The sequence below is a fragment of the Halomonas sp. AOP12-B1-6 genome, from assembly GCF_052379225.1.
GTDB lineage: Bacteria > Pseudomonadota > Gammaproteobacteria > Pseudomonadales > Halomonadaceae > Vreelandella > Vreelandella casei.
Map to the genome: position 1 here is coordinate 281,447 of NZ_JBQSYK010000005.1, position 55,088 is coordinate 336,534.

Consider the following 55,088-nt stretch of genomic DNA (forward strand, 5'->3'; position numbering starts at 1 on the left):
CAGCGGCACCGCAGACACCTTTGCTGAAGGGGATCGGATGGCATGCAGGATGGCCTTGGAAGGGCCCCAGGCTGAGTACGTCAGATTGACGCTGAAGGTAAAAACCTACCCAGTTTAAATCGCTAAGCTGTTGAGCGATAAACGCGCCTGTCTGTGCGCTGTTGGTTAGCCAGTCCCGTGTGTCCAGCAGCGCTTCCAGCTGGCGGTTAAGCATCGAGAAATCGACTGTGGTTTGCATGTGGCTTCCTTGTTTAGAAACCGGATAAGACCGGTGTTTTTTTCAAAGCGCACAAAGCCGGCGCAGGGCCGGCTTAGCATATCTTTTTACTGCGAAGGAAACAGTCCTGGGCGTTACTTAGTCCAGCCGGGAACGGCCGCGCCTTTGAATAACTCTTCCGCTTTTTCAATGACTTCATCACGCTGATAGGCATCGACCAGTTGGCGAATCTCTTCGCGCTCTTCATCACCCGCACGCACGGCGATCAGGTTGACGTAAGGCGACTCAGGGCCTTCTTTAATCAGGGCGTCATCAAGGCTTAAGCCCGCTGGCTGTGCAAAGGTATTGTTGATGAACGCCATGTCGACATCGGGCAGTACGCGCGGTAGCTGAGCTGCTTCAATTTCACGGAAGCGGAAGTTGCGCGGGTTTTCAGCAATATCAATAGGCGTTGCTTCAAGGAATTCCGGGTCGTTAAGGGTGATCAGGCCTTCATTGTGCATCAAGATCAGCGCACGACCTTCGTTGGTCGGATCATTGGGTAGAGCAATTTGTGCGCCGTCAGGCAAGTCATCAATGCTGTCGTATTTCTCCGAGTAAGCGCCAATCGGATAAACGAAAGTGTAGCCTGCCACCGCGAGCTCGTAACCACGGTCGTTAATCATGGTGTCTAGGTAGGGTTCGTGCTGGTAGGCATTAGCATCTAAGCTGCCATCCGCGAGCGCAACGTTAGGTGTGACGAAGTCAGTAAATTCAATGATTTCGACATCAAGGTCGTATTCTTCTTTAGCGATGCGTGCCGCTACTTCCATTACTTCTGTTTCAGGGCCCGCAACGGTACCCATTTTGATGCTGCGAGTCTCTGCGTTGGCGACATTCACCGCAAGGACTAGGACTGTCAGGCTACCGATAATGAGCTTTTGCATGGCGTTTCTCCAATCACGTTGTAGATAATGCCGCAATGATGCGGGAATAAAAACTCTGTGTCTAATTCGTTTTGGTTATATGGGGCCGAGTAATTATAATGGGCCAAATAAATAGCTACTTGCGATCACTTTTACGAACCAGGTAGTCGCCTAGGCTCTGGAAGCCTTGCACCATGATGACCAGAATCACGACCGTAATGAGCATAATGGTCGGGTTGAAGCGGTTATAGCCATAGCGTATGCCTAAATCGCCTAGGCCACCGCCACCGACTGCACCTGCCATGGCCGAGTAGCTCACCAGCGTTACGACGGTAATCGTTAAGCCCGTCATGATGCCGCCGCGAGCCTCTGGAATGAGTACTTTGCAAATGATCTGCCAGGGGGTGGCGCCCATTGCTTGTGCGGCTTCAATGAGTCCCGGTGAAAGCTCATTGAGCGCCGCTTCAACCAAGCGTGCAATAAACGGAATGGCGGCAATCGTTAGCGGCACCGAAGCCGCATTGATGCCAATCGACGTACCAACAAGCATGCGCGTAAAAGGAATGATGGCCACCATCAAAATGATAAAAGGGATTGAACGGCCAATGTTAGTAATGACGCTAAGCGCTTGGTTAAGCACAGGCTTTGCTAATATTTGGCGGGGGCGCGTGACGTAAAGCAATACGCCTAGCGGTAGGCCAACCAGCGTTGAAATCAGCCCCGATATGGCCACCATGTAAAGAGTGTCCAGCGTGGCCTGTAAAATAAGATCAATCATTGCGCTGGACATAGCCAAGTACCTCTACCTGCAATTGATGAGATTCAAGATACGCCATGGCCTGCTGAGTTTGCGCCGCCGTACCTAATAGCTCTGCAATCATTAAGCCCAGGGTGCGTTCCTGAATAGATTCTACTTTAGCCTGCAAAATGCTGACGTCGACACCGCATTCACGGGCAAGGCGCGAAATGAGCGGCGTTGAGACCGCGTCGCCCGAGAAGGTGAGACGGACTACAGGGTGAGTATTATGGCCGGGCGCGTCCATGAGTCGTTCAATCAGCTCTTTAGGCGGCGTTAGCTGCAGGAAATCATTGAGGAATTCTCGGCCCAGCTGAGTGCGCGGCGCGGTGAAAAAGTCGCCCACTTCAGCGTCTTCAACCAGTTTGCCGTCAGAAATCAGGCTCACTCGATGGCAAATCGATTTCACCACCTCCATTTCATGAGTAATCAATAAGATGGTAATGCCAAGCTGACGATTAATGTCACGCAGCAGCTCCAGAATTGAGCTGGTAGTTTGCGGGTCGAGTGCCGAGGTCGCTTCATCGCAAAGTAGAACCTGCGGCTTGCTAGCCAGGGCACGCGCAATGGCAACGCGCTGTTTTTGTCCGCCAGAAAGCTGAGCAGGGTATTGATCGGCTTTGTCCGCCAGGCCAACCATTTCCAGTAGCGGAATAACGCGCTCAAGCACGGCGTGACGTTTTTGGCCCATTAGTTCAAGGGGAAGCGCGACGTTGTCGAATACTGTACGTGTGGTGAGCAAATTGAAGTGCTGAAAGATCATCCCAATTCGGTGGCGTGCACGATTAAGCTCTGCGTTGCTTAGGCGCGTCATTTCTTGACCATCTACCGTAACGCTGCCACTCGTGGGCCGCTCAAGTAGATTGACGCAGCGAATTAGCGTGGACTTGCCTGCGCCGGAAAGCCCAATGACGCCATGAATTGCGCCTTTCGGAACGCTGAGGCTGGCATTTTTGAGTGCATGGACAGCGTTTTTGTCGTTGCCCTTTCTTTTGCCGACAGAGGTGTTGCTGAAGTAGGTTTTACTGACGTTGCTAAGTTCAATCATAGCGTCTGCCTTAACGGTAGGCCGAAGACGGGTGCGGGGGTGCAAATTTCAAGTGGCCAAGGGGAGGGCTGAAAATAAAAAAAGCCACCCGCCTGGGTGACCATCAGCGCTGGACACACCCTATTAGCTGCACTTCACCTAACAATGGCTTGGCCAATAAGTAGGTGGACGCCCGCAATATGGGTACAAATCGGCGTCATTAAATTTGCGACCAAAGTTTAAATATGCCGACATGCCCTGTCAATCACATCCGTCTGATTGTATGTTTTAAGCTGGAAAAATAGCGATATTTCCTGACATTGGTCACTTTTTTCGTATTTTTCACTAATCAATATGCTTGGTCATATGTTTGGCTTGACTGGGTGAGAGGTTGCTTAGCCATTCAGCATTATCGGGTTAGCAGGCAATATATTGGAGAAGAGTGCGCAAGAGCGAGGCACCAGTAGTAAGCTTGTGCCCAGAATTCCGCTAGCGCTGAAATTTAGGAGATAAGAGCTTTATGTTTACTGGCATTGTGCAAGGGGTTGCGAAGGTAGTGGCAGTGCGTGAACTGGATGAGTTTCGCGTGCACATAGTTGAAATGCCTCTCTCAATGCGAGCGGGCCTTGAGATCGGCGCATCGGTTGCCCATAACGGAGTGTGTTTGACGGTAACGTCGATCGAGGGTGATAACGTAAGCTTTGATTTAATGCGCGAAACGCTGCGTTTGACCAATCTTGGTGCCATTACGCCAGGGCAGTGCGTCAATATAGAGCGGGCGGCGCGCTTTGGTGATGAAATTGGCGGGCACTCGATGTCGGGTCATATTATTTCTATGGCAGACGTGGTGGCGATTGAAGAGGCACCCAATAATCGTCGCCTGTGGTTTGCCCTTCCCGAACGGCTTGGCCGCTTCGTATTTGAGAAGGGCTATATCGGTGTCGATGGCATTAGCTTGACGATAGGCGACGTGCGCCAAACAGAGGCCGGCGCTGAGTTTAGCGTTAATTTAATTCCTGAAACGCTGGCACGCACTACTCTTCAAGACCGGGCGCCTGGGGATCAGGTCAATATTGAAATCGATCCACAAACGCAGGTCATCGTTGAAACTGTAGAGCGTATTCTGGCTACGCAGCCGCGGGTTTAACAGGTAGGCCTTCCATAGTAAGGCCTATAGCAGCGGTGATTATTATATTGGTGCGTTATGGAATTGACCAATTGGTTAGCCCATGGCCTGAAGATTGCTTGGCATTAAGCCGCGAGACTTTCTCGCGATTAGGGGCCGCTATGCTGGGGCGCTCGCATCATGTGGAGCGTTTCGGTAGTATGTGCGGCTTTTCTGGGCACCGGAACGCATGCTGATGCGGCGTTAGCGCTAAGGACAACAATATTCATGAAACGTCTGGATAACTACTTCAAGCTCTCCGAGCACAAAACCAATGTAAAGACAGAAGTTATCGCAGGGATCACCACGTTCCTGACGATGGCTTACATTATTTTTGTCAACCCAAGCATCCTTTCTGAAGCGGGGATGGATTACGGCGCAGTGTTTGTGGCCACCTGCTTAGCGGCGGCTATTGGTTGTTTCGTGATGGGGCTGTGGGCTAATTACCCCATCGCCCAGGCGCCTGGTATGGGATTGAACGCTTTCTTTACCTATGGCGTAGTGCTAGGGATGGGCTACACCTGGGAAGCAGCGTTGGGAGCGGTGTTCTTTTCTGGTCTGACGTTCTTTTTACTCAGTATTTTCAGAATTCGCGAATGGATTATTAATGCCATTCCGATGTCGTTGCGGCTGGGGATTGCGGCCGGTATCGGGCTGTTCCTGGCGATGATTGCGCTTAAAAACGCAGGGATTGTCGTTGCTAATCCTGCCACCTTCGTTTCGCTGGGAGATCTCTCTCAGCCGCCGGCTATTTATGCCTTGCTGGGCTTCTTTGTTATTACCGCTCTCTCTTACCTGCGGGTAACCGGCGCAGTAATGATCGGTATTTTGGGCATCACCGTACTGGCGATGCTGCTTGGGCATAACCAGTACGGTGGATTAATGTCGATGCCGCCTTCCATTGCACCTACCTTTATGGCGATGGATTTGATGGGTGCGTTAGATGTAGCGATGCTCAGCGTGATTTTCGCTTTCTTGTTTGTGGACCTATTTGATACTTCGGGCACCTTAGTGGGCGTTGCTCATCGGGGTAAGCTGCTAGATAAAGACGGCAAGCTGCCCCGCATTGGTCGCGCCATGATGGCCGACAGTACCGCGTCTATGGCGGGTGCTGCGTTGGGTACTTCAACCACGACGAGCTATATTGAATCAACCGCGGGTATTGCCTCGGGCGGCCGTACCGGTTTGACCGCAGTAGTGGTTGGCGTGATGTTCCTTATCAGCCTGTTTTTTGCACCGCTAGCCGGCTCTATTCCTGCCTACGCCACCGCCGGTGCGCTGCTATACGTTGCGGTATTGATGGCGGGTAGCTTGGCGCATGCCAACTGGGATGACCCTACCGATGCCGCGCCGGTTTTGATTGCAGCCCTGGCGATGCCACTGACGTTCTCCATTGCTGAGGGGATTGCGCTGGGCTTTATTAGCTATGTTGCCATCAAAACATTGTCGGGCCGTTTCAGCGATCTGAATCCAGCTGTCATTATTTTGTCGCTGCTGTTTGCCGCGAGATATCTATTCATGGGGTGATGACCCCCTGATTTTGACTCTTTTCTACTGTTTTTTTACTACTTTTTCTACTAATCGATGAGAGGCGCGATGAGTATCTACGGCGACTACATTAAGTCCGTCATTCGCACGGTTCCTGACTGGCCTGAGCAGGGCGTAAATTTTCGTGATATCACTCCTTTGTTACAAAATAGCGCGGCTTTTCGCAAGCTGATTGATAGCTTTGTTCATCGTTATCAAGAAATGAACCTGGATGCCATCGCGGCCATCGATGCTCGTGGGTTTATCATTGGCGCACCGCTGGCATATGAATTGGGTTGCAGCTTTGTCCCGGTGCGTAAGAAGGGCAAGCTGCCGTTCAAAACCATCAGTGAAACGTACACGCTTGAGTACGGCCACTCGGAGGTCGAGCTACATTCCGATGCTTTCCAAAAGGATGACCGCATTCTGTTGATGGATGACCTGATAGCGACCGGTGGCACGATGATGGCAGCGGCAAATCTCATTCAACGCAGCGGTGGCAACGTCGTTGAGACAGCCACTATTATTGATCTGCCTGAGCTGGGTGGTTCACAGAAAATTCGCGATGCCGGTTACAGCGTATTCGCAGTTTGTTCTTTCAACGAAGACGAGTAATCCCCATGAGCAGCGACCGTTATCACCAACACTTCACTGTTTCCTGGGATCAGCTGCACCGCGATGTGCGTGCGCTTTGTCACCAGATGATCGAGCGTGATTTTAAAGGCATCGTGGCGATTACGCGTGGCGGTTTAATTCCTGCTGCATTAATTGCGCGGGAATTGGATATCCGGCTGATCGATACCGTGTGCATTAAAAGCTATGACCATATGGATCAGGGCGGTCTGGATATTATGAAGGGCGTCGAGCACGACGGCGACGGATGGCTACTGGTTGATGACTTAGTCGACACCGGTAAAACGGCGCGGGCAGTGCGTAAAATGCTACCCAAGGCGCACTTTGTCACTATTTATGCCAAGCCGGACGGCCGCCCCTTAGTCGATCAATATCTGACAGAAGTGGCTCAGCAGTGTTGGATCCAGTTTCCCTGGGACATGGGCGTCGCTTACGTTGAGCCGCTTGTTGATCAACTGAAGAGGTAAGTATGGCCAATCCACTTCCCAACGATTGGAGTCAGTGGCTGGGTAATGAGTTTGAGGCAGATTACATGCTGGCGCTAAAGGCATTTTTAGCACAGCAAAAGTCGGCCAAAAAAGTTATCTACCCGCACTCTACGCAGTGGTTTCGTGCTTTCGAACTGACCCCGTTAAGCGAAGTGAAAGTGGTCATTCTAGGCCAAGATCCTTACCACGGCCCCCATCAGGCGCACGGCCTGTGTTTCTCTGTGCAGGCCGGTATTCCCGTGCCGCCGTCGCTGGTTAATATCTATAAAGAGTTGGCCACTGATGTCGGCTTTACGCCGGTGCGCCACGGTCATCTGGAAGCGTGGGCGAGACAGGGCGTGCTGTTATTGAATACTTCGCTCACCGTTGAGCAGGGTAATGCGGCATCCCATCGAGGCAAAGGATGGGAGCCGTTTACCGATCGCGCTATCGAGACGGTTAGCCAGCATTCGCCTCCCTGTGTATTTCTCCTTTGGGGGGGGCATGCACGCCAGAAGATCGCGTTAATTGATCAAAGCCGGCATTTAATACTCGAAGCACCTCACCCTTCACCGCTTTCAGCGTACCGAGGTTTCTTCGGTACACGGCATTTTTCACAAGCAAATCAGTTCCTGCAAGCGCAGGGGCGAGCGCCTATTGAGTGGCAATTACCGGAAACCCCTTAACCTAGAAACGGGTTGCGGTTAGAATGTGCGCAATTTTGCGCCTAATGAAAGATCTCAGGTTGCCATTCTGAATCCCCTGCAGTGAGGAAGTCCCATGAGTGTTTACGCTATTAACCATCCGCTTGTTCAACATAAATTGGGGCTGATGCGTGAAGTTGATCTGAGCACTAAGAGCTTTCGTGAACTAGCAGGTGAAGTCGCCAAACTGTTGACCTATGAAGCAACCAAAGGTCTGGAACTTGAAGACCATGAGATTCAGGGCTGGAACGGCGAGCCGATCGCCACGCGTCGGTTAAAGGGTAAAAAAGTCACCGTTGTGCCCATTTTACGTGCCGGACTTGGCATGTTGGAAGGCGTAACGGACCTTATCCCCAGTGCGCGGGTCAGCGTCGTAGGTCTTTACCGCGATGAAGAATCGCTGCAGCCGGTTCCTTATTTCGCCAAGTTTGCCAACGATATTGAAGAGCGCATGGCGATTGTCATTGATCCTATGCTGGCAACAGGCGGTTCTATGGTCGCCACGTTAGATATGTTGCGCGAGCGCGGCTGTGAACACATGAAAGTGATTGTGCTAGTCGCCGCACCGGAAGGCATTAAGCGGGTGCAGGAAGCCTACCCTGATGTCGAAATTTATACCGCTTCCGTTGATGACCGATTGGATGAAAATGGCTATATCGTTCCAGGGCTAGGCGACGCTGGCGATAAGATTTTCGGAACGCGCTAAGCGTCCTTTTTCAGACTGCCCCTTACGTTCTGCGTTAGGGGCATTTTTTTGCACATTACAATTTAATCATCTCTAGGATATCACCGATGCGTGACGTTGCCGGCCAAACTGAGTCGTGGGCAAAAGTGCTATTAACCGGTACGCAAATGCTCTTTGTCGCGTTTGGTGCCTTGGTATTAGTGCCTCTTTTAACCGGGCTTGATCCAAGTGTCGCTCTGTTTACAGCTGGTGTGGGCACGCTGGTGTTCCATTCAGTCACTAGCCAAAGCGTACCGGTGTTTTTAGCCTCATCGTTTGCCTTTATTGCACCTATTCAAGGCTCGGTAGCCAGCTTTGGCATTCCAGCTACGATGGGTGGGCTAATGGCGTCTGGCTTGGTGTATGTGGTTATTTCACAAGCCGTGCGCTTAAAAGGTACCGCTTGGCTGCACCGGCTACTGCCTGCGGTCGTGGTCGGGCCAGTCATTATGGTAATTGGTCTTGCGCTGGCGCCCGTCGCTGTGAGTATGGCCACAGGTGAAACTAGCGATAACATTGGCTATGGTGCCGCCATTTTCTTATCAATGACCAGCTTGCTGGTGACGCTGCTGCTCGCCGTTTTTGGGCGTGGGCTGCTAAGACTATTGCCGATTATTGGCGGGATTTTTACGGGCTATGTGCTAGCGCTACTAATGGGTGTGGTCGACTTTACGCCGATTCATGAGGCCGCATGGCTATCGATGCCCAGCTTTACAGCACCAAGTTTTCATTGGGCCGCTATCCTGTTCATGATCCCCGTTGCTATTGCCCCGGCGGTTGAACACATTGGTGATATGGTGGCTATTGGATCGGTGACGCGCAAAAACTATCTTGAAAAGCCGGGACTGCATCGCACTTTACTCGGCGATGGATTAGCAACGACGGTAGCTGCTTTATTTGGTGGGCCGCCCAATACAACCTATTCAGAAGTAACGGGGGCAGTGACTCTCACGCGAGCATTTAACCCCAAGTACATGATAGTCGCCGCGATCGTCGCCATTATATTAGCCTTTGTTGCTAAGCTAGGCGCATTTTTGCAAACCATTCCGGGCCCTGTGATGGGCGGCATTATGACGCTGTTGTTTGGTTCTATCGCAGTGGTAGGAATGAATACACTTGTACGTGCTGGGCAATCGCTAACGGCACCCCGCAATCTAGTAGTGGTCTCATTGATACTGGTGTTTGGAATTGGTGGTATGCAGTTTGGGGATGGCCAGTTTACGCTGCAGGGCGTCAGCTTAGCTGCGCTAGTGGGTATTGTGCTGAACTGGCTATTACCCCAAGAGCAAGAGGGCGAATAACATTAGCGTTTTGAACACCGCGTGCATCGCTTGGATGACAGCGCGCCAGTGGTAACCAGGAGCGTCGGCAGCATGAAAAATGAACTAGCGGCACCCTTTCCCATTTTGGGCATAGCTGCTTGGAGTGGCACCGGTAAAACGACGCTATTAGAAAAGCTATTGCCGCAGTTGAATGAGCATGGCCTACAAGTGGCTGTGATTAAGCATGCCCATCACTCGTTTGATGTAGATCAGCCCGGCAAGGACAGTCATAAGCTACGCTGCGCCGGTGCGGCTCCGGTGCTGGTGGCTTCACATCAGCGGTTTGCACTGATGCAGGAAACGCCCGGGCAGGCTGAGCCTGACTTGGCTAAGTTGATCGCCATGCTGGTGCCGCATCACCCCGACCTTGTGATTGTCGAAGGTTTTAAAACCTGGCCAATACCTAAGCTGGTACTGTACCGGGATGGCATTGGCGATGCGTCAATTTTGACGGGGACATGGGTGGCGGCGATAGTAGCGAACCAGCCGCCTTCAATTGATGTGACTGACGGTGTGCCCCGGCTAGATCTTGATGATATTGATGCTATCGCGCGCTGGATCGTGACCTGGATAGATGCAAAAAATAAGGCGCTGCCTTCAGCATCCGATTCTTCAATGACCCAACCTTCAATGCCCCAATCCTCAACGACGCGGCCTTCACAAAAGCAAAGGTGATTACTATGCATCTAACCCACCTCAACACCCGTGGTGAAGCCAATATGGTAGACGTTGGCGATAAGCAAGAAACCCGCCGCGAAGCCGTTGCCTCAGGGCGTATTGTGATGCAGCCCGAAACATTAACGCTACTCAGTGACGGACAATTGCCCAAGGGTGATGTTCTGGCAACTGCGCGTATCGCTGGTATTCAGGCAGCGAAGAGAACCCATGAGCTAATACCTCTCTGCCATGCTTTAGCGCTCTCTAAGGTATCGGTTGAGTTTGAAATTGATGTGGCACAATCTTGTGTTCACGTCACATCGTTGTGTCGCTTAAATGGCCGTACAGGAGTTGAAATGGAGGCGCTGACGGCTGTCTCCGTCGCCTGTTTGACCCTTTACGATATGTGCAAAGCGGTCGATAAAAATATGCGTATCGATGCCATTCAGCTCGATAGCAAGCAGGGCGGGCAACGCGGTAATTACCAGCGTTTAAGCGAGCAGGCACCCATTGTCACCGGCGAGGGCTCTGCAGGTGAAGTCAGCGTGAGTGAGCGCTGTCCTTCGCCGTGCGTGTGCGTTAAGTTTTTAGCCGAGCTACGCGAGCGCGTCGGCGAGAGCGAGACCTTCGTGGGGCTGGATACACTTTCCAGCCGTGATATTCACGGATTAAAAGCGACACTGGCTGCACGCGATTCGCGATACAACCTATTGGCCGATCAGCGTACGCTATGCGCGATCAATCAAGTGATGGCGAATGATGATGCGTTGGTGACCGATAACGATGAAGTGGCATTTTTTCCGCCGGTCACGGGGGGCTAAGCGTGGATATTAAGGTTGCCATTCAAGCAGCGCCTTTCTCGATGGCCTACGCATATGATGAGGTATTATCAGAGCGCACCGATATTGGTGCGGTGGTGAGCTTCACGGGCCTGGTGCGTGATTTCAATGAAACGCCCGATGTCACCGGTTTAACACTTGAGCACTATCCTGGCATGACTGAGCGAACGCTCGAGGCGATCGGTGAGCAGGCCGGGCAGCGCTGGGCGCTAAACGCTGTGCGTATTATTCATCGCGTAGGACATATGCAGCCAGGCGATGCAATTGTGCGGGTGCTTGTAGCCAGCGCTCATCGCCGTGAAGCATTCGAAGCGTGTGATTTTATTATGGACTATCTAAAAACTCAGGCTCCTTTCTGGAAGAAAGAGCATTCCGCACAGGGCGAGTATTGGGTCGCAGAGCGTCACTCTGATCAACAGGATGTGGCGCGTTGGAAAAACATCTAGCTACCCAGAAAAAAATCTAACGATTAAGAACGCTGGTCTGCTAGGACGTCTCTTGCATTTCAGCCGCGGTAATTTGCAGGTGCACGTCAGGCATGTGCTGCATATGATCTGCCAGCCAATGAATCAAGCGTGGCTGCAGCGCCTGTCGCAGATCTGCGAGCGTGTCGGCGGCAATCTCATCAAGCTGCCCATCAAGCCAGTCAATAAAGCTGTCTTCATCCAGCGGGCAGGCATTCGTTGCATCTAGCATTAAGCGGCCAATACGCGCCCAGCCGTGATCGCTAATGGTCACGGGCAGTGCTAAATATAGGCTACCGCGTCGAGCCGTGGAAATGGCCGCATCTAATCCGGGGTGTGGAACAACGCTGTTCTGATTAACAATGCAGGGTGGCTGCACATGGTGTGCTTCACAGTGAAGGCCGTAGTTGTCAAAGCGTAATAAATCACCGTTGACCGGCGTTAGCGGTGCGCTAATACCCAACTGCTCAGCGATTGTCTGATGCGCCTGCTGGTGTCTTGCTTCGCCGTGAACAGGCATCAAGTGTTTAGGCTTCAGCCACTGGTAGAGCTTAATTAACTCTTCTTGAGCAGGGTGGCCGGTCGCATGCAGCTCAGGGTGATTCACCTCGTCGTAAATACGTACACCCAGCTGGGTTAAGCGCTTTTTAAGCTGATCAATAGGGCGCTCGTTACCGGGTATGACCTTGGCCGAAAAAATAACGTTATCGCCGGGCTGTAAGTCGACAGAAGGGTGGCGGCCCTGAGCCAGCCTCTGCAGCGCTGCCCGGGACTCACCTTGGCTGCCTGTCGCAATAATGACGACTTCATCGGGCGGCAGGTAGCCCAAGTCGTGATTGGGCACCAGGGGCGGTAAGTCATCCATGTATCCCAGCCCGCGCGCTACGCTGACCATGCGCTCCATCGAGCGGCCCATTAAGCTGATACGCCGGCCACACTGGTGTGCGGCGCGGCCTATAGCAAGCACGCGGGCCAAGTTGCTTGCAAAGCACGAGACCACGACGCGGCCTTCGCAGCGGCTGAGCGTTTTTGCTAACGCCCGAGCGACGTCCCCCTCGCTGCCTGAGTGACCGGGCATAGGGGCGTTGGTTGAGTCGCCGACGACTAAATCGATGGGGGCAAGTGCTTTAAATTGAGCGGCACTGATGGGCGTGCCAATCAGCGGCTCGGGATCAAGTTTCCAGTCGCCGGTATGTAAAACGCGGTAGCCACCGGCCAGCATCATCAGGGCACAGCTTTCGGGAATGGAATGCGTTAAAAGCAAATAACGTAGAGTGAATGGGCCGCTTTCTAGAGCTTCGCCAGGCTCAATGACGTGTATCGCCGCACTGCTAAGCTGATGTTCGGCGAATTTTAATCTGAGTAGCCCTGCTGCCAGCGGCGTGGCATAAATAGGGCAGTTCCACATGGGCCAGAGCCAAGCGACTGCGCCAATGTGGTCTTCATGACCATGGGTGATAAACAGTGCTTTGGGTACGATCCCCAGCGCCTTCGGCGTATCTACGTTGGGTACTTGAAGCGGTGAGTTAGGAAGATCCTGGCGAATCATCATGCCGCAATCAACGGCAATCCAGTGATTGTCATAGCCGTATAGCGTTAGATTCATTCCGATCTCACCACATCCCCCCAGCGGCAATATGCGCAGCGGTGGACGACGACGGGGACGAATTTGAACGCGTGAAGAATGCATCAGTTATGAAAAGCCTAAAAAGTAGTGACTTAACTATACGGGAAGGCAGGGGCGGCTAACAATCATCGTTGTCCTTCCGATACACTATGCAGCGTCGTTAACATGCCAAGGTGATGGTTTGTTAAGCCGGTTTATCCGGTTAGTTTTTCATTAGTGATGTTTGAAATAGGTCAAGAGTAGCCCACATGTCGCATTATTATCGTTTAGTTGTTTCTTGCCCTGATCGGGTGGGTATTGTTGCACGCGTGTCGAGCTTTATTGCTCAGCAAGGCGGGTCGATTACTGAAGCCAGCCAGCATTCGGACCTAGAGACCGGCCGCTTTTTTATGCGTTATGAAATCTTGGCAGACTCAGTAGGCATCTCGGTAGAAGCGCTGCGTGCCGCCTTTGAACCGGTAGCCCGAGAATTCAGCATGCAATGGGCATTGGTTGATACTCAAAAGCGTCGGCGCGTAGTGCTGATGGTGTCGCGAGAATCGCACTGCTTAGTAGACCTTCTTTATCGCTGGCAGTCGGGGGAGTTGGATTGCGATATTGTCGGCGTTATTTCCAATCATGACGACTTGCGTTCGCTGACGCAGTGGTACGGAATTCCTTACCACCACGTGTCGGTAGACCCTGACGATAAAGAGGCATCATTTGCGAAGGTACAGGCTGAAATCGATAGCGCGCAGGCGGACTGCATCGTACTCGCACGCTATATGCAAATCCTACCGCCCGAACTGTGCGCGCGTTATTCAGGCAAAGTGATCAATATTCACCACAGCTTTTTGCCCTCATTTGCGGGAGCAAAACCTTATCACCAGGCCTACCAGCGGGGCGTTAAGCTGATTGGCGCTACCTGCCATTATGTCACCGAGGAGCTTGATGCAGGCCCCATTATTGAGCAGGATATCCACCGTGTCAGCCACTGCCATACGCCTACTGATTTAGTGCGCTTTGGGCGTGATGTTGAGAAAGCGGTACTGGCACGCGGTTTACACTGGCACTTAGAAGACCGCGTGCTGATCCATGGCAATAAAACGGTGGTATTTAGCTAAGCGGCTTATCAATAAGGCTACTTTATCGCTATGAGGTGGCCGCTTTTGCGACCACCTCTATTAGGTTTGATGAAGGCATTGATAAATGACGTTATGCCTGGCTTAACCTAACGCCTGGCCATTGCCGCCGCGAATCACGCCAACGCCAACGCCTTCTATATCGAGCGACTGGGAACGTAGATCGATTTCAATCGGCGCAAAGTCGGCGTTCTCTGCGAACAGCGTGACCTGATGGCCTTGGCGCTTAAAGCGTTTAACCGTGACTTCATCATCTAAGCGGGCAACGACTATCTGACCGTCGCGGACACGCTCAGTACGGTGCACGGCCAGCAGGTCACCCTCTAAAATACCGATATCTTTCATGGATAAGCCACGTACGCGCAGCAAGTAATCCGCTTTGGGGGTGAAGTACTCAGCAGGCAGCGGGCAGTAGCGGTCGATATGCTCGGCAGCCAAAATAGGACTGCCGGCGGCAACTTCACCAATGACCGGCAGGCCCGCCTGAGCAGGCTCGATCGTGGCAGACAGCGTACTGACAGATGTGTCCAATACGTCTTGAGGCTCTTGGTTAGGCAAGCGTATACCGCGTGACGTGTTGCGAATGATGCGGATCACACCCTTGCGTTCAAGTGCGCGTAGATGCTCCTCAGCGGCGTTAGGTGAGCGAAAGCCGAGTGCTTTAGCGATCTCAGCGCGCGTCGGAGGGTAGCCAAATTCGCCCATGGTTTTAACAATAAAATCAAATACGTGCTGTTGGCGAGCGGTTAGTGGACGCGACATACCAAGCTCCAGAATTGTGAATAGACAGTCATAAAATGAAGGTAACTTAAACAGTAAGTGTTTAAGTATACAGTATGTGTCTCTGTCCAGTATATGGCCTTGTCAATACCAATATTTACCGCTCTGGGAGCTTCAATGATTTGAAACTAAGCTTTTTCTTATGCAGCTTTTCCTTATAAGTGCCGAGGCATTGTGGTGACAAATCAAGCGTTGAGACTACCCAGGTTATGGCATAGTATTTTGCGATGTTTTAAACACCTGTTTCTCTGGAGAGCATCATGGCTCAATCTGATACGGTGACCCGTATACTTGATACCGCTGAAGTGCTGTTTGCAGAGCGTGGTTTTGCTGAAACCTCGCTGCGCAACATCACTAGCAAGGCGCGCGTCAATCTTGCTGCTGTGAATTATCATTTTGGCTCCAAAAAAGCCTTAATTCAGGCTGTTTTTTCCCGCTATCTGGATCCTTTTACGCTGCGTTTTCACACTGCGCTTGATGAGCTTGAGGCTCAGCATGATGGGCAGGTGATACCGCTGGAAACGCTGCTTGAAACTATGGCAACGACGGTTCTTGCGGTGCCCGCTGAGCGTAATAGCTTGAAGGTCTTTATGCGCCTGCTAGGCTTAGCCTACAGTCAGGCTCAAGGGCATTTAAGGCGACATATACAGCAAGAATATGGGGATGTGTTTACGCGCTTCACTGAGCTAGTGCGCCAAGCAACCCCTGAACTGCCCGATGCAGAGCGCTTTTGGCGGCTACACTTCATGCTAGGCACTGTTATCTTCACCCTGTCAGGCCTTGATGCCCTGCGTGATATTGCGGAAAAGGATTACCACGAGCAGGTATCGGTGCGGGACTTAATCCGGCGCTTGCGCCCGGTAGTCGTGGCTGCGATGAATGCGCCACTACCCCCAACTTTAGAAGAAGGACACCATGCGAACGCCAAGGTTAGCTGAGCTACCCCCAACCGAGAACATCTGGCTTGAGATAGATACTACCGAGCAGCTGCTGCGCTGTTGGCGGGGGCCTAAAGTGCTGCATGAGTGCGCTATTTCTTCTGGCGTTGCCGGTGTTGGTGAGCATAATGGCAGCGGTAAGACGCCGCATGGCTGGCACTATGTGCGCGCCGCGATTGGCAGTGGCTTGCCCGAGAATGCGGTATTTCGTGGCCGCCGCTGGACTGAGGAAGTATTCTCGCCAGCGTTAGGCGAAGCCTACCCGCAGCGTGATTGGATTTTGACGCGGATTCTGTGGCTTTGTGGGTTAGAAAGAGGCGTGAATCGTGGCGGTCAGGTTGATTCGCAGCGGCGCTATATCTATCTGCACGGTACGCCTACCGATCAGCCGATGGGCGTCGCCGCTTCGCACGGATGCATTCGGCTACGCAACAGCGATTTGCTACATATCTTTGCATTGTCGTTGCCCGGCACCCCCGTTTGGTTGCACGGAGAAAGGCAGTGCTTTGACTAAACGACGCTGAGCTGTATTGGGGGCGGGCTTCAAATGCCCCCATCTTTGACACTGATAAACGATCGTCTAAAATCATTGCCCCTCTTATTGGACTTCTCACGATGACTCAACCTCTAGGCCCGGTCATGCTTGACCTTGAAGGCCAAGCATTAACTCGCGATGAAAAGCACTTGCTGCTTGAACCCACGGTAGGGGGCGTCATTTTATTTGCCCGTAACGTCGAAAGCGCCTACCAGGTGCGCAAGCTCTGTAGTGATATTCGCCGCGTGCGGGGGGATTTATTGATCGCGGTTGATCAGGAGGGCGGGCGCGTTCAGCGCATTAAAGAGGGTTTGACACGCCTTCCTGCCATGGCGCGCATTGGCGAGTGCTATAGCGCTAACGCAGAAGACGGCCTCGCGTTGGCAAAAGATGCTGGTTGGCTGCTGGGTATGGAAATGGCCGCCTGTGGCTTGGACTTAAGCTTTGCCCCGGTGCTTGATGTTGAAAGCGGTATATCAAGCGTGATTGGCGATCGCAGTTTCAGCCATGATCCGCAGCAAGTGGCCGTGCTTGGCGGTGCTTTTGTGCAAGGTCTTCATGAGGCGGGGATGGCCGCTGTCGGTAAGCACTTCCCAGGTCATGGCAGTGTCGCTGCTGACTCTCACGTCGCGCTGCCGGTGGATGATCGGCCGCTTGATGTGATTAAACAGCATGACTTAGTGCCCTTTTATCACCTGGCAGGTCAGCTAGAAGGGATTATGCCCGCCCACGTTATTTACAGCGCGTTTGATTCCCGACCCGCTGGTTTTTCGCCTAGCTGGTTAGGCATGCTGCGTGAGTCGATGGGCTTTAAGGGCTGCGTCTTTTCTGATGATTTAAGCATGGCGGGTGCCCACGAAGCCGGTGAACCCAAGGATCGCGCCCGGGCAGCCTTAGCCGCAGGCTGCGACATGCTGCTGGTATGCAATGACCGCGTCGCGGCACTTGAGGTAATGAACGCCTGCCAAGATATCGACGCTAAGCGTGCCGCCAAGCTTCGTTACAGCCGCGCACGACCAGATTTAGATGCACTCAGCGCGTTAGGGCGCTGGCGTCGCACCCACGCTAAATTAGAAGCGCTGGCCAACCAGTCGAATGCCAGTACTCTTTAAGCGCACTTGCTAACCTATATGACGATTTTTAAACCGCCGCGGAGTTGTTAGATGTCGAAGTTGGATAAAGAAGCGTTGGAGTCACTGGACTCAATGCGTGAGTTAATGGATAACGCCGACTGCTTAATCTCTCAGCAAGAGGTAGAGCGGGCGCTTGATCGTATGGCGGAAGCGATCACCCGAGATTTAGGCGATAAGCTACCTGTTTTTTACTGCGTAATGAATGGTGGTTTGATTACCACCGGCCACCTGCTAACCCGGTTGGGGTTCCCCCTAGAAGTGGATTACCTGCATGCCACCCGTTATCGCAATGAGCTGCGCGGCGGCGAGCTTTTTTGGCGCGTCTCGCCGGAAGTCCCTATGGCCGGACGCCATGTCGTTATTGTCGATGACATTTTAGATGAAGGCGCAACGTTAGCCGGTATCTTGGCCTACTGCCAAGAAGCGAAGGCCGCCAGCGTTACGACGGCTGTACTGGTCGATAAACAGCACAATCGCAAAGCGGTGCCCGGCTTAAAGGCCGACTACTGCAGCTTGGAAGTGGCCGACCGCTATGTGTTTGGTTTTGGAATGGACTATAAAGGCTACTGGCGCAACGCTCCGGGTATTTTTGCACCCAAAGGCATGTGACGATTCGCCATTCAATATTAGCGGGGTGAAAAGCGCCTCGCTAACCCAGTTTCGGCAATCATGCGTGTCGAAATCTCTTCAACTGAGAAGCGTGTCGCATCAATAAAAGGGATATGCATCGTGCGATATAGCGACTCCGCCTGATCTACCTCCTGCAAACATTGATCGATTGAACTATAGCGACTGTTAGGGCGTCTTTCATTGCGAATGGCGGCCAAACGACGTGGATCAATGGTCAGCCCAAACAGTTTTTGTCGATGGGGCGCGAGCGCCTTGGGAAGTTTTAGCATGCCGTCTTCATCCAGATCATCCTCGGTCAGCGGGTAGTTCGCGGCCCGAATGCCAAACTGCAGCGCTAAGTAGAGCGAGGTCGGCGTTTTACCACAGCGTGAAACCCCCACCAGAATGATGTCTGCCTTGTCGTATTGATGGGTTCGTGCGCCATCGTCGTTGTCCAGCGCGAAGTGCACCGAGTGAATGCGATCCATATACACATCGTCACTACCAATCGAGTGCGTTCGGCCAACGCTATACGATGAGTGGGTGTCCAGCTCTTGTTCTAAAGGCTCTAAAAACGTTGAAAAAATATCCACTTTAAAGCCCGACGCCTGACGAATAACGTTGCGAATTTGTTGATCAACAATGGTGTCAATGATGATAGGTCGCTGACCGTCACGACTGGCCGTTGCTTCAATAATCTCTGCCAGCGCCTGTGCTTTTTCTAGCGTATCGATATAGGGCTTTGTCAGCATGTTGATGTCAACATCGCTGAACTGGGCTAGCAGGCTGCGCCCTAAACTTTCCGCCGTAATGCCGGTGCCATCAGAAATAAAAAAAGCCGTGCGCTTCATAATAAAATCCGCCTGTGAGTGATTCACCTATTGTGGGCTGACCGGTTTAACAGCACAACGTGCGCAATGCTCCTGTCTAAAATGGCCCTGCCAAAAAAGTCTGCCAAAAATAGCGCTGACTACAGAATTGGCCTAAAACGGCTTGCTGTTGTAAAAATCCTCCACTGCCTTCGCTATTAGACCAATGGCGAATGCGTGAGCGCGGTGCTACGGTGTCTCAGTCAATAATTCATGGTCCGTGGTTTTCGTGACTGTATCAGTGGTCATGTCGACGTCTAAGAGCGAGGGGGTTACGTGGAAGAGTACATTCTGTGGTTCGATCAGCTGGGTATGACGGACGTCGAGCGCGTGGGTGGTAAAAATGCCTCGCTAGGTGAAATGATTTCTAATTTGTCAGGTGCTGGCGTCACCGTGCCCGGCGGCTTTGCCACTACTGCCCACGCATATCGTGAATTTCTCTCTCACGAAGGGCTGAATGAACGCATTAATGCAACGCTTGCTCGCTTAGACGTAGACGATATTAAGGCCCTGTCCGAAGCGGGTAGCAATATCCGTCAGTGGATCATTGATACGCCGCTGCCCCCAGCGTTTGAAGCAGCGCTGCGTGATGCTTACGTTCAGCTGCAGGCGCAACATTCTCAGCTAAAAGTAGCCGTGCGCAGCTCGGCGACAGCCGAAGATTTACCGGATGCCTCCTTCGCCGGTCAGCAGGAAACTTTCCTGAATATTGAAGGCTTCGACAATGTTAAGCGCGCGGTGCATGAAGTCTTTGCCTCTTTATTCAATGATCGCGCGATTTCCTATCGAGTGCATCGCGGCTACGCTCATGAGAACGTTGCGCTGTCTGCCGGCGTGCAGAAAATGGTGCGTTCTGAAACCGGCGCAGCTGGCGTCATGTTTACTCTTGACACTGAATCTGGCTTTCGCGATGCCGTGTTTGTAACGGCCTCATGGGGCTTGGGCGAAACGGTCGTGCAGGGTGCGGTTAACCCGGATGAGTTCTATGTGCATAAAGCGACGTTAGCAGCAGGTCGCCCCGCAGTCCTGCGCCGCAATTTGGGCTCAAAGCTGATTAAGATGGTTTACGGAAAAGAAACCAGTGCCGGCAAGTCGGTAGAAACTATCGATGTTCCGCACAAAGATCGTGGGCGTTTTTGTCTAAATGATCAGCAGGTAATGGATTTAGCGCGTCAGGCAATGACGATAGAGCAGCACTACCAGCGCCCAATGGATATTGAATGGGCACTGGATGGCGATGATGGTGAGCTGTATATCGTTCAGGCCCGCCCTGAAACGGTGGTTTCCCAGCAGGAGGGCGGCAAGCTTGAGCGCTTTCAACTGCGAGAGAAAGGCCGCACGCTGATCACCGGACGGGCGATTGGGCAGCGCATTGGACGCGGTGCCGTTAAAGTCATTTTAAGCCCAGATGACATGGACAAGATTAACGATGGTGACGTGTTAGTCACGGACATGACGGATCCAGACTGGGAGCCGATCATGAAGCGTGCGTCGGCTATCGTCACTAATCGTGGCGGGCGTACCTGCCACGCCGCCATTATTGCCCGTGAGCTAGGTATTCCTGCGGTGGTTGGCTGTGGCGATGCCACGACTCAGTTGCGAGAGGGTATTGATGTCACCGTGTCGTGCTCGGAAGGTGACACCGGTAATGTCTATGCTGGGCTGCTGGATTTTGACTGCAAAATTTCCAGCGTCGATGCCATGCCGGAAATTCCCTTTAAAATTATGATGAACGTCGGTAATCCGGATCGTGCCTTTGGGTTTGCAAGTTTGCCTCACGCGGGTGTTGGCTTAGCGCGTTTGGAGTTCATTATTAACCGTATGATCGGTGTCCATCCTAAGGCGCTACTTGAGTACGACACGCTACCTGTGGATTTGCAGCAGGTTATCGATCTGCGTACGGCAGGCTATGCGGACCCTGTCAGTTTTTACGTCGACAAGCTGGTCGAAGGGATTTCAACGCTCGCCGCTGCGTTTTACCCTCAGCGCGTGATCGTGAGGCTGTCCGACTTTAAATCCAATGAATATGAGAATCTGATCGGCGGAAAGCTGTATGAGCCTGGCGAAGAAAATCCGATGTTGGGCTTTCGTGGCGCCTCACGTTACATTTCAGAGGCCTTCCGCCCCTGCTTTGAGCTTGAGTGCCGTGCGCTGAAGCGGGTGCGTGACGAGATGGGCTTTGAAAATGTCGAAATTATGGTGCCCTTTGTACGTACCACAGATGAGGCGCGTAACGTCGTTGAACTGCTGGCGGCTAATGGCTTGAAGCGCGGCGGGCCTTCCGATCTGAAAGTCATCATGATGTGTGAGCTGCCGGCAAATGCGCTACTCGCGGATGAGTTTCTTGAGTATTTTGACGGCTTCTCGATTGGCTCCAATGACCTCACTCAGCTAACACTGGGGCTAGATCGTGATTCGGGCATTGTGGCTCATCTCTTTGATGAGCGAAATGAAGCGGTTAAAAAACTACTCGCCATGGCGATTCAGGCGTGTAAAGCCAAGGGCAAGTACGTGGGCATTTGCGGCCAAGGACCTTCTGATCATCCTGATTTAGCGAAATGGCTGATGGAGCAAGGTATTGACTCTGTATCGCTCAATCCAGATGCGGTATTGGAAACATGGTTTATGCTGGCAGGTCAAAAAATCGATTAATCTACAAATGCTTGTCTTTATGTTGCGTCCGGCCAGTGTGTCGGGCGTTAATGTTTCCATAAGCTATCCTGCTAGGGGTAGTTTTTGCCGTTGACTGGTAGTCTCTTTCAAAAGATCGCTATCATCAGTGATTTTTATAAGTAGCTTTTATAGATACTGTTATCGCCAGTTTGGTCATTTCAAAAAAACGCGGGAGGGCGTTGTGATGTCCCCAAAACAGATAAAATTTGCACTGCCAAGTTTGCTGGTAGTGCCGATATATGGCTGGGGCTTTAGCTATGAAGCACCTTCAATCTCGCCTGAAGTCGAGTCGGGCTATGAAGAAAAGCCGGGTTGGTCCGCCGACTCATTTGCAGTCGCTGCAGCTAACCCGTTGGCGACCGACGCGGGCTACCAGATTTTAAAAGCTGGTGGTAACGCGATAGATGCCGCCATCGCAGTGCAGATGGTATTAAATTTGGTTGAGCCTCAATCCAGCGGGATTGGCGGCGGTGCTTTTTTGATGTATTACGATGGCGCAGACATTCGCGCCTACGATGGCCGCGAGACGGCGCCACAAGGCGTAACCGGTGAGCTATTCATGGAAGACGGCGAGCCCATAGCATTTATGGACGCGGTGGCCAGCGGGCTTTCAGTGGGTGTGCCGGGTACGCTTCGAATGCTTGAAAAAGCACATGCTGAACATGGTGAGCTGGCTTGGGAAGAACTATTTAAGCCCGCCATTACGCTAGCAGAGGAAGGGTTTGCTGTTAGCAATCGTCTGCATACTACCCTTGCTAGCGATGAATACCTGCGTCAAGACGCTCTAGCCAGCCAATTTTATTATGATGAGGAAGGCGAGCCCATCGCCGTGGGTGAAACGCTTAAAAACCCAGCCTTAGCAGAAATTTTCCGACGCGTAGCTGCCCAAGGCAGCGATGCTTTAAATGAAGGCGCGGTGGCAGAGGATATCGTAGCGCTGGTTCAGAGCCATCCTGAGCGTCCCGGCACCCTGACTCTGGAGGATATGAGCGGCTATGAAGCCGTTGACCGCGAGCCGCTGTGCACACCGTGGCAGCAGTGGGAAGTGTGTGGTTTTCCACCGCCGTCGTCTGGCCATCTAACCGTCATGCAGATTCTAGGCATGCTCGACCAGCAGCCGTTGCTTGAAGCGCCGTTAAATAATGGTGCTTCTAGCAGTGGGTGGTTGCATCAGTTCTTAGAAGCCTCGCGTTTAGCATTTGCGGACCGCGGTCGTTATATTGCAGACCCCGACTTTGTAGACGCACCCGGTGGCGATTGGTCGTTGATGCTGGCACCAAGCTATCTTCAGCAGCGCAGCGCGCTGATTGGCGAGATGAGCATGGGCGACAGCGCCGAGCCAGGTAATCCTGGTGAACTGGCGATAACCTGGGCTTCTCAGCCAGACCAGCCTGAATATGGCACTAGCCATATTAGTATTATCGACGAAGACGGCAATGCCGTAGCCATGACCACCACCATTGAACAAGCGTTTGGCTCACGAATTTTGTCCGACGGTGGTACAGGCTTAGCCGGTGGTTTCTTCCTCAATAATGAGCTGACCGATTTCTCATTTGAACCTGAGGTGGATGGTGAGCCGGTGGCCAATCGCGTAGAGCCGGGCAAGCGGCCGCGCTCTAGCATGAGCCCAACGCTAGTGTTTGACCAAGAAAGCGGCGAGCTAGTGGCAAGCTTAGGCTCGCCAGGTGGCGCAGCGATTATTCACTACACGGCCCGTACATTGGTTGCGCTGCGCGACTGGGGGCTCAATGCGCAAGAAGCACTGAATCTACCTCATGCGATTACCTTGGGCGGTGATGTGTTTGTTGAGGAGGGACGTTTTTCTGAAGCCACGATAGATGCGCTGCGCGAGCGCGGACACACCGTCAGCGAACGTGAGCTGACTAGCGGGCTGCAGGCCATTATGCGTCGTAAGGACGGCACGCTGTTTGGTGGTGCTGACCCGCGCCGTGAAGGCGTCGTTATGGGTGATTAGCGGTTTATTGGCGTAGCCAGTTACGCAATTTCACCAGCATTAGTGCACCGTCGCTTAACTCGCGGCGGTCGTGAATAAGCGCCGTTAAACGATCTGGGTAGTCGGTGATAATGGCATCGACACCCAGGTCGATTAAGGTCGACATTCGGGCACTGCTGTTAACCGTCCAGGCGTGTATCTCGTAACCATATAGCCTCGCTAAACGAATTTCCCCTTCAGTGATACGGTTGTGTCTTAACCCGAGCGCATCAAATTCGCGCCTATCTAGCGTTCCAGGAAGAATTAGCTGTGCCAGCAGCGTGACGCGCAGGGCTGGCGCTCGTTCATGAATATGTGTGAGTAAGGACGGCGACATGGTGGCAACGCGCGTAGCTAAAAGCGCATTGGGAAAACCGCACGCAGTGTATCCATCGAAGGCGCTTTGTTGGGTTGCCCAGCAGCGGTAGCGCAGATCACTCTCGGCATTTAAAGTATCTATCACGGCATCGGCTAATGCCTGTTCCTGACCAGGTGACGGCTTCATATCGATCATTAAGCCTGCCTTACCGCGCACAAGGCTGAGTGCTTCATCTAAGCCCGGTATGGTCTCGTTTTGAAAAGCATCGCCAAACCAGCTGCCAATATCATATTGGCTAAGCTGTTCTCGGGTTAAATCATCAAACTCACGGTTATCACCGGTTAATCTTGCCAAGCTTCGGTCATGGTAAAGCATAACCTGTTGATCTGTGCTCAAGCGGACGTCAATTTCGACATAGTCAGCGCCATCGATTAGCGCCTGATCGACGGCTGCCAGGGTATTTTCAGGCGCCACTATAGAGCTGCCGCGATGAGCAATGACGGCAACATTGTCTCGTATCTCAAAGCTATTGAGTATCCACCAGGCCTGCAGACCCGCAAAAATAAACACGCTAAGCTCAACTGCCCAGGCAAGCTTGCCTGCATTGGCATCTGTCGCTGGGGGCGCGGGACGAGGCTCATGATGAGCCAGCTGCATATAGAGGCATGCAGAAAGCAGCGCATTAGTCGCAATGCCGACAAAGGTAATGGTGAGCGTGAGTAGTACATAGCCAATTAAATACGCCAACATGGCGGGAATAAGTACTGCGCTGTGCTCGGGAAGCCACCACAACATTGGCGTGAAAAGACGGTCGAACAGCAAAGTAGCCAGGAAAGGTAGGCTAATAATAATCACTAACAGTAGAAGTACAGCCGCACCAATAGAGCGCCGCCAGCCTTGCGTTAGGCTAACACTACGCTTTAATGCCAGCCAAGGGGGACAATTTTCCAGCGCCACTAATGGAAGGGCCAGCAGCCAGCGTAGATAGAGCCACGATGCTGCCCATATCCAAACGGCGATTAGCGGCAGGGCGCATGCAATGAAATACCATAGTGCGGGTGGACGCACACGCTGTAAATAGTAGGGATCTATGCCGCTTAGCCACACGCTATAGAGCCAAGCAAGGGCTGCCATAAAGGGCGCTAGCAGAAGTAGATGCGTACCGACCTGGAGAAAGACCAGGCCCGCTAGGGCAGGCAGCCGGCGGGTGCTTAGCCAGAGTGCCTCAAGCGCGAGACGATAATGGTTGTCTCGCGGCCTGACCGCTACTTGTAGCATGCCGGCTTGCTGCCAGTAAATAATTAGAAACGTGAACCCAAGCCCAACCAGCATGCCGATAAGCCCCAGCGGGCTAAACAGCAGGGCGATCAGTTCATCGTTGGTCACTACGGTGCGATTTAGCTGGGCAAGCAAGCCACGTATCACCCAGGTAATAGCGGGCAGCAGCAGGGCCGAAGCGAGCAGAGTGAAAAATAAATGATAGGCGATCAATGGACGCAGATGATCGCGCAATGTGCGTAGTAAGGCAGAGCCAAGGTGGGTCAACGGCTGCATTGTCATTAAATGTTTAGAATGAATTACCAGAGTGGCAGCAACTGCCACGCCTGGCAAGAGGATCGTAGAAGAGCAACGTGGTTAAGCAAGCATTGGTCCGTTATGGCAAAATTCGCTTAAGATAGCGGCAGCTCGCGCTCAGCAAGGATGATGCCATTGTTATCTGCATACAGCCACTGGCCGGGTTTAAGCGTGACCCCAGCAAACGCCACTGGCTCATCGCGCTGGCCTTCACCGTGTTTATTGCTTCTACGCGGATGGCTGCCTAGTGCTTGAACGCCGAGTGGAAGGTTGGCAAGAATATCAACATCGCGTACGCAGCCGTACATCACCACGCCCGCCCAGCCGTTTGCTACCGCTTGTTCTGCTAGCATATCGCCCAGCATGGCGCAGCGATATGATCCACCTGCGTCTACTACTAATACGGCACCGTTGCCGGGTTCGGTAACAGCTTGCTTAACCAGTGAGTTGTCTTCAAAACATTTGATGGTGCGGATAGGGCCATAAAAAGCGTCGAGACCACCAAAATTGGCAAACATGGGGTCAAGCACCGCAACGTCAGGATGTGCGTCGCATAGGTCCGGTGTCACGATTTGAATGGAATGGGGCATCATGCGCTCCTTATGCAAAAGAAAAAAACGCCCCGCTCTGTTACACAGTGGCGGGGCGTTCGGTCATCGACTCAGCCAGTGTGATAAGTCACGCTGGCTGTGATGGTGCGAGCATCGGCGATGGGGCGGTCAGGCTTCTTGCGAGACCGGAATCACGTTTGAGGCGATCTTCTGATACTCCTCAATTTCGTGAAAATTCATGTAACGATAAATCTCGCCAGCCATGGCGTCAAATTCACCCATATAACGTTGGTACTCTTCAACGCTGGGTAGGCGTCCTTCTACTGCGGCAACGGCAGCCAGCTCCGCAGAGGCGAGGTACACGTTAGCACCATCGCCAAGTCGGTTCGGGAAGTTACGTGTAGACGTGGACACCACGGTGCTCTTGGCAGCAACGCGGGCCTGGTTACCCATACACAGTGAACAGCCCGGCATTTCCATCCGCGCACCGGCGCGGCCGTAGATACCGTAGTAGCCTTCTTCGGTCAGCTGATGCTGATCCATTTTAGTCGGTGGTGCCAGCCAAAGGCGAGTTTTTAAACTACCTGCCGGCTGCTTTTCAAGCAATTTTCCGGCCGCACGGAAGTGGCCGATGTTAGTCATGCATGAGCCGATAAAGACCTCATCGATTTTCTGGCCCGCTACGTCAGATAGCAGGCGCGCATCGTCTGGATCATTCGGCGCACATAGAACCGGCTCTTTAATTTCAGCCAGATCAATTTCGATAATTTCAGCGTACTCGGCGTCTTTGTCAGCCCGCATCAGGCTTGGATTGGCAAGCCATGCTTCCATGCCTTCAATACGGCGACTAATCGTGCGCTCATCGCCATAGCCGTTGCCCATCATCCACTTCAGCAGCGTAATGTTGGACTTCAGATATTGTGTGACGCTCTCATCCGAAAGCGTAATCGAACAGCCGGCCGCTGAGCGCTCGGCAGATGCATCGGAAAGCTCAAACGCTTGCTCAACGGTCAAGTCTTCAAGGCCTTCGATTTCTAGCACACGGCCAGAGAAAGCGTTGATCTTATTCGACTTGTCGACGGTCAACAAGCCTTGTTTGATGGCGTAAAGCGGAATGGCGTGAACCAAATCGCGCAGCGTAACGCCTCGCTGGCGCTGGCCTTTAAAGCGAACCAGTACCGATTCCGGCATATCCAGCGGCATAACGCCCGTCGCCGCGGCAAAGGCTACCAAGCCTGAGCCTGCAGGGAAGGAAATGCCGAGCGGGAAGCGCGTATGTGAATCGCCACCGGTGCCGACAGTGTCAGGCAGCAGCATGCGGTTCAGCCAGCTGTGGATAATGCCATCGCCAGGACGCAGCGATACGCCGCCACGGTTCATAATGAAGTCGGGAAGAGTGTGGTGAGTGTCTACATCGACCGGCTTAGGATACGCGGCGGTGTGGCAGAAAGACTGCATGACCAAATCAGCTTGGAAGCCAAGACAAGCAAGATCTTTCAGCTCATCGCGGGTCATCGGGCCAGTCGTATCCTGTGAGCCAACGGTGGTCATCTTCGGCTCGCAATACATGCCCGGACGAACACCTTCCAGACCACACGCTTTACCCACCATTTTCTGCGCTAAGGTAAAGCCTTTGCCAGTATCTTTAGGCTGGTCGGGTAGGCGGAAAACCTCTGACGTTGGCAGCCCCAGTGACTCACGAGCTTTGCCTGTCAAGCCACGGCCAATGATCAGCGGAATACGACCGCCTGCGCGTACTTCATCAAGAATCAGCTGCGTTTTAAGCTCAAACGTGGTGACGACGTCGTCGGTACCGTGCTTGCACACTTTTCCCTGGTAGGGATAAATGTCGATAACATCGTTCATGTGCAGGTTGGCTACGTCCATCTCAACCGGCAGAGCACCGGAATCTTCCATCGTATTGAAGAAGATAGGCGCGATTTTATTGCCAAAGCAGAAGCCGCCAGCGCGCTTATTCGGTGCGTAAGGAATATCGTCACCGAAGAACCATAAAACGGAGTTGGTTGCTGATTTACGTGAAGAGCCGGTGCCTACAACATCGCCCACGTATACGACAGGAAAGCCCTGTGCTTTAACGTCTTCAACCTGCTTTAGCGGGCCCGTTGTGCCAGGCACTGCTGGCTCAATGCCATCACGCTCGTTTTTGAGCATCGCATTGGCGTGTAGCGGAATGTCGGGGCGTGACCAGGCATCTGGAGCCGGTGACAGATCATCTGTGTTCGTCTCACCCGGTACTTTAAACACGCTGAGGGTGATTTTCTCTGCTAATGCAGGTTTAGACAGGAACCATTCAGCCTCTGCCCAGGATTCAATAACGTCTTTTGCAACGCTATTGCCATTTTTGGCCCGCGCTTCAACATCGTGAAAGGCGTCGAACATAAGTAGCGTGTGCTTAAGCTGCTCGCCAGCTTCACGGGCTAGCTCTTCATTATCGAGCAGCTCAACCATAGAAACGATGTTGTAGCCGCCCTGCATGGTGCCGAGTAATTTGACAGCATGCACTTTATCGATCAGCGGAGACGTTGCTTCACCTTTAGCGATAGCGGTTAAAAAGCCCGCTTTGACATAAGCGGCTTCATCAACGCCTGGCGGGATCCGGTTGGTGATCAGCTCGAGGATGAATTCCTCTTCGCCAGCCGGCGGTGTTTTCAGTAGCTCAACTAATGAAGCGACTTGTTCAGCGTTTAGGGGCTTGGGCGGGACGCCCTCAGCGGCACGTTCCTCGACATGCTGGCGGTAAGCTTCAATCACGTTGGGGCCCTCTCATTTGCTTTTTTCATTTTCATGGTAACGGTCTGCACGTTGCAGGGTGTGAGCTGCACAGCGTTCAAAAGTGTGGCCGATAGCATGTGGTACACGCTTGACAAACAGCGCCTGGTTGGATGGCTGAGATTCTACGACAAACTGTCGACAATGTTAAGCTGGCAAGCAGAACAGACACTTGTGCTTTGTGCTGATGTTGCGACGGCAACCCACTAAAAGCATGTTTAATTAACCTTCTCAGCCACTAAATAGGGCAATTTTTGCATTTTTGGTGACAGGCTAGGCGTTTGGCGGGTGTGATTGTGGTTACAGCGCGTTACCATGGGTTGAGCTGCTATAGGCTGTTGATGCGCTAATAAAAGGCATGGAGGATTTTTAATCTCTTTACTATATTAGTCATGAGTCATGCAAGTAAGCGTGCTAAGTAAATCTCTGGGAACTAAGCGCCAAGCGCTTATGTGCTATACCATAATGATACGTGGGGTCGGTGGTTGTGTTATGTCGATACAGTTAAGTGCTTTGCAGGCCGCCCCTCATGGGCTGCGAGCCGATGATCTTCTGCCTGAAAGCCTCAATCAGTTCCTAGCCTGCGCCACGCCTGTCGCGTGGCTGCAATGGGCGATCGAACATCCTGAGACGCTGTTGATTGACCATGCGCAGTGTGAAAAGAAAGCCGCATCGACGGCAATGAGCCTGCTCTATCGCTACGTTGATCAACCTCTGCTGCTGAGCAAAATGTCGCAGCTGGCGCGAGAAGAGCTGCTGCATTTTGAGCAAGTGATTTCGCTGATGGAGTCGAGAGGAGTGGCGTATCAGCATTTAACGGCCTCCCGCTACGCTGAGGGACTTCGGCGGCATATGCGCAGCAATGACCCTGAGCGTTTGATCGATATATTAATTATCGGGGCACTGATTGAAGCACGTAGCTGTGAGCGCTTTGCTTGCTTAATTCCCTATTTAGACGAAGAGCTCGCCAAGTTTTATCGTACGCTAGTGAAGTCAGAAGGTCGTCATTTTGAAGATTATCTAATGCTGGCTCGCCAGCAAACATCGAATGCAATCGATGATCGAATCGCTTTTTTTGTGGCGCGTGAAGCGGAGCTGATTACTTCGCCCGATACGGCTTTTCGTTTTCATAGCGGTGTGCCCGCTTAAGCCGCTACTAGCCTAGGCAGGATGTCTATCATGCGCGATGCTCGTGAGACTGATCAATTAACTCTTTTCGGCCATTTTTCGCTCACTCAAGGCGAGGATGCGTTAACCCATTTCAGCTACGACAAGGTCAAAGCCTTGCTCGTTTATCTGCTGCTGCATCGCCAGCCGGTTAATAGGGCGGCGCTAGCAGAGCTTTTGTGGCCTGACCAAGGGCTGTCCTCCGGTAGAACCAATTTGCGTCATGCGTTGCACTGCTTGCGCCAGTCGCTTGGTGAGAGCGCTGACCAGGTGCTAAGCGTGTCTCGTCAAACGATTGCCTTTCAACTGCCGGCAAACTGGCAGGTGGATTTGCATACCCTGCAGCAGCTGCTTGAGGGGCCGCGAGATTTAGATACCCTTGAGGCACTAATGTGCTGCTATCAAGGCGATCTCATTGAAGAGCTGCAACTGTCTAGCTGTAGTGAGTTTCAGCGCTGGCTAGTGCAGGTACGTAATGAATGGCGCCAGCGCGTGGTTTGCTTTGCTGAGCAAGTGCTGGAGGCTCACGCTGATTTGCCGGGCGCTATTTTAGAAGCACTGGTGAGTCGGTTTTCCGGCTACGGTCCGTTTCACGAACGTTTGGTTCGCCAGTTGGCTGAGCAGAACAAAATGGCCGCTGCTCATGAGCACTACAATAGCTATTTACAGCTATTGGCGCTGTCAGGGCAGCAGCCAGAACCCAGCTTTGTGCAGTTGGCCAGCTTTTGGTCTGACGGCCATCACGATTCGCGCTTGATGAGTCCTCAGGGCGCTTTTTCTCGCGCACTGGCGGTTGACAGTAAACCACTACGTGAAGATGAAATAGAGCTTCGCCAGCTTTCGGTCATGGCTATTCGGCTGCGCTTAAAAGGGGATTGGCAAGACCGTGCGGCGATGCGTAACTGCCTTGCGCTACAGCTAGAACTATTGCGCTGGCTGGAGCAGCAGTGCCGCCATTTAGGCGGTTTCTGGCTGCCAGGCGCGACCGGTGGTTTAGGGTTAGCCTGCTTTGGCACCCATGGCCCTGCACACCAGCTGGCTGATTTAGTCGCGCTTTATGAGCATTGCCGTCAGGCGCTGACGTTAGAAATCGTGCGTCACTGGGCCGGTGAAGGCAGCGTACCGCAATTTGAGCTGGCCGCTGGTTTGCACAGTGGGCGAGTGGTGTATTTGCCCGAGCGCCAATTGGCTGACCCGCTGGGCCAGGTCACGCAAACGTCACTGGAACTGATGAGTGCGGCTGAAGGCAGTGAGCTGGTTATCTCTCAAGAAGCGAGCCAGCACATGCCGCCAGCACTCGACCTTCAGCCACGGTTAGTATCTCGTTTGATGGCCAGTGATGGTCGCGTGCGATTACGCGCACTGGTGCTGGGGCAAAATGAAGGCGGCCGCGATGCGCTGCCGCCTAGCTTAGTCGGTCGCGAAACCGCACTGCGCACTCTGCGCGATGCGTTAGCCCGGGCTGGTATTGGCCTGCGTCAAAGCGTGCTGGTTCGCGGGCCCTCGGGCATGGGTAAATCTGCGCTCATGGTGGGTTTTCGCCAACTGGAGCTTAGCCGCGATGCGGCTATCTGCTGGCAGCCTACGACGCGTATGTCAGCACTTGATGCCTATGGCGTCGCCCGTACGCTGGTTAGCTGGTATCTAAAGCAGCCGTTAAGTGTAGAGATCATCCAGGCGCTACAAATAACGCTAGAATTAGAGCCTCTCGATCCTGATCGTCAGCATTTGTTGGAAGAGGCGCTGGGCGTACATAAAGTGCAAGAGATTACTCAGCTGGCGCAAAGCGGTGAAGCCGTAGAGCTAGTTGTCATGCTGCTGCATCGCTTAATTGAGCGCCAGGCAGAAACGCGCACGCTAGTGCTGATGATCGATGATCTTCAGTGGCTAGATGAACCTTCTTTTAAAGTGCTCTCCGGGCTGCAGGCACGTCTGCCTATCAATACCGCTTTTATGCTGGTTGCTAGTCACCATGGGCGTGATGCTCTACCGGTGAAGCTGCATTGGGATCAGAAAATTAGCTTGGGCAATCTTGATGCGCTGCAATCATCGCGGCTGCTGTCACAGCTTTCACGTCGCTACCGAATCCACCTAAGCCCGCGGCTGCGTAATCAAATTATAGAGCGCTGCGATGGCGTGCCGCTTTATATGCAGGAGATTTGTCGTCGTCTAGATATGGACCGTCGAGAAGGGCGCAGCGTCCATTTTGATGAGCTTCCCAAAGGGTTGTTGGGGCTGCTGGCTAGCCGGATTGATCAGCTAGAAGGTGATCGCGAAATTGCCCATGTCTCTGCCGTGCTTGGCAAGCGCTTCAGGCTGGACTTTCTGCTTGAGTGCAGCGGTTGGGATCAAGCGCGCCTTGGCCAGGCGCTTGAACATATGCGGCTACTAGAAATTGTCGAACCGGTCGAGAATGACAGCGGTGTGCACGAGTATCAGTTTAGCCATCAGCTGCTTCAGGAGGCGGCCTATCTCTCTTGTCCGCGTGATGTGCGTGTCAAGCTACACCAACAGGTAGTCACCTTAATTGAGGAACGCTTTCCGGTGTGGATTAGTCGTCACCCCGGCGATTTTGCAACGCACCTCCGGCGTAGCGGTCACTATGCCCGTGGCGCACGCTATTTTGAATTGGCGTCTCGGGAAGCGCTGAAAGTGAGTGCTAATCGCACTGCGCTGCGTATGGCCGATGCTGGCTTGGCCAGTTTACGCCACGTAGATCACGAAATTGAGCGTGAAGTGAGCCTACTAACCGTGCGTGGCCAAGCGGCGTTTTCATTAGAAGGCCATGGTTCGCCTATCGCCCATGAGAGCTTTGTGCGCGCCCGTGAGCTGCTGCGCGAATCAGGCATTGATAGCTTGGAAGATCCAGAAGACTTAGAGCAGGTATTTTTAGTGAAGTGGGGGCTGTGGGTAGGGCGAAGCCAACGATATGCTCATGCGGACGCGTTTGCATTGGCTTCAACGCTTACTGATATTGCCGCACGCCTTGAAGACCCACGTTATCGTCGTTTGGCGGACTATGCGCGCGCTAACTGTGAGTATTGGGCAGGATGTATTCAGCAGGCGCACGATCATTTAGATGAAATTGATCCCCTCAATGCGCAGATGATGATTGAGTGGCTGCCTTTCTCTGATCATCCGCAGGTGTCGGCCGCCTGCTTTCAAGGCTGGGCGCTTTGTTTGCGCGGCGATTATCAACGCGCCGAGCGCCAAGTGTCTGCCGCCATTCGCTTGGCTGAAAAGATTGCTCATCCGGGTACGTTGGCAATGGCTCTACTCGTCGCCGCGGCGCTTTACCGTCAAATAGGTCATGTGCATTTAGCCGCGCGTCACGCCGAGCGGGCAGCGGCCATGACGGCTACCCCAGACCTGCAGCTGTGGCAAATTTCCGCACAGAGCATTCTTGGCTGGCAGCGAGCGCTGGTGGGAGACGCAGCAGGCTTAGTGCATATTCGCGACAGTTTGGACCAAATGGCTGAGCTTAATGGGCGCGACCGCTATCAGCGGCCGGCATTCTGGTATTCTGACGCCTGTATTGAGCTAGGCGAATTAAGCGCTGCAGACGATTATCTTGAGCAGTGCTTGGTGATTGCCCGTGAGCGTACGACGCTCTTTTTACCTGAGCTTGCCACCCAGCTGGCAAAAGTTCGCGGCTTGCTTGGCTACCCGGCTCATGAGGTGAAGGCGCTTGCACAAATGGCTATTAATCAGTCTCGAGAGCACGGCAATCGTCATCAGGAACTAGCGGCCTTAGAGCTATGGCTGACGCACATTGAACCTAATGATCAGCAGGCTAAAGACAGCTTTAGACGGTTATTGAGCGAGGTCAGCCACAGCGATGCGCCAGTGCTGACGCGCTGGGTCAGCTTATTAGACCGCCGTACGGCTATTCCGGTGGGTGCGGAAGGTTAGTGGCGAGCTTCGCCGCTTTAGCAGGTACTTTGTTCTAACCAGGTCAGTGTGGCGAGTGCCTCATCGCGGTGCTCGCCACAGACGCTGGGGTCAAAGTTAAAGCGCGTGCAAACGCTTGGGCGGCTAGGATCGCCAAATAGGCGACACAGGTTATGCTCATCCAACTGCACGCATCTTACGCCTGCCGGTTTGCCTGCCGGCATGCCGGGAATATAAGAGCTAATTGAAGGCGCGATGCAGCACGCGCCGCACCCCGCACGGCATCCTTCACTCATGGCGTAACACTGGGACTGGGCGTAGACATAGCAATAGCGCCTTTGTTAATACCTTCAAATGCCTGGATTCGCGTTGCTTGTCCGCTTTGCGTGGCAACTTGTTTCGCTAGCCAAACCGCTATATTTTCCACCGTAGTAGGGCCCGGCAATATCGTGCACTGCTGCTGAGGCAGGGTAATGACAAAATCGCCTTGAGCTGCCTGATAGCGGCAGGTAAGGCGCTCGTTATCCTGGGCGGCGATATCAGCCTCTTCGAGTAAGTAGCGGTTATTCAGCCACTCCGACCATTGCTGTTCAAGCTGTGGCTGACGTGCATTTTGCTGCCATATATACAGCCTGGAACGATGCCCGTGAGCAATGCGCTGACAGTTGCCGATATGGCGTTTGAGGCCGTGGCTATAGCCATACGAGGCACCTTCAGTGGCCTCTTCGCTTAGCGTTAGCGTAACGCTATGGACATTATCAGGCCGACGTTCGGTAAGTATCTGGCTTAAGTGCTCGGCTATACGGGGGGCGGTGATGGCAGGCCAGGGCAGTAAAGTAAATGCTTCCTTAGGGCCGCGGACTTCCATCGTGTAAGGCGCGGTAGCATTAACGCAGATACCTTCCGCGCAGTCCGTAATGCTTACGCCGGGTGCAAGCGTCGGCACTAGCAGAGTGTGATCTAACCCGCTGTCCAGCGTGCGCTTAATCCACGGTTTTACTTCACCAAAGTCAAACAGCATGCCGTCTTCGCCGAGCTCGCCATCGAGTATGGCGTCTACTTGCCAGCTGCAGCCCACCAAACCTTGCGTGGGGCACCAAAGAGAGACGTCGATATGCGTCAGTTGTTGAACGAATAAGGACATTAATCAAAACCTGCTAATTTGTGTATTTGCAGCGATAGGCGCCACTGGGGGTTGGCCATGCAATAGGCCGTCGCTTGGGCAACGGTAGACGCAGTTTTATTCAGTGGCGCAAGGTCCATGGGCTGTAGGTAGAAGTGAGTAAAGCTAAAGCCGCTAAACTGTTCTGGAGGTGCATCCGTCTGAGGGAAAACCAGCTTTAACTCATCCCCTTGCGTAACGGCTAGCGAATTGTTGCCTTTTGGGCTAACGCATAGCCAGTCGATACCAGCCGGTGGCGCTAGAGTGCCGTTGGTTTCTACCGCCACTTCAAAGCGATGGTTGTGTAGGGCTTCTATGAGCGCCTCATCAAGCTGTAATAACGGTTCTCCACCGGTGAATACCACGTAGGGAGTCGCCTTATTATTTAGCTCGGGCCACAGCGATACAATGTGTTCAGCGAGGGCGTTGGCGTCTGCAAACTTTCCGCCATTTAGGCCGTTAGTACCGATAAAATCGGTATCGCAGAACGTGCATTTCGCCGTTGCGCGATCGGCCTCTCGGCCTGACCACAGATTACATCCGCTAAAGCGACAAAATACGCTCGCTCTGCCCGCCTGAGCGCCTTCTCCCTGGAGAGTGTAAAAGGCTTCTTTGACGTGATACATCAGCGCTGACCTGCTGCGACATCTGCGCTGTAGAGTAGTGGGTCCGTCACGCCATTAGCGGCAAAGGCCGCGAGTCGTTCAGTGCAGCTGCCGCAAACGCCACAGGCCAGTTCTCTACCTTCATAGCATGTCCAGGTATGGCGATAATCTAAGCCCATGGCCAAACCGTCGCGCAGAATATCTGCCTTGCTGGCAGAAAGGTAAGGAGCGTGCAGCTTTACAGGTTCGAAATTGGCAATGCCCGCTACGTGGTTCATAGCGTCAACAAATTCAGGGCGGCAGTCGGGGTAAAGAATATGATCGCCACCATGGGCGCCATAGTCGACTCGCCCAGCGCCAATATTAACCGCCTTGGCAATCGCCAACGAGATCAAAATCATATTACGATTGGGCACGACGGTGGAGCGAAGGTTGTTTTCGGCGTAGTCGCCCTGAGGCATGGCCTGGTGTGGATTAGTAAGCGCTGAATTATCGATCAAACCATGAATGGCGCGAATATCGACAACTTGATGAGGTAGCCCAAGCGCGTTACAAACTTGTCGGGCCGTATCGAGCTCGCGGGCATGGCGCTGACCGTAGTCGAAAGACAGCGCATGGACATTGAGCCCTTCACGCAGCGCGCGATGAAGCACGGTGTAAGAATCCATTCCGCCGGAATAGATAACAACGGTCGTGGTGCTGCCAGCAGCCACTGGGGGTGTTGATGACATAAGAAATACTCTTTGTCGGAGAATTTATTGATCGCGGGCCGTGATTAACGGCTGCGGCGTTCCGGGGTCCGGTCCGGAAGGGCAGCATTTTACGCAATCACCGCTAAACTGACCAGTTTTAGCGCATAATTATGCGAAATGCAGGGTTGGCGGGCAGCATTAATACCAACATGCTACGCTAATCGTCCATGCTGTTAGAGGGCAACCAATGGCTACCATTGAGCACAGTGAAATCGTTAATGCATCACCAGAGCGTGTGTTTGAACTGCTGCGCCGTGTGGAAGACTTTGCTGATTATTCAGATTTAATTCGCTCTATAGATACGCTGGGTGAGAACCGCTATCGGTGGCACGTTCGCGCTGTAGGTATGGATTGGGCATTTGATGTGCAGGTCACTGACATTCAGCCCCCGCATGTTCTAGCTTGGGAGTCGTTGGACGGCGTTAAGAACCAGGGCCGCTACCAGCTTAGAGGCGTGCCTGAAGGTACTGAAGTAGCGCTGACGCTGAGCTATGAAATTCGCAATCGGTTAATGGAAAGAGCCGTTAATAAAGCCGCTAAGCCGCTGGTCGGAAAAGTAAGCCGGCAGATTCTTGAGCGCGTAGAGGCAAGGCTGAATGAATAAAGCGCCGAGACATCCGTGGCGATGGGCGCTTGGCTTTGCATGCTGTGCCATGCTGGCTTATGTGTGGTTATGGTATTCGCCTGATTTGATGGCGATTAAGCAGTGGGCATCACAAGCATCGCATCACCCGGCGGTGATTGTTTCAGTGATGCTGATTATGGCAGCGACCTTAGCGATAGGGTTGCCCGGCAGTATCGGCCTATGGCTGATTGCGCCCTTTTACCCGCCGTTAATGGCCACTATGATGTTGACGCTAAGTAGCGTTGTGGGTGCATTGGGCGCTTATAAAATAGCGGCGAGGGCAGGCAAGCGCTGGAACCCCGGCGGTCTGACGTTAAAAGTCATGCACACGCTAGAGCAACGCAGTGATTTGATGACTCAGACGGCGCTGAGATTATTGCCAGGCTTTCCACACTCGGTGATTAATTTTGCAGCCGGGTTGCGAGGCATTTCGCTAAAAACGTTTCTACTGGCGGCGGCGCTAGGCTTATCCGTGAAATGGAGTGTTTACAGTAGCGCCATTTACGGCGCGTTAGAGGCTATTGAAGAAGAAAATGCGCTGCAGTTTGATGTCGTGCTGCCGCTCATCGCCTTAGCATTATTGCTGCTAATAGGGGCTTGGTTCAGGCGTCGAATCGAAGCAGCGCAAGTTAATCGTTAGAGAATACGTCAATGGGATTTGTGCAAAGAGGCGTCCAAGTGGTCAACCACCTCAGCCCAGTCGGCATCCTCAGCGACCGCTTCTTGCAGAAACTCTGCTTGCCCTTCATTCCAGCAGGGCGCTTCGGCGAGGGGCATTGTGCCGGGCAGCGGCGCATTACGCTGAATAAAGCGTTCGATTGAATCGGCATCAGATGCAAGGCCTAGCTGCTCGAAGAGCTCGCTGAAATGGTGAACCGGCTTTTCCATGATCTATTGCTCCTGCAAAGGGGACGTTACTCTACACCATAGCGTGAATCTCATCTTAAGCCAGTGTGCAAAACGATCAGTGCGCTATCGTTCACCGACGAGGGGCGTCAAAAAGCGTTGGCGTTGATCGTCTAGAGATAGTGGCTGCGCTAGCAGATGCGCAAGCTTAGTGAACGCCGCTTCGGGCGTCATGTCATCGCCTGAAAGGATGCCTGCATCGCTAAGCCCATGCCCGGCCGCGTAAGCACCCAGGTGAATGCTACCTTGCTGGCACTGGCTAATTGCGGCTAATAGCTTGCCTTCGCCGCTGGCTTTGGCGAGCACGTTCAGCAAGCTAGGGTCGTCAGGCAGATTGCCAGCACCCCATAGCTCCAGTAGCGCGCCCTTAACTCGCGAATCGCTTAGCCATGTGCCGAGTTGCCAGGCTGAAATGCCTGGCCAAAGCGTAATTCGTACGATTTCTCCACGGTCGACCAAACGGTAATCGGGTAATTCAAACCGAGGAGCGCCGCGCTGCTGCAGGCCAAGCCCGCGGCTAGGGTAATAAACGAAATCGTCGCCCACGCGCTCACCAAGTAGTGGATAGTTTGGGCTCGCAAACGCCTTCAGCGCTTGGCTGTGGTGCTTAATGGCGCGGGTGCCGCGCAAAAGCTGTCCCGCAAAGTAAATAGCCACTTCTTGTAATGCGGGATTGGCGGCGAACTGCAACGCACCGTGTAAATTATCCAGTGCGTCACTGCCGGGTGCTTCTAGCGGCAGCATAGAGCCGGTGAGAACCACGGGTCGATCCAAACCTAGGAGCTGGTAAGCAAGGCCAGCAGCTGTCCAGCTCAGCGTATCGGTACCGTGAATAATCACAAAACCTGAGTAGGCCATCAGCCGCTCATTGATATCACTGGCTAGCTGTTGCCAGGTAAGTGGCGTTGCCGCACTTGAGTCAATCAAGGTAGCGTAGCTAATGACCTCATAAGACGGTAGGGCTTGGCGCTGTGCCAGAGATAGTCGGGCCAAGGCTGAGTCCATGCGGGAGGCGAAATCGCCGCTGGGTGCAAGCCCTTGCGCCTCTTGGCGCATGCCTATGGTTCCGCCGGTGTAGATAACTAAAATGCGTTCTTGACGGGGAATGTTGTCTGCAAGACGGGAGTAGGTGGCCATAGCCATCTCCTGTGGCTTTGTAGGAAATCGACGATCAGCCGATGCGACCAACGCCCTGTGTTAGCAGTTCGCCGGTTTGATCGTCTAAGCGATGGTTGCGACCTGCCAGCAGGGCAAAACCGCAGCAAACGCCGATGAGTCCAATCAACAGCCAGGCGATGGTCGATGTGTCGGCACCGGCTTGAAGCAATACTCCGACGCCGAAAGGGCCTAAAGCTGCCAAGGTGTAACCGCCGCCCTGGACGAGGCCCGAAAGCTGCCCGGCTAGACGCGAGTTGGCGGTTCTTAACACTAATAGGCTTAGTGCAAGGCTAAAGCTGCCGCCTTGTCCAATGCCTAATATTGCCGCGCCAGGCCATTTCCACATTAACGGTGCAACCAGTAACATCCATAGGCCGACACCCGTGCACAGCAGGACCAGCAGCAGCGCAGGGCGTTGGTCGCGGCCCATTCGTGCAATCCATGGTGCGCCCAAAGCAGAGGCAAGCTGACACATAATCGAAACGGCCATTGTCCAGCCCGCATCGGCTTCGTTATAGCCGCGATCAACTAGCAGCGTCGGCAGCCAGCCAAAAACAATGTAGGCCATGGAGGACTGTAATCCCATAAACAGCATAACGTGCCAAGTGAGCGGCTGTTTAAGCAGGCGTAATGTGCCACTTTTTGAGCGAGTGGGGGAGGCTGTCAGCGCAGAGCGAGGCATTTGAAAATGCCATAAAGCGAGCGCAAAGAGTGCCAGTAGCGACCAGCTCATTAAACTTGCCTGCCAACTGCCAAGCAACTGCGTTAGCGGTACGCTAAGCCCGGCCCCTAAGGCTCCCCCTAGGCACAGCGCCATGGTGTATAAGCCGGTGAGCAGATCTGCGCTATCGGGAAGTTCCCGCTTAACCAACGCAGGAAGTAGCGTGCCGCCAATGCCGATTGCGCTGCCAGCCATTGCCGAGCCGATAAAAAGCGCACCGGGAACGGGTAAGCCGCGCAAAATCAGTCCTGCAGCAAGTAATAGCAGCGCGGCACTAAGCGTACGTTCGCTGCCAATGCGTTTAGCTAGCAAAGGGGCAAGCGGGGCAGACAGGCCTAGGCATAGCACTGGAAGCGTTGTTAGCAACCCCGCGGCAGTAGCAGAAAGCCCTGCACTTTCTTGCAGGCGAGTTAATAACGGGGCAACCGATGACATGGCGGGGCGTAAATTCAGCCCCACCGCTACCATCAGTAAAATAAACGTAATCGAACGACGATTAGCCATTGACGAGTTACTTGAGGTGAGGGCGCAAGTCCCCGCGAACCGCATCAAGTAACGTAATGAAGTGATAGTCCTGTGCGGTATCCAGGCTGTCCACTTTAACGCTAGTGCGCATACCCTTATCCATGTGCAGCTGATCAAATATTTCTAAGGTCAGCTTGCGTGCAGGCTTATCACCGGGCGCCATAATGCCATCTTCAAGAGTGAAGGTTTCCAGCAGAGTGACCCGAACGCGAGTGCTGTTGCCTTCGCTCAGCACGCGCCGCACGAACAGCCAGCCTTCGCAAGGCAGAGCATGATCATCGTCACGCTGACGTAAAAACAGTGTGCGGTAGCAGGCACCTTCAACGGATGCCTTTTCAGCCATGCTGCGATAGGCCTGCATCACTTGCTTTGCGGAGGCCCGCGCATCTTCGAGACGCTGCACAATGCCTTGATGTTCACGGCTGAGCTGTTCTTGACGTTGAAAGGTCAGCCATTGGCGGTAGTCGGCCATAAGGTGGGATGACGCCATAATCACTCCATGAAAAATTGTTCACGCCAAAAGGCTGGAAAGAGATGCTAAAACAGCTGTTTGGAATATGCAAAGGGTTGCCCTTTACATATTCCGACAGTATCAATTAACGACGAGCGCGCCGTTTACGTTCACCGCCACCGGCATTGGCACTTTGGCCTTCGGGTTTACGTTTAGCTCGCGGCTGCCGCTGGTTACGACGGCCGTTTTCGATCGGCTCAGCCTTGATGCTAGGATCAGGCTCAAATCCGGGTTCAATATGCTTTGGCAGCGTCTGTTTGATCAGGCGTTCGATGCTGCCCAGCAATGCGTCTTCGTCGACACATACCAGCGAAATAGCTTCGCCATTGCTGCCAGCGCGCCCCGTACGGCCAATGCGGTGGACGTAATCTTCGGCCACGTTGGGTAGGTCAAAATTGACCACGTGAGGCAGTTCGTTAATATCCAGGCCGCGCGCAGCGATATCAGTTGCTACCAACACCTGCAGGTCGCCGCTCTTAAACGCCGTTAGCGCACGGGTGCGGGCGCCTTGGCTTTTATTGCCATGGATAGCCATAGCAGGAATATCTTGTTTGGAGAGCTGCTCGGCTAGGCGGTTAGCGCCATGCTTGGTACGTGTGAAAACAAGTACTTGGAACCAGCCGTTCTGCTGGATTAAATGGGCTAGCAGCTCGCGTTTTTTCTCACGATCGACGCGATAGATAGCTTGCTCAATTTTTTCGGCAGTCGTATTGCGCGGTGCCACTTCAATCAGCGCAGGGTTGTCCAGAAGCTGCTGAGCAAGCGTTTGAATCTCATTAGAAAATGTTGCCGAGAAAAGTAAATTTTGACGTTTTTTAGGCACTAAGCGTAATAGGCGCTTAATGTCGTGAATAAAGCCCATGTCGAGCATACGGTCGGCTTCATCAAGCACTAAAATTTCAACCGCGGACAGGTCAACGTGCCCCTGCTGGTGTAAGTCGAGCAGGCGGCCGGGCGTTGCGATGAGCACATCCAAACCGGCTTTAAGCGCATCGATTTGAGGCTGCTGGCCAACGCCACCAAAGATAATGTGTGAGCGCAGCGAGAGATGCTGGCCGTAGGTGGAAACACTTTCACCTACTTGAGCGGCAAGCTCGCGTGTCGGTGTCAGCACTAGCGCACGCACCTGACGTTTTGCCGGACGTTTGCCGTCGTTAAGTCGTTGCAGCATGGGAAGTGTAAAACCAGCTGTTTTGCCAGTGCCCGTTTGGGCACTGGCTAACATGTCACGACCTTCTAGTACGACAGGGATAGCCTGTCGTTGAATCGGAGTAGGTTCGGTGTAACCTTGCGCTGTGACAGCGCGTAACAAATCGGCGTGCAGGCCAAGATCAGAAAAGCTCATGCGTTCTCCGCAGCCACCTAGTGAGTCAGTACTGGTAAGTAGTGGGTGCCACTAGATGTAATGTTCAAAAAGCGAGGTTGATTCACCAGCGCGGCAGCGAAGTGTGTCAGATAATTCACTGGACAGCGATGGTCGTTGGTTAGCCGTGTGTGACCGTGACAGGTGACATGAAAGCGACAGCGCTGAGAAGCGCTGCGGATTGATGTGCACGGACACATCAGAAAACTTACGTGTCGGTAATAAGCCGGGCAGTGTAACACGGTTATAACTAGGCAGCTTGTTTAGCTGCCTAGTATCCGTGATGACCTGATGTCACAGGTCAGTCGACGTAACCGCCTTGACGTATCTCTTGGGCGATAAGCTCAGCGGCTTGATCCCAGCTACTGCCTAGGGCGCGCACCAGCGCGGGGTAGCCGTCTTCCTCAAGCCTTGTTTGTGCATAGAAGTTTTCCATTACCAGCAGCTCACCCTGGCTATCCAGCAGTTGCCACTGGCCACTCGTCACGGCAAAACCATCGAAGCGGCCTTGGAACTGATCAATATCTAGGCGTAGCGTGAGGGCATCTGACTGTGAGCCTTCGGCACGGACTACCCTGACCGTCGGCAGTGCTTGAGTTAAGCGAGCGCGCAGCCCGCGTTCAAGCTGCCTACCCAGACCCTCGGCCCACTGATGCTCACGCGCGGCGTTCAGCGTAATGTCGTCCAGCTGCATTACGATGCCGTCGACATCTAGGTAATGGGCGAGTCGTGGAGCGCTCAGCCGCAGTGTATTGCTGGGCTGGCCTGATGCAATAACCGCCTGATCGCTCGGCAGCATATAGCGGGCCGGTGGCGAAACGCTACTGGCGCACGCTGACACCAAAAGGCAAATCAGCAGTGCCGGTAGGCACCTCAGCCACGTCAACCAACTTGTCCCTATCAACATATTTGTCTCCTTTAGTCGCGTGGTGCGCGCGGAATGGGATCTTGGGTATCTAAATTATCAAACAGAAGCGCCCTTGGGTTATCGCTCAACGTGCGTGTCAATGGCTGTAAATCACGCATCAAGCGGTCGAGGCGTTCAATAGCCGCCGTAAGATCCTGATAAGCGGGTGAAGACGGGGACAATCCTTGCAGTGTGCTACGCAGCTCTTCAAGAGTGGCGTTGAGGTTGCCGCCTACGGCTTGAGTTTCAGGGTTGCTAAGCAGCTGATTGATAGAGGCACTAACGTCACGCACTTCGTTGAGAACGCTTTCAGAGGCCTGCAGATTACGATCTAGGCCGGTCAACAGGGGCTCTACTTCCAGCGAGTTGAGCTTGTCGAGTAAGTCGGTCACCTGCGCCTGTATTTGTGCAAAACCACCAGCCACCGTTGGAAATACTTTTCGGCCAGAGAACTCTTCGCTCACATAGCTTTCGTTAAGGTCACGCTGGAAGTTTAAGTCGACAAAAAGCGCGCCGGTCAGGAGGCTGCCGCTTTTAAGCGAAGCGCGCAGGCCTAGTGAAAACATGCGATTAAAGCGTCCCTCCCATTCTGCCAAATCAATATCATTATTCTCAATACCCATGCGCTGAGGCTCAATTCTTATCAGCACAGGAATGGCAAAGCGCGACCGTGAATCTGGCTGAGGGGCGGTAAAGTTCCAAGGCACGGCTGCAACGGTACCCATGCGGACACCGCGAAACTCCACCGGTGCTCCCTTCGAAAGGCCGCGTACGGTTTCGTCTACCAGCAGTACATACTCTAAGTAGCGGTTAAACGTGCCTTCTCGTGCGGTGTCTTCATCGGCATACAAAATGAAGTGTGCGTCGGCTTCAACCGGCTGCCCCATGGGAAGCTCTTCGGGGACGCCAAAGGTCACACCTCCGCCAAGTAGCGCTTCAATGGACTCAACGTTAATGCGCACGCCATCGGCGCCTAAGCGAAAATCTACGCCGCTCGTTGTCCAAAAACGCGTGCTGTCGGTGACTAGCTGTGTGTAGGGCTCTTCGATAAATACCTTGTGTTGCATCGTGCGTGACTCAGGCTCAAAGCGATTTTCCTCGATACGGCCGACGGTATAGCCCTGGTAAGACACAGGGTCGCCTACTCTCAGCGAGTTGCCTAGCTGGCTAGTGAGGCTAAGACGTAGGCCCGCTTGGCCGGCAGGTGCGACGGGGGGGATATCACTCACGGGGAATTCGCGACGCGGCGCTTCATCGGTGCCGGGCTCAAGCTGAATGTAGGCGCCCGACAGCACGGTGCCTAGGCCACTGATGCCTTCACGGCCAATACGCGGTTTGACCACCCAAAAGCGGCTATCTTGGCGTAGCATGTCTTCAACTTCAGGCTGAATGCGTGCGGTCATCACTGCATGTGAAAGGTCGTCGGATAGCCTTACGCTCTGCACGCGCCCAATTTCAACATTGCGGCTGCGAATCAGCGTATTGCCTGCTTCGATGCCCTCAGCGCTGTCCATGGTAAGCGTTACCAGGGTGCCGCGACTGGAATAATTGTCGTAAACCAGCCACATACCAATAGCAATAGCGACAATGGGCACGACCCAAATTGGCGATAGTCGCGTTTGGCGCGATGTCTTCGCCTTGTTTAAATCCGTGCCGTCGCTTGGGTCGGTACTTTTTTGGTCGGTATTTGTCGGTGTTTCATTAGCCATCAACAGGTTCCTTGGTGGCCGTTTTACGGCGTAAAAGAGAGCGGCGAGCTGGGAGGGGGGTATCCCAAATTAAGCGTGGATCAAATGTCATGGCGGCCAGCATGGTTAGTACTACTACCGAGCCAAAAGCGAGTGATGCGGGGCCTGGTGTAATCGACATTAAAGATCCTGCGCGGATTAGAGCAACTAAAATAGCCACAACAAAGACGTCGACCATCGACCATCGACCAATAAATTCGGTTAGCCGATAAAGCCGAGTCCGGCTTTGGGCATTCATCGCATTGCTTCGTTTAACGACCAGACAAAGCCACGTTAACGCACCCAGCTTGCCCATAGGGACAATGACGCTGGCAATAAAGATCACCATAGCGATAGGCCATGAGCCCATTTGGATAAGCTGAACGACCCCGCCAATAATAGTTGAAGGCGTTGAATTGCCTAAACTCGTGGTCGTCATTATGGGGTAGATGTTGGCGGGAATATACATAATGGCTGATGCGCCAAGTAAAGCCCAAGTGCGCTGCAAACTATGAGGCAGGCGCTGGTGCAGCTTCTCATGGCAGCGGGTACAGTGCCCTCGACCACGCCCTGAAAGTCTGTTGATAAGCCCGCAGGTTGGGCAGCCGGTTAATGCTTGGCCAGCGGCGGGCATACCTGTTTGCGTACCGTCGGGAGAGAGCGGCTCACCTTCTAGAGAAAACCACATCCAGTCGGCGTCGATGGATTGCGTGGTCATTAATAATAGCAGCGCAAATGCGCAAAACGCCCAAAACGAAATGCCCAGAGAAACATCGGCTAAGCCAGCTATCTTTATCAGGCTTACCAGGGCGCCAATAATAAATACATCGGCCATCATCCAGGGCGTTAGATGCGATAGTGAGCGTGCAATATCACGGCTAAAGGGTAGGGGGTGGTCGCGTAATAGACCAAACTGAAGCCACAGCACCCCAAGTAAATAAACGGCGGGCAGCACGACAATGGTCATGATGACGGCAATAGCGACTACGGGTTGATGAAAGCTAATAAGCGTAGTCGCGGTTTGCGATAGCTCAATGCGGTTGCTAACGCCGCTGACGCTGAAACTAATAAAGGGAAATGACACCGCTAGAATAAGAGCGGTGAGTGCTGCTAAGGCTAATGCCATGCTGCGCTGTGCTGGGTAGCGATGGCGTTTAACAAGCACGTGCGAACAGCGTGGGCAGGTGGCTTTTTCACCTGAGCTTAATGGCGGCAGTGCCGACACCCAGTCGCACTCATGACAGGCACGCAGACGTCGACGCTGAGTTCTAGTCTCAGGCGGTAAAAGGTCAACAAGTGGTGTGTTAACCGGTAACGAGCGGCGTTTAATGAAGCGTTGTGAGGGCAAAAGCCAAAACTCTCAGTGCGTATTCGTAGCAAAGCTACTAGGATGTGGCGCATTAGGCGGTCAAGCACTTATTTTAGCAATGTCGTTTGGCTAAAATGTCGTCTAAAAAGCGCAAAGAAAAAGCCTTTGATCAGAGCCTCGACGAGTGTCTCGATTGCTTCGCGATGGATCATGGACGACGTAAACAGTGGATGCGCACTGCCTAATGCATTCCAGCTTCATACAATGTCTGTCTGGGTCTGCGTATCTAAACGTAAAACTCATGAAATAGAATTTGAACATGATGCTAGTAAATCGCACTTTGTCATAGCACTTTATAGTAGTGCGTTGATAGAGCAATGCGTTGATAGAAAGCTTAGCCATATTGCCTGAAAATAGCGCCTGAAACTGAACTTGAAAATAGCACCTGAAAAGTGTGCCTGTCATTACGCCCATAAGGAAATGAAATGTTGCTACCAGTGTTAGCGGTTGCGTTCGGATTGGCGTTGCTAGTTTGGAGTGCCGAGAAATTTGTTGAAGGCGCCGCGGCAACGTCGCGCTGGCTCGGGCTTTCGCCTTTGTTGATCGGCATGCTGGTTATAGGCTTTGGTACCTCAGCACCTGAAATGATGGTGTCGGTGCTGGCCGCGATGCAAGGTAATCCAGGCTTGGCGGTGGGCAATGCCTACGGCTCGAATATCGCCAACATTGGCTTGGTGCTGGGCTCTGTGGCACTTATTGCGCCGCTGGCAGTGCACTCCAGCGTTATTCGTAAAGAAATGCCGCTGCTAATGTTATGTACTTTAGTCACTGGATGGATGTTGTTAGACGGCATAGTGACGCGCTGGGAAGCGCTATGCCTGCTGTTAGTACTGGTTGTGTTCATTGTTGTCAGCATCATTCGTTCGCGTAATCAGTCCAACGATGCGCTTGTCGCTGAGGTGACAGAAACCCTTGAAAGCAAGCCCATGTCCCGCGGCAAGTCCATCATGTGGACGCTGTTAGGCTTGATTTTGTTGGTGGCAAGCTCGCGATTGCTAGTGTGGGGTGCGGTTGAAATTGCCGTGCGCTTTGGCGTCAGTGACTTGATTATTGGGTTGACCGTTGTGGCCGTCGGCACGTCTTTGCCAGAGCTTGCATCCTCTATTAGTGCTTTGCGCCGCAAAGAGCACGATATGGTGCTGGGTAACATCGTGGGCTCTAACCTGTTTAATAGCTTGGCAGTGGTCGGGATTGCTGGCTTGATCGCGCCCATTGAAACAGGGCGTGAGGTGTTGGTGCGCGATTGGAGCGTTATGACGTGTATGACGCTGCTTATGATTTTATTTGCATTCTCGTGGCGGGGGCGCCCGCGTCGAATTAATCGTTTAGAAGGCGGTATCTTGCTGGCGCTCTTTGTGGCTTACACCGGGTATATGGTGAGTATTGTGGTGATGTCTAGGTAAGGGAACATTGATATAACAGAAAAAAGGCGGTGCTATGCTGTCCGGTGCGTCAATGCGACTCATCTTGGCCGCGTAGCACCTGTTATATAATGTTTGCCTAAGAGGGCGCTTGAGAAAGGCCATATTAGTGACTAAATAAGCTTAGTGAGTATAGCTAGAAGCCTTTTATCGACTAAGCTTTAGCTAGGCTTGTGTTAGCCCATTAACGGGATGCCGATTCAGGTTTTGGGGGAGTGACATGGAACTAGATCCACTATTGTTATCACGATTGCAGTTTGCGTTTGTGATCTGTTTCCACACTATCTTCCCGGTGTTTACCATCGGCCTCGCTTCCTACATTGCGTTGCTTCAGGGGCTGTTTTTCAAAACGCATAATCCTGCCTGGGATCGTTTGGCTCTGTTCTGGACGAAAGTCTTTGCTGTCGTTTTCGGCATGGGCGTAGTGTCGGGCATCGTAATGTCGTTTCAGTTCGGTACGAACTGGAGTAATTTCTCGATGGCGGCCTCTAACTTTTTAGGCCCCATGCTCAGTTATGAAGTCGTGACAGCCTTTTTCCTAGAAGCTGCTTTCCTGGGGATATTGCTTTTTGGGCGCGGCAAAGTTCCTCAAGGAGTTCACTTGTTTGCGGCCATCATGGTTGCGGTGGGCACCTTTATATCCGCTTTCTGGATACTGTCAGCCAACAGCTGGATGCATACGCCGGCTGGCGTAGAGTTGATTGACAACAGATTTCACATCACTTCCTGGTCTGAGGCAATTTTTAATCCCTCTTTTCCGTACCGCTTTGTCCATATGGCCCTGGCGTCGTTTATTACCGGTGGGTTTGTCGTTGCCGGCGTGAGCGCTTGGTTTTTAGTGCGTGGTCGCGACCCCGAGGCCAATCGTCGTGCGCTATCTATGTGCCTCTGGTTACTGCTGTTTTTAACCCCAGCGCAGGCGGTGGTGGGTGATTTCCACGGTTTAAATACCCTAGAGCACCAGCCGGCTAAAGTCGCCGCTATGGAAGGTCATTGGGAGACTTCCACTAACGTCCCGCTGCTGTTGTTCGCTATTCCTGACCAAGACGCGCAAGCCAATAATTTTGAGCTCGGTATTCCTAACCTGGCCAGCATTATTTTGACGCACTCGCCTGACGGGGAAATACCCGGCCTCAATGAAGTGGCTGTCGAAGAGCAGCCGCCAGTGATTATTGTGTTCTGGGCTTTCCGGGTCATGGTCGGCATTGGGCTATTAATGATTGGTGTATCGCTGATAGGGCTGATGTTGCGTCGCAACGAGCGTATTTATCACCAACGATTATTTTTAAAGGCCTTAACCGGCATGATTTCCCTGCCTTTTATCGCGGTGCTGGCGGGCTGGATAGTGACAGAGTCTGGTCGTGCGCCGTGGTTGGTTTACGGCATGATGACGCATGCAGAGGGTTTAACGCCGTCGCTCACCGGCTCCATGGCATTGTTTTCACTGATTGGTTATATCCTGGTATACGCCGTGGTGTTCTATGCAGGGATTTATTATCTCACGCGGGTCGTTCGCAACGGTATGTTGCCGGAAGACGATCGTGAAACGACAGATATGAATGTCCATCGTCCTATGCGGCCACTATCTGCTGCGAATACCCCTTTTGACGATGATGTTGACCCGGTGAGGAACTGAGCATGGAAATGTTTGATCTGACGTTAATCTGGGCCTTCATCATTGGTTTCGGCATCATGATGTATGTGCTGATGGATGGGTTTGATTTAGGGTTGGGGATTCTCTACCCCTTTGCGCCCGATGAAGATGCTCGCGATGTAATGATGAATTCGGTCGCGCCGATATGGGATGGCAACGAAACGTGGCTAGTGCTGGGTGGTGCTGGCCTGCTAGGCGCATTCCCGTTGGTTTATTCAGTTTTCTTGCCAGCGCTTTATATCGGCGTTTTCTTGATGCTGGCTGGTTTGATATTTCGCGGCATTGCGTTTGAGTTTCGCTTCAAGTCACGGCGTAACCGGCATTGGTGGAACCGTGCTTTTTGCTGGGGATCGGCCATTGCGGCCTTTGCTCAGGGCGCCGTGGTCGGTGCCTATATTCAAGGCTTTCCGGTTGAAGATTTCGTCTATGTTGGCGGTGCATTTGATTGGCTGACGCCTTTCTCTGTGTTGACTGGCCTTGGCTTAATGGCAGGCTATGCATTGCTAGGCGCCACTTGGCTGATACTCAAATCTGAAGGCCACGTTCAAGACTGGGCGTATAAAATCACCCCTATGTTACTCGCGCTAGTGCTGTTCGTATTTGCGGTGATTAGCCTTTGGACACCCTTTGTAAATCCACGTGTTTGGGAGCGTTGGTTTGGTAATATTCAGCTAATTTGGATATTTCCGGCGATGGCGCTTGTGTGTTCCTTTATTGTTTATCGCACGGTGCAAAAGCGTCGCGAACTTGCCCCTTTTCTCGCCACGATTGGTATCTACTTTTTTACTTACTTAGGCCTTATTGTCAGCAAATGGCCGGTTATCGTGCCGCCCAATTACACGCTGTGGGACGCCGCATCCGCTCCAGAGTCTCAGCTGTTCCTGCTGGTAGGGATGGTGTTTGTTATTCCTGTCATCTTGGCTTATACCGCCTGGACGTACTGGGTGTTCCGCGGCAAAGTACGTGTAGGTGAGGGATATCACTGAGCACATGGTAACGAAAGTGGCAGTCTTAACGCCGCGTAGTTGGCTGAAAGAATTGGCTTTAACGCAACGCAACCGCTTGCTCGGTGCGGCGCTTTGCGGAGTGCTGGCGGGTAGCCAAACTATCGTTTTAGTCGTGGGGCTTGCATGGCTTATCGAGCAGTTGGTAGTGCAGGATCGCTCGCCGTTAACACTACTGCCCGTGTTTGGTTTGCTAGCTGGCTGTGTAATGCTGCGAGCCTTGTGCCAGTGGTGCTATGAAACGCTGAGTTTGGAAGCCGGTCTGCGTATTCGTCAGCTAGCCAGAGCGCAGCTATTGGACAAGCTTTCTGCACTAGGCCCTGTATGGCTAACTAGTCAGCATAGCGGTTCTCTAGCCAATCAGGTGGTTGAGCATATCGATGCCCTGGAAGGCTATTTCGCCCGATTTTATCCTCAACTGCTAATTACCCTCTTTCTACCTCTCGTAATATTGATAGTAGTGGGGTGGCTGGATTATTTAGTGGCCATTTTTCTACTTCTCTCAGCGCCGTTAATTCCTCTTTTTATGGCGCTTGTGGGTATGGGGGCTGAGCGTCTTAATCGCGACCAGTTTGTCGCCGTATCCCGACTATCTGCCTATTTTATTGACCGCGTGCGCGGCATGACAACGCTACAGCTATTTGGTCGCACGGGTGCCGTGCAGCAGGATGTTTGGTATGCCACCGACGATTATCGGCGCCTGAGTATGCGCACTTTACGCCTTGCCTTTCTCTCTTCAGCGGTACTTGAATTCTTTGCTTCCGTCGCGATTGCTGTTGTGGCTATGTACGTGGGGTTCGGGCTGCTGGGCTACATTGAATATGGGCCTTCACCATCTTTGACGCTTTTTACGGGCCTAGCCGTACTGTTGTTAGCACCTGAGTTTTTCCAGCCCTTGCGTACGCTTTCACAGCATTACCATGACCGCGCAGCGGCTCTTGGCGCCGCTGAAAGCATAGTGAATATATTTAATGTACCCGACATGGTGAGTGCCAACGAACATGCGAGGCCATTATCAGGCGCATCGGCTATCGAGCTAACGGCTGCTTGTGCTGCTTATCCCGGGCGTGGCCAGGTAGTAGGGCCTATCGATCTAACCATTCAGCAGGGCGATGCGGTGGTTGTTAGCGGCGCATCGGGAAGCGGCAAGTCGACGCTATTAGCTTTGCTCGCAGGCTTTGTTGCACCGAGTGCGGGTACGGTGCGCTGGCAGAGTGCCCGTTATGCCTGGTTGGATCAGCAGCCATGCTTGTTGTACGGCAGCCTGGAGGATAACTTGCGTTTAGCGGCGCCAGACGCTTCCCGTGACGAGATGTTGGCCGCGCTGCAGCGTGCAGGCTTAGGCTCTCTCTTAACTCAGTTACCTAAAGGCCTGGACACGCTGATTGGCGAGCGTGGAGTGGGCCTGTCAGGCGGGCAGGCGCAGCGCCTGGCTCTCGCTCGTGTATACCTCAGTAATGCCCCGCTAGTGTTATTAGATGAGCCCACGACGAGTTTAGATGTAGAGACCGAGCAGTTTGTATTGACAGCATTGCTAGCGCTAGCCAAAGAGGGGCGTACGCTGGTGATCGCGACCCATCATGCGGCGGTGATTGCATCTGCTCAGCGACATTTTGTGTTTAAAGAGGGCCTGTTGGAAAAGGTCCGCTCATGATTAATATTTATCGTGATTTCCGCCCCTGGTTGCAGCTTTTAATACAGCGACGTCGGCGTTTTTTAGTCGGCTCTCTTCTTGTCTGGATTACTTTAATGGCTGGGCTGGCGCTACTGGGGCTCTCCGGTTGGTTTATTACCGCGAGTGCATTGACCGGTATCGCCTTTGCGTTGGGTATTCCCGCGCGCCTAGACGTTTATGTGCCTGGTGGAGGCATTCGGTTTTTTGCTCTTGTGCGCACCGTTGCCCGTTATGTTGAGAGGCTCTATAACCACAATACGGTACTAACGCTGCTGGCTGATCTGCGTTATCGCGTATTCGGCTATTTAACAGGGTTTGATGATGCTCGCCTGCGCGCAGAGCGGGCGAGTGATTGGCTGAGCCGCTTAACGGCTGATATCGACACCTTGGATAATTTTTATTTACGCATTCTGGTGCCCCCTGTCGTGGCGTTGCTTAGCGTATTGGCGGTGTCGTTGTTCGTGGCTATATGGTTGCCAAGCGTTGCGTTGCTAATGGCGATAACGTTGGGTTTGCTTTGGCTGGTAGTGACATTTTTTGCGGCTACCTGGGGTTTTTCGCAAAGCTATCAGCAGGTCGTTGATCAGCAGCTTCTTCGTCGCTTGACTGTCGATCAGGTGCAGGCCTGCGCAGAGTTAATTAGTTATCAAAGTTCACAATGGCATCGGTCGCTTATTGCCCGTCAGGAGCGGCAGGCATTAAGTAATCAGCGTTCCTTAGGCCGCAGGACAGCTTTGATTAACTGCCTTGTAGGTGCCGTTAGTGGATTAATGGTGATAGGCGTTTTGTGGCTCGCAAGTGTGGCATTTCATCAGCAGTGGGTGACAGGCCCCATTTTAGTTATGGCTGTGCTGATTGCGCTCGGTGCTAATGAGGCGTTTATTGCTTTGCCCGCAAGCTTTATGAAACTCGGTGCTAACTACGCCGCAGTGCGCCGGCTAAATAAATTAACGGCTGGTCGCGAGCCAATTGGTTCACCCGTTACGCTACCCGTAGGCGTAGGTTTTGCCATCACTGCTTATCAGCTTTCTCTGACCTATGCGCAGTCATTTGTCCCGGCGTTAAGCGATATTAGCTTTGAATTGCCTGCTGGAAAGCGTGCCGTGATTACCGGAAGCTCCGGAGCGGGAAAGTCCTCACTGGCCAGCCTGCTGATGGGGCGCCTAAGAGCGACGCAGGGTGACATTATGATTGCCGGTGTGCATGCGTGGCATCTATCGCCAGCGAGCCGTGCAAGCAAATTGGCTATGCTCACGCAGCAAGTAGATTTATTTGATGCCTCATTAGCAGAAAATCTGCGTATTGCTAGCCCCGACGCGAGCGATGCAATGCTTCATGAGGTATTAAAGGCTGTTGCTTTGAACGACTGGGTGAACCAACTTCCTGATGGGCTAGATACTGCGGTAGGTGAAAGAGGTCAGCAGCTTTCCGGTGGGCAGACGCGACGCGTAGCATTAGCGCGCTTGATGCTACGCGATCCTAGCGTGGTCATCCTTGACGAGCCTTTCGCTGGCCTCGATGCACCCACTGCGCAACATGTTGCTTTCTCGTTGGACCTGTGGCTGGTCAATCGAAGCGCTATCTTTTTTATTCATCAGATTGGCTCGTTGGATCTGCTGCCCCGCGTTGAGTACCACTGGCATCTTGACGCCGGTAAGCTGCTTGAAATGGATGAACGCAGTACCTAACACGCGCAATAGTAAGGAGCCCGCAATGCATGATTTTTTACGTGACCTTCCTAAAGTAGAGCTCCACCTGCACATTGAGGGCTCGCTTGAGCCGGAGCTAATGTTTGCTTTGGCGCAGCGTAATGGCATTGATTTGCCTTATGCGACAGTGCAGGAGGCTAAAAATGCTTATCTTTTTAGCAACCTGCAGGAGTTCTTGGCTCTCTATTTTCAGGGTATGAACGTGCTCCGCAAAGAGGAGGACTTTTACGACCTGGCCATGGACTATTTTAAGCGTGCGCGAGGCGAGGGCGTTGTCCATATTGATATGCATTTTGACCCTCAGGCACATCTTCAGCGCGGCGTGCCGTTAGACGTCGTGATGAGTGGGCTGTTAAAGGCCAAGCAAGTGGCAGAAGAAACGCTGGATCTTACGATAGGTTTGATCATGGCTTTTCTGCGTGATCGCCCTGCAGAAGAGGCGCTCCATGTGCTGGAGCAAGCGGCGCCTTATTGGAAAATGCTGGATGCCATTGGTTTAGATAGTGCTGAGCAAAACAATCCGCCGGCAAAGTTCGTCGATCTATTTAACCGCGCTAAACAGTTAGGCCTTGTGCGCGTGGCGCATGCGGGTGAGGAGGGGCCGGCTGAATATATCAATGAGGCATTGGATATTCTTGATGTTCAGCGCATAGACCATGGAGTGCGTTGCTTAGAAAGCGATGAGGTGGTGGCGCGTTTGCGTCGCGAACAGATTGTTCTTACTGTTTGCCCACTTTCCAATGTCAGTTTGAAAGTGGTTGAAAATCTACGTGATCACCCGCTTCCGAAACTTCTGGCGGAAGGGCTTAAGGTTACTATTAGTTCAGATGATCCTGCCTATTTTGGTGGCGGCATGCTGTCGAATCATATGGCTTGCGCCGAAGCATTCGGGTGGGATAAGTCCGTGTTTCGGCAATTGACCTTTAATGCTATTGATGAAGCCTTCGTTACTAATGATCGGCGTGAGGAATTGCGTGCACGCTTAGCAGCCCTGTAGGTTTGTCTCTTTTAAAACATTTAGGCACTGGCCGCTGACATAGGTGCTGTTGAGTCCAATGTGAGGTTTTTGCTAATAAATATGTGTTTCACTGTTGACCCCGATAGGAAATCGGGTAGTATACGCCACACGTCAACGGGGCACGGCCTCGGCGACCAGCTCTTTAACAATTTGATCAGGTAATTCATGTGGGCGCTTGCTGATGTTGGTGACAAATCACCCAATATCAAGGCAAGCGACTCAAGCAATAAGGTTTTAAAGGCATTGCCTTTTTAATCT

At 53.0% G+C, this 55,088-nt stretch carries 49 protein-coding genes (1 of these 49 cut by a window edge); 27 read left to right on the forward strand and 22 right to left on the reverse strand.

What is annotated here, in order from left to right; all coding sequences use genetic code 11:
* From ACT3TR_RS15605 to ACT3TR_RS15620, 4 genes are all read right to left on the reverse strand, one after another.
* Window positions 1-238: the 5' end (the start) of a GAF domain-containing protein gene (locus tag ACT3TR_RS15605; protein WP_096279719.1), read on the reverse strand. The gene continues 248 nt to the left of window position 1, outside the view; 238 of the gene's 486 nt are visible here — the first part of the coding sequence; the start codon lies at window positions 236-238; its stop codon lies off the left edge, out of view.
* Window positions 239-351: 113 nt separating this feature from the next.
* A complete protein-coding gene (locus ACT3TR_RS15610; RefSeq protein WP_444625591.1) occupies window positions 352-1,143 on the reverse strand; it encodes a MetQ/NlpA family ABC transporter substrate-binding protein in 792 nt (263 codons plus the stop codon).
* A 115-nt stretch (window positions 1,144-1,258) separates the two neighbouring features.
* Window positions 1,259-1,912 (reverse strand): methionine ABC transporter permease, encoded by a 654-nt coding sequence (locus ACT3TR_RS15615; RefSeq protein WP_096279723.1) that lies wholly within the window; start codon window positions 1,910-1,912, stop codon window positions 1,259-1,261.
* Window positions 1,893-2,966, reverse strand: coding sequence for a methionine ABC transporter ATP-binding protein (locus tag ACT3TR_RS15620; protein ID WP_096279725.1), 1,074 nt, complete (start codon window positions 2,964-2,966; stop codon window positions 1,893-1,895). The genes ACT3TR_RS15615 and ACT3TR_RS15620 overlap by 20 nt, the downstream gene beginning before the upstream one ends.
* Window positions 2,967-3,465: 499 nt before the next feature.
* On the opposite strand from ACT3TR_RS15620, the gene ACT3TR_RS15625 reads away from it, so the two are divergent.
* From ACT3TR_RS15625 to moaE, 10 genes are all read left to right on the forward strand, one after another.
* The gene (locus tag ACT3TR_RS15625; RefSeq protein WP_444625590.1) at window positions 3,466-4,092 is read left to right on the forward strand and encodes a riboflavin synthase subunit alpha; all 627 of its coding nucleotides are present in this window, start codon (window positions 3,466-3,468) and stop codon (window positions 4,090-4,092) included.
* 246 nt (window positions 4,093-4,338) lie between these two features.
* Window positions 4,339-5,637: an NCS2 family permease gene (locus ACT3TR_RS15630; protein WP_096279729.1), complete on the forward strand. Its 1,299-nt coding sequence runs from the start codon at window positions 4,339-4,341 to the stop codon at window positions 5,635-5,637.
* A 69-nt stretch (window positions 5,638-5,706) separates the two neighbouring features.
* Window positions 5,707-6,252, forward strand: a complete 546-nt coding sequence (locus ACT3TR_RS15635; RefSeq protein WP_096279731.1) for an adenine phosphoribosyltransferase — start codon at window positions 5,707-5,709, stop codon at window positions 6,250-6,252.
* 5 nt (window positions 6,253-6,257) lie between these two features.
* On the forward strand, window positions 6,258-6,737 hold the full coding sequence (gene gpt / locus ACT3TR_RS15640; protein WP_096279733.1) for a xanthine phosphoribosyltransferase: 480 nt from the start codon (window positions 6,258-6,260) through the stop codon (window positions 6,735-6,737).
* 2 nt (window positions 6,738-6,739) lie between these two features.
* A complete protein-coding gene (ung, locus tag ACT3TR_RS15645) occupies window positions 6,740-7,423 on the forward strand; it encodes a uracil-DNA glycosylase (protein WP_096279735.1) in 684 nt (227 codons plus the stop codon).
* Between the two features lie 94 nt (window positions 7,424-7,517).
* Window positions 7,518-8,147 (forward strand): uracil phosphoribosyltransferase, encoded by a 630-nt coding sequence (gene upp / locus ACT3TR_RS15650; protein WP_235039476.1) that lies wholly within the window; start codon window positions 7,518-7,520, stop codon window positions 8,145-8,147.
* 86 nt (window positions 8,148-8,233) lie between these two features.
* The gene (locus tag ACT3TR_RS15655) at window positions 8,234-9,466 is read left to right on the forward strand and encodes a uracil-xanthine permease family protein (protein WP_096279739.1); all 1,233 of its coding nucleotides are present in this window, start codon (window positions 8,234-8,236) and stop codon (window positions 9,464-9,466) included.
* A 72-nt stretch (window positions 9,467-9,538) separates the two neighbouring features.
* Complete coding sequence (mobB, locus tag ACT3TR_RS15660; RefSeq protein ID WP_444625589.1) at window positions 9,539-10,162, forward strand: molybdopterin-guanine dinucleotide biosynthesis protein B; 624 nt, start codon at window positions 9,539-9,541, stop codon at window positions 10,160-10,162.
* A 5-nt stretch (window positions 10,163-10,167) separates the two neighbouring features.
* Window positions 10,168-10,965: a cyclic pyranopterin monophosphate synthase MoaC gene (gene moaC / locus ACT3TR_RS15665; RefSeq protein ID WP_444625588.1), complete on the forward strand. Its 798-nt coding sequence runs from the start codon at window positions 10,168-10,170 to the stop codon at window positions 10,963-10,965.
* A 2-nt stretch (window positions 10,966-10,967) separates the two neighbouring features.
* Window positions 10,968-11,429 carry a molybdopterin synthase catalytic subunit MoaE gene (gene moaE / locus ACT3TR_RS15670; RefSeq protein ID WP_096279745.1) on the forward strand — a complete coding sequence of 154 codons (462 nt, stop codon included), beginning with the start codon at window positions 10,968-10,970 and terminating at the stop codon, window positions 11,427-11,429.
* 40 nt (window positions 11,430-11,469) lie between these two features.
* On the opposite strand, the gene ACT3TR_RS15675 is transcribed toward moaE, so the two are convergent.
* Window positions 11,470-13,053, reverse strand: coding sequence for a ribonuclease J (locus tag ACT3TR_RS15675; RefSeq protein WP_444625718.1), 1,584 nt, complete (start codon window positions 13,051-13,053; stop codon window positions 11,470-11,472).
* Between the two features lie 269 nt (window positions 13,054-13,322).
* On the opposite strand from ACT3TR_RS15675, the gene purU reads away from it, so the two are divergent.
* A complete protein-coding gene (gene purU, locus ACT3TR_RS15680; protein WP_444625587.1) occupies window positions 13,323-14,177 on the forward strand; it encodes a formyltetrahydrofolate deformylase in 855 nt (284 codons plus the stop codon).
* A 102-nt stretch (window positions 14,178-14,279) separates the two neighbouring features.
* On the opposite strand, the gene lexA is transcribed toward purU, so the two are convergent.
* On the reverse strand, window positions 14,280-14,957 hold the full coding sequence (lexA, locus tag ACT3TR_RS15685; protein ID WP_096279751.1) for a transcriptional repressor LexA: 678 nt from the start codon (window positions 14,955-14,957) through the stop codon (window positions 14,280-14,282).
* A gap of 278 nt (window positions 14,958-15,235) precedes the next feature.
* Here lexA and ACT3TR_RS15690 point away from each other — a divergent pair, with 278 nt between their 5' ends.
* The 4 genes from ACT3TR_RS15690 (at window position 15,236) to ACT3TR_RS15705 (ending at window position 18,190) form a co-directional block, all read left to right on the forward strand.
* On the forward strand, window positions 15,236-15,913 hold the full coding sequence (locus ACT3TR_RS15690; RefSeq protein ID WP_096279753.1) for a TetR/AcrR family transcriptional regulator: 678 nt from the start codon (window positions 15,236-15,238) through the stop codon (window positions 15,911-15,913).
* Window positions 15,891-16,427 carry a L,D-transpeptidase gene (locus ACT3TR_RS15695; protein ID WP_096279755.1) on the forward strand — a complete coding sequence of 179 codons (537 nt, stop codon included), beginning with the start codon at window positions 15,891-15,893 and terminating at the stop codon, window positions 16,425-16,427. The genes ACT3TR_RS15690 and ACT3TR_RS15695 overlap by 23 nt, the downstream gene beginning before the upstream one ends.
* A gap of 101 nt (window positions 16,428-16,528) precedes the next feature.
* Window positions 16,529-17,560, forward strand: a complete 1,032-nt coding sequence (gene nagZ / locus ACT3TR_RS15700; RefSeq protein ID WP_444625586.1) for a beta-N-acetylhexosaminidase — start codon at window positions 16,529-16,531, stop codon at window positions 17,558-17,560.
* 51 nt (window positions 17,561-17,611) lie between these two features.
* Window positions 17,612-18,190 (forward strand): hypoxanthine-guanine phosphoribosyltransferase, encoded by a 579-nt coding sequence (locus ACT3TR_RS15705; RefSeq protein WP_096279759.1) that lies wholly within the window; start codon window positions 17,612-17,614, stop codon window positions 18,188-18,190.
* 17 nt (window positions 18,191-18,207) lie between these two features.
* On the opposite strand, the gene ppsR is transcribed toward ACT3TR_RS15705, so the two are convergent.
* The gene (gene ppsR, locus ACT3TR_RS15710; protein WP_096279762.1) at window positions 18,208-19,041 is read right to left on the reverse strand and encodes a posphoenolpyruvate synthetase regulatory kinase/phosphorylase PpsR; all 834 of its coding nucleotides are present in this window, start codon (window positions 19,039-19,041) and stop codon (window positions 18,208-18,210) included.
* 294 nt (window positions 19,042-19,335) lie between these two features.
* Here ppsR and ppsA point away from each other — a divergent pair, with 294 nt between their 5' ends.
* Together ppsA and ggt are read left to right on the forward strand one after the other, a co-directional pair.
* A complete protein-coding gene (gene ppsA / locus ACT3TR_RS15715) occupies window positions 19,336-21,711 on the forward strand; it encodes a phosphoenolpyruvate synthase (RefSeq protein ID WP_096279764.1) in 2,376 nt (791 codons plus the stop codon).
* A gap of 205 nt (window positions 21,712-21,916) precedes the next feature.
* Window positions 21,917-23,707: a gamma-glutamyltransferase gene (gene ggt / locus ACT3TR_RS15720; protein ID WP_444625717.1), complete on the forward strand. Its 1,791-nt coding sequence runs from the start codon at window positions 21,917-21,919 to the stop codon at window positions 23,705-23,707.
* Between the two features lie 4 nt (window positions 23,708-23,711).
* Here ggt and ACT3TR_RS15725 read toward each other — a convergent pair whose 3' ends face one another.
* The 3 genes from ACT3TR_RS15725 to acnB form a co-directional block, all read right to left on the reverse strand.
* Window positions 23,712-25,598, reverse strand: a complete 1,887-nt coding sequence (locus ACT3TR_RS15725; protein ID WP_225734426.1) for a glycerophosphodiester phosphodiesterase family protein — start codon at window positions 25,596-25,598, stop codon at window positions 23,712-23,714.
* Between the two features lie 116 nt (window positions 25,599-25,714).
* Entirely contained in the window at window positions 25,715-26,212 is a 498-nt protein-coding gene (gene rraA / locus ACT3TR_RS15730; RefSeq protein ID WP_441684289.1) for a ribonuclease E activity regulator RraA, read from the reverse strand.
* 126 nt (window positions 26,213-26,338) lie between these two features.
* Window positions 26,339-28,942 carry a bifunctional aconitate hydratase 2/2-methylisocitrate dehydratase gene (gene acnB, locus ACT3TR_RS15735; protein ID WP_444625585.1) on the reverse strand — a complete coding sequence of 868 codons (2,604 nt, stop codon included), beginning with the start codon at window positions 28,940-28,942 and terminating at the stop codon, window positions 26,339-26,341.
* A gap of 510 nt (window positions 28,943-29,452) precedes the next feature.
* Here acnB and ACT3TR_RS15740 point away from each other — a divergent pair.
* Together ACT3TR_RS15740 and ACT3TR_RS15745 are read left to right on the forward strand one after the other, a co-directional pair.
* Window positions 29,453-30,109 (forward strand): tRNA-(ms[2]io[6]A)-hydroxylase, encoded by a 657-nt coding sequence (locus tag ACT3TR_RS15740; protein WP_441684287.1) that lies wholly within the window; start codon window positions 29,453-29,455, stop codon window positions 30,107-30,109.
* Window positions 30,110-30,139: 30 nt separating this feature from the next.
* Entirely contained in the window at window positions 30,140-34,039 is a 3,900-nt protein-coding gene (locus ACT3TR_RS15745) for an AAA family ATPase (protein WP_444625584.1), read from the forward strand.
* A 17-nt stretch (window positions 34,040-34,056) separates the two neighbouring features.
* On the opposite strand, the gene ACT3TR_RS15750 is transcribed toward ACT3TR_RS15745, so the two are convergent.
* Genes ACT3TR_RS15750 through queC form a run of 4 tightly spaced genes read right to left on the reverse strand, consistent with a single transcriptional unit; the run spans window position 34,057 to window position 36,516 of the window.
* Window positions 34,057-34,314, reverse strand: a complete 258-nt coding sequence (locus tag ACT3TR_RS15750; RefSeq protein WP_096279779.1) for a YkgJ family cysteine cluster protein — start codon at window positions 34,312-34,314, stop codon at window positions 34,057-34,059.
* Window positions 34,311-35,162, reverse strand: a complete 852-nt coding sequence (locus ACT3TR_RS15755; protein ID WP_096279781.1) for a 6-pyruvoyl trahydropterin synthase family protein — start codon at window positions 35,160-35,162, stop codon at window positions 34,311-34,313. The genes ACT3TR_RS15750 and ACT3TR_RS15755 overlap by 4 nt, the downstream gene beginning before the upstream one ends.
* On the reverse strand, window positions 35,162-35,806 hold the full coding sequence (queE, locus tag ACT3TR_RS15760; protein WP_444625583.1) for a 7-carboxy-7-deazaguanine synthase: 645 nt from the start codon (window positions 35,804-35,806) through the stop codon (window positions 35,162-35,164). Before queE ends, ACT3TR_RS15755 begins: the two co-directional genes overlap by 1 nt.
* A complete protein-coding gene (queC, locus tag ACT3TR_RS15765) occupies window positions 35,806-36,516 on the reverse strand; it encodes a 7-cyano-7-deazaguanine synthase QueC (RefSeq protein ID WP_444625582.1) in 711 nt (236 codons plus the stop codon). Before queC ends, queE begins: the two co-directional genes overlap by 1 nt.
* A gap of 208 nt (window positions 36,517-36,724) precedes the next feature.
* Here queC and ACT3TR_RS15770 point away from each other — a divergent pair, with 208 nt between their 5' ends.
* Window positions 36,725-37,141 (forward strand): SRPBCC family protein, encoded by a 417-nt coding sequence (locus tag ACT3TR_RS15770; protein ID WP_096279787.1) that lies wholly within the window; start codon window positions 36,725-36,727, stop codon window positions 37,139-37,141.
* On the forward strand, window positions 37,134-37,802 hold the full coding sequence (locus tag ACT3TR_RS15775; RefSeq protein WP_441686613.1) for a TVP38/TMEM64 family protein: 669 nt from the start codon (window positions 37,134-37,136) through the stop codon (window positions 37,800-37,802). Before ACT3TR_RS15770 ends, ACT3TR_RS15775 begins: the two co-directional genes overlap by 8 nt.
* Before the next feature lie 8 nt (window positions 37,803-37,810).
* Here ACT3TR_RS15775 and ACT3TR_RS15780 read toward each other — a convergent pair whose 3' ends face one another.
* The 8 genes from ACT3TR_RS15780 to ACT3TR_RS15815 form a co-directional block, all read right to left on the reverse strand.
* Window positions 37,811-38,050: a DUF2789 domain-containing protein gene (locus ACT3TR_RS15780; protein WP_096279789.1), complete on the reverse strand. Its 240-nt coding sequence runs from the start codon at window positions 38,048-38,050 to the stop codon at window positions 37,811-37,813.
* 84 nt (window positions 38,051-38,134) lie between these two features.
* Entirely contained in the window at window positions 38,135-39,211 is a 1,077-nt protein-coding gene (locus ACT3TR_RS15785; protein WP_444625581.1) for an asparaginase, read from the reverse strand.
* Between the two features lie 28 nt (window positions 39,212-39,239).
* Window positions 39,240-40,451, reverse strand: coding sequence for an MFS transporter (locus ACT3TR_RS15790; RefSeq protein ID WP_444625580.1), 1,212 nt, complete (start codon window positions 40,449-40,451; stop codon window positions 39,240-39,242).
* Between the two features lie 7 nt (window positions 40,452-40,458).
* Window positions 40,459-40,962 carry a hypothetical protein gene (locus ACT3TR_RS15795; protein ID WP_096279796.1) on the reverse strand — a complete coding sequence of 168 codons (504 nt, stop codon included), beginning with the start codon at window positions 40,960-40,962 and terminating at the stop codon, window positions 40,459-40,461.
* Between the two features lie 106 nt (window positions 40,963-41,068).
* Entirely contained in the window at window positions 41,069-42,328 is a 1,260-nt protein-coding gene (locus tag ACT3TR_RS15800) for a DEAD/DEAH box helicase (RefSeq protein WP_096279798.1), read from the reverse strand.
* A gap of 319 nt (window positions 42,329-42,647) precedes the next feature.
* Complete coding sequence (locus tag ACT3TR_RS15805) at window positions 42,648-43,253, reverse strand: PqiC family protein (RefSeq protein ID WP_096279800.1); 606 nt, start codon at window positions 43,251-43,253, stop codon at window positions 42,648-42,650.
* 11 nt (window positions 43,254-43,264) lie between these two features.
* Window positions 43,265-44,962: an intermembrane transport protein PqiB gene (pqiB, locus tag ACT3TR_RS15810; protein ID WP_096279802.1), complete on the reverse strand. Its 1,698-nt coding sequence runs from the start codon at window positions 44,960-44,962 to the stop codon at window positions 43,265-43,267.
* Window positions 44,955-46,328, reverse strand: coding sequence for a PqiA/YebS family transporter subunit (locus ACT3TR_RS15815; protein WP_444625579.1), 1,374 nt, complete (start codon window positions 46,326-46,328; stop codon window positions 44,955-44,957). Before ACT3TR_RS15815 ends, pqiB begins: the two co-directional genes overlap by 8 nt.
* Before the next feature lie 446 nt (window positions 46,329-46,774).
* On the opposite strand from ACT3TR_RS15815, the gene ACT3TR_RS15820 reads away from it, so the two are divergent.
* The 6 genes from ACT3TR_RS15820 to ACT3TR_RS15845 all read left to right on the forward strand — a co-directional run bounded on the left by ACT3TR_RS15820 (window position 46,775) and on the right by ACT3TR_RS15845 (window position 54,809).
* Window positions 46,775-47,752 (forward strand): calcium/sodium antiporter, encoded by a 978-nt coding sequence (locus ACT3TR_RS15820; RefSeq protein WP_444625578.1) that lies wholly within the window; start codon window positions 46,775-46,777, stop codon window positions 47,750-47,752.
* A gap of 238 nt (window positions 47,753-47,990) precedes the next feature.
* Window positions 47,991-49,406, forward strand: coding sequence for a cytochrome ubiquinol oxidase subunit I (locus tag ACT3TR_RS15825; protein WP_444625577.1), 1,416 nt, complete (start codon window positions 47,991-47,993; stop codon window positions 49,404-49,406).
* Between the two features lie 2 nt (window positions 49,407-49,408).
* The gene (gene cydB, locus ACT3TR_RS15830) at window positions 49,409-50,410 is read left to right on the forward strand and encodes a cytochrome d ubiquinol oxidase subunit II (RefSeq protein WP_096279810.1); all 1,002 of its coding nucleotides are present in this window, start codon (window positions 49,409-49,411) and stop codon (window positions 50,408-50,410) included.
* A 4-nt stretch (window positions 50,411-50,414) separates the two neighbouring features.
* Window positions 50,415-52,082 (forward strand): thiol reductant ABC exporter subunit CydD, encoded by a 1,668-nt coding sequence (cydD, locus tag ACT3TR_RS15835; protein WP_444625576.1) that lies wholly within the window; start codon window positions 50,415-50,417, stop codon window positions 52,080-52,082.
* A complete protein-coding gene (cydC, locus tag ACT3TR_RS15840; protein WP_444625575.1) occupies window positions 52,079-53,791 on the forward strand; it encodes a thiol reductant ABC exporter subunit CydC in 1,713 nt (570 codons plus the stop codon). The genes cydD and cydC overlap by 4 nt, the downstream gene beginning before the upstream one ends.
* A 25-nt stretch (window positions 53,792-53,816) precedes the next feature.
* Window positions 53,817-54,809 carry an adenosine deaminase gene (locus ACT3TR_RS15845; RefSeq protein ID WP_441686799.1) on the forward strand — a complete coding sequence of 331 codons (993 nt, stop codon included), beginning with the start codon at window positions 53,817-53,819 and terminating at the stop codon, window positions 54,807-54,809.
* Window positions 54,810-55,088: the final 279 nt, after the last annotated feature.

Coding starts and splice junctions, on each gene's coding strand:
- ACT3TR_RS15775 (WP_441686613.1), top strand. CDS start 37,134: ATGAATAAAGCGCCGAGACATCCGTGGCGATGGGCGCTTGGCTTTGCA.
- gpt (WP_096279733.1), top strand. CDS start 6,258: ATGAGCAGCGACCGTTATCACCAACACTTCACTGTTTCCTGGGATCAG.
- ACT3TR_RS15800 (WP_096279798.1), bottom strand. CDS start 42,328: ATGAGCTTTTCTGATCTTGGCCTGCACGCCGATTTGTTACGCGCTGTC.
- cydD (WP_444625576.1), top strand. CDS start 50,415: ATGGTAACGAAAGTGGCAGTCTTAACGCCGCGTAGTTGGCTGAAAGAA.
- ggt (WP_444625717.1), top strand. CDS start 21,917: ATGTCCCCAAAACAGATAAAATTTGCACTGCCAAGTTTGCTGGTAGTG.
- ACT3TR_RS15625 (WP_444625590.1), top strand. CDS start 3,466: ATGTTTACTGGCATTGTGCAAGGGGTTGCGAAGGTAGTGGCAGTGCGT.
- ACT3TR_RS15820 (WP_444625578.1), top strand. CDS start 46,775: ATGTTGCTACCAGTGTTAGCGGTTGCGTTCGGATTGGCGTTGCTAGTT.
- ACT3TR_RS15615 (WP_096279723.1), bottom strand. CDS start 1,912: ATGTCCAGCGCAATGATTGATCTTATTTTACAGGCCACGCTGGACACT.
- ACT3TR_RS15770 (WP_096279787.1), top strand. CDS start 36,725: ATGGCTACCATTGAGCACAGTGAAATCGTTAATGCATCACCAGAGCGT.
- moaC (WP_444625588.1), top strand. CDS start 10,168: ATGCATCTAACCCACCTCAACACCCGTGGTGAAGCCAATATGGTAGAC.
- rraA (WP_441684289.1), bottom strand. CDS start 26,212: ATGATGCCCCATTCCATTCAAATCGTGACACCGGACCTATGCGACGCA.
- pqiB (WP_096279802.1), bottom strand. CDS start 44,962: ATGGCTAATGAAACACCGACAAATACCGACCAAAAAAGTACCGACCCA.
- ACT3TR_RS15630 (WP_096279729.1), top strand. CDS start 4,339: ATGAAACGTCTGGATAACTACTTCAAGCTCTCCGAGCACAAAACCAAT.
- ACT3TR_RS15745 (WP_444625584.1), top strand. CDS start 30,140: ATGCGCGATGCTCGTGAGACTGATCAATTAACTCTTTTCGGCCATTTT.
- ACT3TR_RS15610 (WP_444625591.1), bottom strand. CDS start 1,143: ATGCAAAAGCTCATTATCGGTAGCCTGACAGTCCTAGTCCTTGCGGTG.
- ACT3TR_RS15805 (WP_096279800.1), bottom strand. CDS start 43,253: ATGTTGATAGGGACAAGTTGGTTGACGTGGCTGAGGTGCCTACCGGCA.
- upp (WP_235039476.1), top strand. CDS start 7,518: ATGAGTGTTTACGCTATTAACCATCCGCTTGTTCAACATAAATTGGGG.
- nagZ (WP_444625586.1), top strand. CDS start 16,529: ATGACTCAACCTCTAGGCCCGGTCATGCTTGACCTTGAAGGCCAAGCA.
- ACT3TR_RS15825 (WP_444625577.1), top strand. CDS start 47,991: ATGGAACTAGATCCACTATTGTTATCACGATTGCAGTTTGCGTTTGTG.
- ACT3TR_RS15740 (WP_441684287.1), top strand. CDS start 29,453: ATGTCGATACAGTTAAGTGCTTTGCAGGCCGCCCCTCATGGGCTGCGA.
- ACT3TR_RS15690 (WP_096279753.1), top strand. CDS start 15,236: ATGGCTCAATCTGATACGGTGACCCGTATACTTGATACCGCTGAAGTG.
- ung (WP_096279735.1), top strand. CDS start 6,740: ATGGCCAATCCACTTCCCAACGATTGGAGTCAGTGGCTGGGTAATGAG.
- ACT3TR_RS15785 (WP_444625581.1), bottom strand. CDS start 39,211: ATGGCTATGGCCACCTACTCCCGTCTTGCAGACAACATTCCCCGTCAA.
- ACT3TR_RS15675 (WP_444625718.1), bottom strand. CDS start 13,053: ATGAATCTAACGCTATACGGCTATGACAATCACTGGATTGCCGTTGAT.
- queE (WP_444625583.1), bottom strand. CDS start 35,806: ATGTATCACGTCAAAGAAGCCTTTTACACTCTCCAGGGAGAAGGCGCT.
- mobB (WP_444625589.1), top strand. CDS start 9,539: ATGAAAAATGAACTAGCGGCACCCTTTCCCATTTTGGGCATAGCTGCT.
- ACT3TR_RS15695 (WP_096279755.1), top strand. CDS start 15,891: ATGCGAACGCCAAGGTTAGCTGAGCTACCCCCAACCGAGAACATCTGG.
- ACT3TR_RS15795 (WP_096279796.1), bottom strand. CDS start 40,962: ATGGCGTCATCCCACCTTATGGCCGACTACCGCCAATGGCTGACCTTT.
- purU (WP_444625587.1), top strand. CDS start 13,323: ATGTCGCATTATTATCGTTTAGTTGTTTCTTGCCCTGATCGGGTGGGT.
- ppsR (WP_096279762.1), bottom strand. CDS start 19,041: ATGAAGCGCACGGCTTTTTTTATTTCTGATGGCACCGGCATTACGGCG.
- ACT3TR_RS15750 (WP_096279779.1), bottom strand. CDS start 34,314: ATGAGTGAAGGATGCCGTGCGGGGTGCGGCGCGTGCTGCATCGCGCCT.
- ACT3TR_RS15635 (WP_096279731.1), top strand. CDS start 5,707: ATGAGTATCTACGGCGACTACATTAAGTCCGTCATTCGCACGGTTCCT.
- ACT3TR_RS15705 (WP_096279759.1), top strand. CDS start 17,612: ATGTCGAAGTTGGATAAAGAAGCGTTGGAGTCACTGGACTCAATGCGT.
- cydB (WP_096279810.1), top strand. CDS start 49,409: ATGGAAATGTTTGATCTGACGTTAATCTGGGCCTTCATCATTGGTTTC.
- ACT3TR_RS15845 (WP_441686799.1), top strand. CDS start 53,817: ATGCATGATTTTTTACGTGACCTTCCTAAAGTAGAGCTCCACCTGCAC.
- ACT3TR_RS15620 (WP_096279725.1), bottom strand. CDS start 2,966: ATGATTGAACTTAGCAACGTCAGTAAAACCTACTTCAGCAACACCTCT.
- ACT3TR_RS15725 (WP_225734426.1), bottom strand. CDS start 25,598: ATGCAGCCGTTGACCCACCTTGGCTCTGCCTTACTACGCACATTGCGC.
- lexA (WP_096279751.1), bottom strand. CDS start 14,957: ATGTCGCGTCCACTAACCGCTCGCCAACAGCACGTATTTGATTTTATT.
- ACT3TR_RS15655 (WP_096279739.1), top strand. CDS start 8,234: ATGCGTGACGTTGCCGGCCAAACTGAGTCGTGGGCAAAAGTGCTATTA.
- queC (WP_444625582.1), bottom strand. CDS start 36,516: ATGTCATCAACACCCCCAGTGGCTGCTGGCAGCACCACGACCGTTGTT.
- cydC (WP_444625575.1), top strand. CDS start 52,079: ATGATTAATATTTATCGTGATTTCCGCCCCTGGTTGCAGCTTTTAATA.
- ACT3TR_RS15755 (WP_096279781.1), bottom strand. CDS start 35,162: ATGTCCTTATTCGTTCAACAACTGACGCATATCGACGTCTCTCTTTGG.
- ACT3TR_RS15790 (WP_444625580.1), bottom strand. CDS start 40,451: ATGGCTAATCGTCGTTCGATTACGTTTATTTTACTGATGGTAGCGGTG.
- ACT3TR_RS15780 (WP_096279789.1), bottom strand. CDS start 38,050: ATGGAAAAGCCGGTTCACCATTTCAGCGAGCTCTTCGAGCAGCTAGGC.